This is a genomic window from Amycolatopsis sp. NPDC051373 (genome assembly GCF_040689465.1).
Lineage (GTDB): Bacteria > Actinomycetota > Actinomycetes > Mycobacteriales > Pseudonocardiaceae > Amycolatopsis.
Genome location: NZ_JBFBAE010000044.1, coordinates 1 through 55837, shown reverse-complemented (window position 1 = coordinate 55837; position 55837 = coordinate 1). Strand labels below are relative to the sequence as shown.

General features: G+C 67.8%; 60 protein-coding genes and 4 pseudogenes (1 of these 64 cut by a window edge). 19 read left to right on the top strand and 45 right to left on the bottom strand.

Annotated features, from left to right (window positions below; translation table 11 throughout):
- Window positions 1-327: the end of a hypothetical protein gene (locus AB0383_RS47200; protein ID WP_366191025.1), read on the top strand. The gene continues 654 nt to the left of window position 1, outside the view; the window shows 327 of its 981 coding nt (coding positions 655-981); its start codon lies off the left edge, out of view; the stop codon is at window positions 325-327.
- A gap of 45 nt (window positions 328-372) precedes the next feature.
- Here the strand turns inward: AB0383_RS47200 and AB0383_RS47195 are convergent, their stop codons facing one another.
- The 6 genes from AB0383_RS47195 to AB0383_RS47170 form a co-directional block, all read right to left on the bottom strand.
- Window positions 373-1044, bottom strand: a complete 672-nt coding sequence (locus AB0383_RS47195; RefSeq protein WP_366191023.1) for a response regulator transcription factor — start codon at window positions 1042-1044, stop codon at window positions 373-375.
- The gene (locus AB0383_RS47190; protein WP_364179193.1) at window positions 1041-2276 is read right to left on the bottom strand and encodes a histidine kinase; all 1236 of its coding nucleotides are present in this window, start codon (window positions 2274-2276) and stop codon (window positions 1041-1043) included. The genes AB0383_RS47195 and AB0383_RS47190 overlap by 4 nt, the downstream gene beginning before the upstream one ends.
- A 138-nt stretch (window positions 2277-2414) precedes the next feature.
- Window positions 2415-3368: a PDR/VanB family oxidoreductase gene (locus AB0383_RS47185; RefSeq protein WP_364179191.1), complete on the bottom strand. Its 954-nt coding sequence runs from the start codon at window positions 3366-3368 to the stop codon at window positions 2415-2417.
- A 96-nt stretch (window positions 3369-3464) separates the two neighbouring features.
- On the bottom strand, window positions 3465-4649 hold the full coding sequence (locus AB0383_RS47180) for a Rieske 2Fe-2S domain-containing protein (protein WP_366191034.1): 1185 nt from the start codon (window positions 4647-4649) through the stop codon (window positions 3465-3467).
- 47 nt (window positions 4650-4696) lie between these two features.
- Window positions 4697-4954, bottom strand: a complete 258-nt coding sequence (locus tag AB0383_RS47175) for a hypothetical protein (RefSeq protein ID WP_364179187.1) — start codon at window positions 4952-4954, stop codon at window positions 4697-4699.
- Window positions 4955-5092: 138 nt separating this feature from the next.
- Window positions 5093-6007: a DNA-3-methyladenine glycosylase 2 family protein gene (locus AB0383_RS47170; RefSeq protein ID WP_364179185.1), complete on the bottom strand. Its 915-nt coding sequence runs from the start codon at window positions 6005-6007 to the stop codon at window positions 5093-5095.
- Window positions 6008-6337: 330 nt separating this feature from the next.
- Between AB0383_RS47170 and AB0383_RS47165 the strand changes: the two genes are divergently transcribed.
- The 6 genes from AB0383_RS47165 to AB0383_RS47140 all read left to right on the top strand — a co-directional run bounded on the left by AB0383_RS47165 (window position 6338) and on the right by AB0383_RS47140 (window position 11308).
- The gene (locus AB0383_RS47165; RefSeq protein WP_364179183.1) at window positions 6338-6886 is read left to right on the top strand and encodes a carboxymuconolactone decarboxylase family protein; all 549 of its coding nucleotides are present in this window, start codon (window positions 6338-6340) and stop codon (window positions 6884-6886) included.
- Between the two features lie 80 nt (window positions 6887-6966).
- On the top strand, window positions 6967-7791 hold the full coding sequence (locus AB0383_RS47160) for an isocitrate lyase/phosphoenolpyruvate mutase family protein (RefSeq protein WP_364179181.1): 825 nt from the start codon (window positions 6967-6969) through the stop codon (window positions 7789-7791).
- 59 nt (window positions 7792-7850) lie between these two features.
- A complete protein-coding gene (locus tag AB0383_RS47155) occupies window positions 7851-8498 on the top strand; it encodes a nitroreductase family protein (RefSeq protein ID WP_285974235.1) in 648 nt (215 codons plus the stop codon).
- A 245-nt stretch (window positions 8499-8743) separates the two neighbouring features.
- A complete protein-coding gene (gene pcaD, locus AB0383_RS47150) occupies window positions 8744-9814 on the top strand; it encodes a 3-oxoadipate enol-lactonase (RefSeq protein ID WP_366191019.1) in 1071 nt (356 codons plus the stop codon).
- 488 nt (window positions 9815-10302) lie between these two features.
- Complete coding sequence (locus tag AB0383_RS47145; protein ID WP_364179198.1) at window positions 10303-10833, top strand: hypothetical protein; 531 nt, start codon at window positions 10303-10305, stop codon at window positions 10831-10833.
- A 70-nt stretch (window positions 10834-10903) separates the two neighbouring features.
- Complete coding sequence (locus tag AB0383_RS47140; protein ID WP_364179200.1) at window positions 10904-11308, top strand: nuclear transport factor 2 family protein; 405 nt, start codon at window positions 10904-10906, stop codon at window positions 11306-11308.
- Between the two features lie 34 nt (window positions 11309-11342).
- On the opposite strand, the gene AB0383_RS47135 is transcribed toward AB0383_RS47140, so the two are convergent.
- The 8 genes and pseudogenes from AB0383_RS47135 to AB0383_RS47100 form a co-directional block, all read right to left on the bottom strand.
- The gene (locus AB0383_RS47135) at window positions 11343-13220 is read right to left on the bottom strand and encodes a transketolase (protein WP_364179201.1); all 1878 of its coding nucleotides are present in this window, start codon (window positions 13218-13220) and stop codon (window positions 11343-11345) included.
- 144 nt (window positions 13221-13364) lie between these two features.
- Entirely contained in the window at window positions 13365-13682 is a 318-nt protein-coding gene (locus AB0383_RS47130; protein ID WP_364179203.1) for a cupin domain-containing protein, read from the bottom strand.
- Between the two features lie 191 nt (window positions 13683-13873).
- A complete protein-coding gene (locus AB0383_RS47125) occupies window positions 13874-14647 on the bottom strand; it encodes an SDR family oxidoreductase (RefSeq protein ID WP_364179205.1) in 774 nt (257 codons plus the stop codon).
- A 396-nt stretch (window positions 14648-15043) separates the two neighbouring features.
- Window positions 15044-15670 carry a TetR family transcriptional regulator C-terminal domain-containing protein gene (locus tag AB0383_RS47120; protein ID WP_364179207.1) on the bottom strand — a complete coding sequence of 209 codons (627 nt, stop codon included), beginning with the start codon at window positions 15668-15670 and terminating at the stop codon, window positions 15044-15046.
- A 254-nt stretch (window positions 15671-15924) separates the two neighbouring features.
- Window positions 15925-17130 (bottom strand): hypothetical protein, encoded by a 1206-nt coding sequence (locus AB0383_RS47115; RefSeq protein ID WP_364179209.1) that lies wholly within the window; start codon window positions 17128-17130, stop codon window positions 15925-15927.
- A gap of 441 nt (window positions 17131-17571) precedes the next feature.
- Window positions 17572-18471, bottom strand: a complete 900-nt coding sequence (locus AB0383_RS47110) for a GMC oxidoreductase (RefSeq protein WP_364179211.1) — start codon at window positions 18469-18471, stop codon at window positions 17572-17574.
- A gap of 37 nt (window positions 18472-18508) precedes the next feature.
- Window positions 18509-19087, bottom strand: a pseudogene (locus tag AB0383_RS47105) (GMC family oxidoreductase N-terminal domain-containing protein); the annotation flags it as partial.
- Window positions 19088-19167: 80 nt separating this feature from the next.
- Window positions 19168-20073 (bottom strand): hypothetical protein, encoded by a 906-nt coding sequence (locus AB0383_RS47100; RefSeq protein ID WP_366191014.1) that lies wholly within the window; start codon window positions 20071-20073, stop codon window positions 19168-19170.
- A 67-nt stretch (window positions 20074-20140) separates the two neighbouring features.
- On the opposite strand from AB0383_RS47100, the gene AB0383_RS47095 reads away from it, so the two are divergent.
- Window positions 20141-20887, top strand: a complete 747-nt coding sequence (locus AB0383_RS47095) for an SDR family oxidoreductase (RefSeq protein WP_364179215.1) — start codon at window positions 20141-20143, stop codon at window positions 20885-20887.
- A 64-nt stretch (window positions 20888-20951) separates the two neighbouring features.
- On the opposite strand, the gene AB0383_RS47090 is transcribed toward AB0383_RS47095, so the two are convergent.
- The 6 genes from AB0383_RS47090 to AB0383_RS47065 form a co-directional block, all read right to left on the bottom strand.
- Window positions 20952-22322 (bottom strand): NAD(P)/FAD-dependent oxidoreductase, encoded by a 1371-nt coding sequence (locus AB0383_RS47090; protein ID WP_364179217.1) that lies wholly within the window; start codon window positions 22320-22322, stop codon window positions 20952-20954.
- Window positions 22323-22367: 45 nt separating this feature from the next.
- Window positions 22368-23726, bottom strand: a complete 1359-nt coding sequence (locus tag AB0383_RS47085) for an FAD-dependent oxidoreductase (protein ID WP_364179219.1) — start codon at window positions 23724-23726, stop codon at window positions 22368-22370.
- Window positions 23727-23889: 163 nt separating this feature from the next.
- Window positions 23890-24579 (bottom strand): hypothetical protein, encoded by a 690-nt coding sequence (locus AB0383_RS47080; protein WP_364179221.1) that lies wholly within the window; start codon window positions 24577-24579, stop codon window positions 23890-23892.
- A 267-nt stretch (window positions 24580-24846) separates the two neighbouring features.
- Window positions 24847-25008 carry a hypothetical protein gene (locus AB0383_RS47075; protein WP_364179223.1) on the bottom strand — a complete coding sequence of 54 codons (162 nt, stop codon included), beginning with the start codon at window positions 25006-25008 and terminating at the stop codon, window positions 24847-24849.
- A gap of 61 nt (window positions 25009-25069) precedes the next feature.
- Window positions 25070-25453 (bottom strand): MmcQ/YjbR family DNA-binding protein, encoded by a 384-nt coding sequence (locus AB0383_RS47070; protein WP_366191010.1) that lies wholly within the window; start codon window positions 25451-25453, stop codon window positions 25070-25072.
- A 381-nt stretch (window positions 25454-25834) separates the two neighbouring features.
- Window positions 25835-26452: a TetR family transcriptional regulator C-terminal domain-containing protein gene (locus tag AB0383_RS47065; RefSeq protein WP_364179226.1), complete on the bottom strand. Its 618-nt coding sequence runs from the start codon at window positions 26450-26452 to the stop codon at window positions 25835-25837.
- 225 nt (window positions 26453-26677) lie between these two features.
- On the opposite strand from AB0383_RS47065, the gene AB0383_RS47060 reads away from it, so the two are divergent.
- Window positions 26678-27622, top strand: a complete 945-nt coding sequence (locus tag AB0383_RS47060; protein WP_364179228.1) for an NADP-dependent oxidoreductase — start codon at window positions 26678-26680, stop codon at window positions 27620-27622.
- Between the two features lie 102 nt (window positions 27623-27724).
- On the opposite strand, the gene AB0383_RS47055 is transcribed toward AB0383_RS47060, so the two are convergent.
- From AB0383_RS47055 to AB0383_RS47030, 6 genes are all read right to left on the bottom strand, one after another.
- Window positions 27725-28045: a helix-turn-helix transcriptional regulator gene (locus AB0383_RS47055; protein ID WP_364179229.1), complete on the bottom strand. Its 321-nt coding sequence runs from the start codon at window positions 28043-28045 to the stop codon at window positions 27725-27727.
- 100 nt (window positions 28046-28145) lie between these two features.
- Window positions 28146-28844, bottom strand: coding sequence for an FAD-binding oxidoreductase (locus AB0383_RS47050; protein WP_364179230.1), 699 nt, complete (start codon window positions 28842-28844; stop codon window positions 28146-28148).
- Complete coding sequence (locus AB0383_RS47045) at window positions 28844-29452, bottom strand: sulfite oxidase-like oxidoreductase (protein ID WP_364179231.1); 609 nt, start codon at window positions 29450-29452, stop codon at window positions 28844-28846. Before AB0383_RS47045 ends, AB0383_RS47050 begins: the two co-directional genes overlap by 1 nt.
- A 47-nt stretch (window positions 29453-29499) precedes the next feature.
- Window positions 29500-29934 (bottom strand): DUF5709 domain-containing protein, encoded by a 435-nt coding sequence (locus AB0383_RS47040; RefSeq protein WP_364179232.1) that lies wholly within the window; start codon window positions 29932-29934, stop codon window positions 29500-29502.
- Between the two features lie 133 nt (window positions 29935-30067).
- Window positions 30068-30715 carry a sigma-70 family RNA polymerase sigma factor gene (locus AB0383_RS47035; RefSeq protein ID WP_364179234.1) on the bottom strand — a complete coding sequence of 216 codons (648 nt, stop codon included), beginning with the start codon at window positions 30713-30715 and terminating at the stop codon, window positions 30068-30070.
- Between the two features lie 411 nt (window positions 30716-31126).
- A complete protein-coding gene (locus tag AB0383_RS47030; protein WP_364179236.1) occupies window positions 31127-31540 on the bottom strand; it encodes a hypothetical protein in 414 nt (137 codons plus the stop codon).
- 310 nt (window positions 31541-31850) lie between these two features.
- Between AB0383_RS47030 and AB0383_RS47025 the strand changes: the two genes are divergently transcribed.
- The 5 genes from AB0383_RS47025 to AB0383_RS47005 all read left to right on the top strand — a co-directional run bounded on the left by AB0383_RS47025 (window position 31851) and on the right by AB0383_RS47005 (window position 35809).
- Window positions 31851-33458: a cytochrome bc complex cytochrome b subunit gene (locus AB0383_RS47025; protein ID WP_364179237.1), complete on the top strand. Its 1608-nt coding sequence runs from the start codon at window positions 31851-31853 to the stop codon at window positions 33456-33458.
- Window positions 33455-34558 carry a transaldolase gene (gene tal, locus AB0383_RS47020; protein WP_364179238.1) on the top strand — a complete coding sequence of 368 codons (1104 nt, stop codon included), beginning with the start codon at window positions 33455-33457 and terminating at the stop codon, window positions 34556-34558. The genes AB0383_RS47025 and tal overlap by 4 nt, the downstream gene beginning before the upstream one ends.
- 47 nt (window positions 34559-34605) lie before the next feature.
- A complete protein-coding gene (locus AB0383_RS47015) occupies window positions 34606-34935 on the top strand; it encodes a hypothetical protein (protein ID WP_364179240.1) in 330 nt (109 codons plus the stop codon).
- Between the two features lie 204 nt (window positions 34936-35139).
- Window positions 35140-35448 (top strand): DUF427 domain-containing protein, encoded by a 309-nt coding sequence (locus AB0383_RS47010; RefSeq protein ID WP_364179242.1) that lies wholly within the window; start codon window positions 35140-35142, stop codon window positions 35446-35448.
- Window positions 35441-35809: a WhiB family transcriptional regulator gene (locus AB0383_RS47005; protein ID WP_364179244.1), complete on the top strand. Its 369-nt coding sequence runs from the start codon at window positions 35441-35443 to the stop codon at window positions 35807-35809. The genes AB0383_RS47010 and AB0383_RS47005 overlap by 8 nt, the downstream gene beginning before the upstream one ends.
- Window positions 35810-35973: 164 nt before the next feature.
- Here the strand turns inward: AB0383_RS47005 and AB0383_RS47000 are convergent.
- The 8 genes and pseudogenes from AB0383_RS47000 to AB0383_RS46965 all read right to left on the bottom strand — a co-directional run.
- Window positions 35974-36168: pseudogene (locus tag AB0383_RS47000) on the bottom strand (FAD-binding protein); the annotation flags it as partial.
- Window positions 36169-36171: 3 nt separating this feature from the next.
- The gene (locus tag AB0383_RS46995; protein ID WP_364179246.1) at window positions 36172-36651 is read right to left on the bottom strand and encodes a hypothetical protein; all 480 of its coding nucleotides are present in this window, start codon (window positions 36649-36651) and stop codon (window positions 36172-36174) included.
- A 68-nt stretch (window positions 36652-36719) separates the two neighbouring features.
- Window positions 36720-38150 carry an MFS transporter gene (locus AB0383_RS46990; RefSeq protein WP_366191002.1) on the bottom strand — a complete coding sequence of 477 codons (1431 nt, stop codon included), beginning with the start codon at window positions 38148-38150 and terminating at the stop codon, window positions 36720-36722.
- 111 nt (window positions 38151-38261) lie between these two features.
- Entirely contained in the window at window positions 38262-39128 is an 867-nt protein-coding gene (locus AB0383_RS46985; protein WP_364179250.1) for an aldo/keto reductase, read from the bottom strand.
- A gap of 48 nt (window positions 39129-39176) precedes the next feature.
- A complete protein-coding gene (locus AB0383_RS46980) occupies window positions 39177-39794 on the bottom strand; it encodes a GNAT family N-acetyltransferase (protein ID WP_364179251.1) in 618 nt (205 codons plus the stop codon).
- Between the two features lie 60 nt (window positions 39795-39854).
- Window positions 39855-40229: a GNAT family N-acetyltransferase gene (locus tag AB0383_RS46975; protein WP_364179253.1), complete on the bottom strand. Its 375-nt coding sequence runs from the start codon at window positions 40227-40229 to the stop codon at window positions 39855-39857.
- An 82-nt stretch (window positions 40230-40311) separates the two neighbouring features.
- A complete protein-coding gene (locus tag AB0383_RS46970) occupies window positions 40312-40821 on the bottom strand; it encodes a hypothetical protein (protein ID WP_364179254.1) in 510 nt (169 codons plus the stop codon).
- Window positions 40822-41223: 402 nt separating this feature from the next.
- The gene (locus tag AB0383_RS46965) at window positions 41224-41727 is read right to left on the bottom strand and encodes a thioredoxin domain-containing protein (RefSeq protein ID WP_364179256.1); all 504 of its coding nucleotides are present in this window, start codon (window positions 41725-41727) and stop codon (window positions 41224-41226) included.
- A 131-nt stretch (window positions 41728-41858) separates the two neighbouring features.
- Here AB0383_RS46965 and nhaA point away from each other — a divergent pair, with 131 nt between their 5' ends.
- The 3 genes from nhaA to AB0383_RS46950 all read left to right on the top strand — a co-directional run bounded on the left by nhaA (window position 41859) and on the right by AB0383_RS46950 (window position 44691).
- Window positions 41859-43271 (top strand): Na+/H+ antiporter NhaA, encoded by a 1413-nt coding sequence (nhaA, locus tag AB0383_RS46960; protein ID WP_364179258.1) that lies wholly within the window; start codon window positions 41859-41861, stop codon window positions 43269-43271.
- 116 nt (window positions 43272-43387) lie between these two features.
- Window positions 43388-43978, top strand: a complete 591-nt coding sequence (locus AB0383_RS46955) for a uracil-DNA glycosylase family protein (RefSeq protein WP_364179260.1) — start codon at window positions 43388-43390, stop codon at window positions 43976-43978.
- A gap of 86 nt (window positions 43979-44064) precedes the next feature.
- A complete protein-coding gene (locus tag AB0383_RS46950) occupies window positions 44065-44691 on the top strand; it encodes a TetR/AcrR family transcriptional regulator (protein WP_366190998.1) in 627 nt (208 codons plus the stop codon).
- A 46-nt stretch (window positions 44692-44737) separates the two neighbouring features.
- On the opposite strand, the gene ctaD is transcribed toward AB0383_RS46950, so the two are convergent.
- The 8 genes and pseudogenes from ctaD to AB0383_RS46910 form a co-directional block, all read right to left on the bottom strand.
- Window positions 44738-46510 carry a cytochrome c oxidase subunit I gene (gene ctaD, locus AB0383_RS46945; RefSeq protein WP_366190996.1) on the bottom strand — a complete coding sequence of 591 codons (1773 nt, stop codon included), beginning with the start codon at window positions 46508-46510 and terminating at the stop codon, window positions 44738-44740.
- Between the two features lie 278 nt (window positions 46511-46788).
- Window positions 46789-47115, bottom strand: a complete 327-nt coding sequence (gene trxA, locus AB0383_RS46940) for a thioredoxin (RefSeq protein WP_220240252.1) — start codon at window positions 47113-47115, stop codon at window positions 46789-46791.
- 93 nt (window positions 47116-47208) lie between these two features.
- Window positions 47209-47844, bottom strand: a complete 636-nt coding sequence (locus tag AB0383_RS46935; RefSeq protein ID WP_364179262.1) for a CGNR zinc finger domain-containing protein — start codon at window positions 47842-47844, stop codon at window positions 47209-47211.
- 216 nt (window positions 47845-48060) lie between these two features.
- Entirely contained in the window at window positions 48061-48318 is a 258-nt protein-coding gene (locus tag AB0383_RS46930) for a hypothetical protein (RefSeq protein ID WP_364179264.1), read from the bottom strand.
- A 110-nt stretch (window positions 48319-48428) separates the two neighbouring features.
- A pseudogene (locus tag AB0383_RS46925) lies at window positions 48429-49333 on the bottom strand (transposase); the annotation flags it as partial.
- Window positions 49334-49335: 2 nt separating this feature from the next.
- Window positions 49336-50634, bottom strand: a complete 1299-nt coding sequence (locus tag AB0383_RS46920; RefSeq protein ID WP_366190993.1) for an MFS transporter — start codon at window positions 50632-50634, stop codon at window positions 49336-49338.
- 250 nt (window positions 50635-50884) lie between these two features.
- Window positions 50885-51526, bottom strand: coding sequence for a 3-oxoacid CoA-transferase subunit B (locus AB0383_RS46915; protein ID WP_364179268.1), 642 nt, complete (start codon window positions 51524-51526; stop codon window positions 50885-50887).
- Window positions 51523-51756 carry a hypothetical protein gene (locus AB0383_RS46910; protein WP_364179270.1) on the bottom strand — a complete coding sequence of 78 codons (234 nt, stop codon included), beginning with the start codon at window positions 51754-51756 and terminating at the stop codon, window positions 51523-51525. The genes AB0383_RS46915 and AB0383_RS46910 overlap by 4 nt, the downstream gene beginning before the upstream one ends.
- A gap of 16 nt (window positions 51757-51772) precedes the next feature.
- Between AB0383_RS46910 and AB0383_RS46905 the strand changes: the two are divergent.
- Window positions 51773-52015, top strand: a pseudogene (locus AB0383_RS46905) (glycosyltransferase family 1 protein); the annotation flags it as partial.
- Between the two features lie 50 nt (window positions 52016-52065).
- On the opposite strand, the gene AB0383_RS46900 reads toward AB0383_RS46905, so the two are convergent.
- The 3 genes from AB0383_RS46900 to AB0383_RS46890 are packed head-to-tail and all read right to left on the bottom strand — an operon-like array spanning window position 52066 to window position 54661.
- Window positions 52066-52956 carry a glycosyltransferase gene (locus AB0383_RS46900; RefSeq protein WP_364190734.1) on the bottom strand — a complete coding sequence of 297 codons (891 nt, stop codon included), beginning with the start codon at window positions 52954-52956 and terminating at the stop codon, window positions 52066-52068.
- Window positions 52935-53789, bottom strand: coding sequence for a glycosyltransferase (locus AB0383_RS46895; RefSeq protein ID WP_364190737.1), 855 nt, complete (start codon window positions 53787-53789; stop codon window positions 52935-52937). Before AB0383_RS46895 ends, AB0383_RS46900 begins: the two co-directional genes overlap by 22 nt.
- Window positions 53786-54661 (bottom strand): polysaccharide pyruvyl transferase family protein, encoded by an 876-nt coding sequence (locus tag AB0383_RS46890; RefSeq protein ID WP_364190740.1) that lies wholly within the window; start codon window positions 54659-54661, stop codon window positions 53786-53788. The genes AB0383_RS46895 and AB0383_RS46890 overlap by 4 nt, the downstream gene beginning before the upstream one ends.
- A 71-nt stretch (window positions 54662-54732) precedes the next feature.
- On the opposite strand from AB0383_RS46890, the gene AB0383_RS46885 reads away from it, so the two are divergent.
- A complete protein-coding gene (locus AB0383_RS46885; protein ID WP_364190743.1) occupies window positions 54733-55701 on the top strand; it encodes an NAD-dependent epimerase/dehydratase family protein in 969 nt (322 codons plus the stop codon).
- Window positions 55702-55837 lie beyond the last annotated feature (136 nt).

Below are 55837 nucleotides of genomic sequence, written 5' to 3'. Positions count from 1 at the left end.
GCGATCGCAACCGGTGCGCTGGTGCTGTTCTTCGCCGCGACGATCGTCGCCGGCGCCAGCCAAGGCATCGCCATCAGTTCCGCCACCCGCGGCCTGCTGGAGGGCAGCGACGTGGCCGACCGGGCGCCGATCTTCACGGTCGTCTACATCCTGTCCTACTGCGGCGCGACGATCCCAGCCCTCATCGCCGGCCGGCTCTCCGCGTTCTTGTCGCTACCGCAGATCGCACTCGGGTACGGCGGCCTGGCGCTCATCGCCACGGTGTTCACCGTCCTCGCCGCCCGCGATCCCCACGCCGGCACGGCCGGTGCACAGCCGGCACGGTGACCGACAATCAGTTTCGCCGGAGCGGCCGGCCCAGCGCCGGTCAGGTCAGGGCGACTCCGAGGTGAGACCCGCGCGGACGGCGAGCAGTGCGGCCTGTGTCCGTGAGCCGACGCCCAACTTGGCGAACAGGTTGCTGACGTGGGTGCGAGCCGTGCGTTCGCTGATCTGCAGCTTGTTCGCGATCTGGATGTTGGACAGCCCCGTCGCGATGTGGATCAGCACCTCACGCTCGCGCGGTGTCAGCCCGTCAAGACCTGTGCCGCTTCGTTCGGCCGGGCCGGTCAGGCAGCGGGTGATCGCGGAGTCCAGATAAAGCTCACCGCGAGCCGCGGCTCGCACCGCCGCGACGATCTCGTCGGAACCCGCGTCTTTGAGGAGGTAACCGGACAAGCCGGCGTCGATGGCCCGCCGGACGTTCCCCGTCTCACTGAAGCTGGTCATGATCAGGATCTTCACGGTGGGATACCGCGCGGTGATCAGACTGCCGACCTGTATCCCGTCGATACCCGGAAGGACCAGATCCATCAGGATCACATCCGGTAACCGGCCCTCCTGGGCCAGTTCCGCGAGGCGCCCCAGCGCGTCTGCCCCGTCAACGGCCTCGCCCACCACCGAAAGCTCGGGAACCGCGTCGGCATACGAACGCAGCCCGGCCCTGACCACCGCGTGGTCGTCCACGAGCATCAGTCGGATCTGCTCGGCTGCCGGCTCGTTCACTGCTTCTCGCTCGCCACGTCGGACGGTTCCTGCCAGTCGATCCGGACGGCGCTGTCGGCACGGAGCGACCTGCTTCCCGGCTCGGCCGGACAGAACTCGAGGCGCACGAGAGTGCCGCTGCCGGGCCGGGTCACGATGGTGAGCGTCCCCCCGAGGCGCTCGGCGCGTTCGCTCATCGAAATCAAACCCACGTGGCCGGGAAGCGAGCTTCGCTCTTGGAACCCCACTCCGTCGTCGGACGTCTCGATGACCAGGAGGGTTCGGGACTCCTCGTGTCGTTGCGCGAATCGGATGACCGCGTGCTTCGCCCGGGCGTGCTTGACGACGTTGTGGAACGCTTCACGAACGAGGAACCACACTTCTTCCCGATGCTCGGGAAGCAGGTCCATGTCGCCGACCTCGTCGACGACCTTCACCGTCAGATCGGTGTCGCGACTCGCCTCGGCGACCCACTCGCGGATCGACATCACCACGGACCTTTCCGGAGGCTGCGGTGCCCGCAGTTCCGCGATCATCGAACGGAACGACTTCACCACCGACTGCGACAGATCCACCACCCGAGCGGCGTCGGCGCGAATCTTGGCGACCGCAACGGCCCCGGACGTCTCGCTGGTCAGTTCGATCGCCCTGGCGTGCATCGACAACGAGAACATCTCCTGCACGATGGAGTCATGCAGGTCGGCGGCCAACTTGCGACGCTCCTCCATGACCGCGCGGGCGCGGCTGTCGACGATCATCCCGGCGTGGTCGATCGTCACCGCGGCCTGGTCCGCGACGGCCGACAGGAAGTAGATCTCGTCGGGATCCGGTTCTTGGCCGGGCGGGTAGAAGGCGCTCAGGTAACCGAGCACACCGTCGGGCAAGATCAACGGCGCGGCCACGAAGCTCTCCCAGGAAATCGCCTGATGTATCGAAAGGATCGGCGCCCAGGCGGGATTGGTGTGAAAGGTCTCCCGGCGCTGGGATACGACAACGGGCCGGCGTTGGGCAATCGCGTTGAGGGAGACCAGTTCGGCGCCGAGCGCCTGGCACTGGACGAGCCGGTCGCGCAATTCGTCCGCGGTTCCGGGCAGACCTGACAACGCTCCGATGGGCAGCGTGCGCCAGCCTGCCTCGCTGAGTTGAATGTGGACGGCCGCGAGTCCGGCCGACCGCCGGACCTCACCTGCGAGGGCGGTGAGAGTGTCGGACAGGGAACCCGATCCGGCCAAGGTCGCCGCGACCCGCGACATCGCCTGAAGGCCGCGATCAGTGGCCATTGCTGCTCCCGGTGGACCGAGGTGGTGAGGCTGATCGTGCCGCCGAGGACAGCACGCCCGATGGTGGCCTGGCGGGAATGTCGCATCCGGTGCCGGCCGGGCTCCGCGACATCATAAATCGAGTACGAGCTTCGAGCACGCGGCCCGGGACACGCAGATCATCATGGTCTTGCCTTCTTCCCGTTCCTCTTCCGTGAGCAGGGAGTCGCGATGGTCCGGCGTTCCGGAAAGCACTTTCGTCTCACAGGTCCCGCACGTACCCTGCTCGCACGAATAGGGAGGCCGGACCCCGGCGCGTTCCACTGCTCTGAGAATGGTTTCGCCAGGCGCTACCGTCAGCGAGCCGCCGGTACGAGCCAGCTCGACCTCGAACGACGAGTGGTCCGGCGAATCGGGTACTGCCTTCGGGACGAAGCGCTCCAGCCGCAACGAGCCGGTTTGCCACTCCGCACACCGTTCCTCGACCGCGAGCAGCAAGGACTCCGGTCCGCAGCAGTAGACGAGGACGTCGTCGGCCGGAGTCCCGAGCCACTCGTCCAGGTCGAGCCGGCCGTTCTCGTCTTCCGGGCAGAGGACGACGCGGCTCCCGTATCTCGACGCGAGCTCCGCACTGTAGGCCATCGACCCGCGGGTGCGCCCTCCGTACAACAGCTGCCACTGGGCGCCGGCCTCCTCGGCCGCGGCGACCATGGGCAGGATCGGGGTGATGCCGATCCCGCCGGCGATGAACAGGTAGCGCGGCGAGGGCAGCAGCGGGAAGTTGTTCCTCGGCCCCCGAGCGCGCACGGTGGCGCCTTCGGCCAGCCGATCGTGGACGTGGGCCGACCCTCCGCGGCCATCGCGTTCGCGCAGCACCGCGACGCGCCACTCGGCGCGCGCCGGGCGACCGCAGAGTGAGTACTGCCGCACGAGGCCGTCGTCGAGGAGAAGATCCACGTGGCTGCCGGCATCCCACGCGGGAAGGCCCTCTCCCGACCGGCTCGCAAGGACCAGCTCGACGACCTCCTGGGCGATCACGGTTCGTCGCACCACCACGAGGTCGAGGTCGACCTCTCTCCGTGTCATGTCCGTCTGGGTCACCGTTCGACTCCACTTCGTCGTCGCTTCGTGCGGGCCGGGAGGCCGGTCGGCGGCCGGCCTCCGGCGTGATGGGCGGTTCGATCAATCAGTGACGTTCGTCGGGACCAGCGTCTGCCACGCAACCCCCTGGGGGACGACTCCCGACCCGGCGGTGAACTTGGCCCAGTCGACGGAGCCGTCGAGCCCCACGGGATCGCCGCCCGCCTCGACACTGCGCGCCGCGTCGATCAGCAGGCGTCGCATGCGCACCACGGCGACGTCCGCCGCGACGAGGTGCTCTTTCGACCGGTCGACGATGGGCTCCATCGAATCGGTCACGAGCGCGTCCTGGGGAATGAGGCCGGCCACTCCCGAGAACGAGGTGCCCGCTGCCATCGCCTCGCGATCCTGCTTAGGATTCAGGGTGTAGTTCGGCGCTTGGACATCCTCGAGGCTTCGCCACTTGAGCCATTCCGCCTTGTCGATCGGCTTGGCCGGGTCGCCCGTCACCACATACGTGCAGGTGTGCGTGTCGTCGATCGGGACGTACATGAAACCCAGGTTCATCGGGGGGATCAGCGCCTGGAACGGCATGATGAACGGCGTCACGCGAACGTAGGACTGGCCTTCGTGCTCACCCTTGAGCTTCCGGATCGCCGCATAGTGGAAGCCGAACTTCGTGTCCTCGACCTCGAGTACCGGAGCGTCGTCGGTCGTCGGGAAGCGGTCCCGGCCAATACCCTCCGGGTCGTATTCACCCGTCCGGGCGAGGGCGATCTCGGTCTGATGGAGCAGGCCGACATGGGACGAGTCGATCTCTCCTTCAACCCCCTGGATGAAGTTGCCCTTGTGCACCATCTTCGTCGTCGCCAGGTGTCCCGGCGGCACGTTCATCCAGACGTAGCTCGGCGGCGGGGGCTGCTTGTCCGCCGGGCCCAGGTACACCCACACAATCTGACCGGCCTCGTGCACGGGGTGTGCCGGTGCCCGCAGCCGGCTACGGAACCGTGAGTCCGGGAGATTGGGCGTCTCCTGGATCGACCCGTCCGCCCCGAACTTCCACCCGTGGTACAGGCAACGGATACCGCAGTCCTCCACGCGGCCGATCGCCAGCGAAGCGCCGCGGTGCATGCATTTCTCGTCCAGCACGCCGACGGTTCCGGCGGAATCACGGAACACCACGAAATCCTCGCCGACCAAGCGGAACTTCCGGGGAGGTCCGTCCGGCTCGGCCACGTCACTCGAGAGGCAGATCGGGAGCCAGTACCGGCGCAGCAGCGCACCCATCGGCGTGCCCGGCCCGACCCGGCAGAGATACGCGTTCTCCTCAGCACTCAGCATTGAGACTCCTGTTCCGGCGTTCCCGCCCACGTGATGGCCGTCTTGTCGCCCTCGAGTGAGCGATCGACGACAACATCGAGATCGAGCAGTACCAATGGATTTCCGCGGGACACTTCGAAGCGCTTCACCAGCGCAACGGATTCGTACCCGGAGGGACTGACGCGCAACTCCGACGGCTTCGTCCACCCGTCCCGGTATCCCTTGAGGATCGCGACACAGGCACCATCCAGTAAATGGACGATCGATGTCATTGAGTTCCTTCCGTCAACCACTGGATCGAACTTAGGGCGGGCGGGGAAACCCCGGCAATCGGTCGTTTTTCCCGGGCGTCACTCAGTCATTCAACGCAGTTCCTACGTCATTTGACGTAGGCTGTTCATCGCCGATCGTCAGCGGAACGGCCGGGCGCGTGGTGCGCGGTGGCTGCGCCGCGGCGCAGCGCGCGGAGTGAGCTCGAGGAGGCGAACCACCCGGTAGCGGTGCGGCCGCCACGGCAGGTAGAACGCCTCGATCTCGTGCTGCGCCAGTGGCCGGCCGAGCAGGGCCGTGCCGGTCATCCGGCCGAGGTGGAAGTCGCCGAGCGGCAGCGCGTCGGCGTCGCCGAGCGCGCGGTGCCCGACCTGTGCTGAGGTCCACGCCCCGATGCCCCGCATCGCTGCCATCAGTTGATACGCGCGAGCGGGGTCGCCGGCCGCGCGATCGAGCTTGGCCGCGTGCCGTGCGGCGAAGATGACGGTCTTCGAGCGGTGCAGGTCGACGCCGGCACGCCGCCATTCCCAGATCGGAAGGTTCGCCCACACCTCGGGCGAAGGCATGACCCGCATCGGGCCGGGCGCCGGACCCGGTGCCGGGCCGCCGTGCGCGCCGACGAGGCGGGTCCAGGCGGCTTGCGCGTCCAAGCCGACCACCCGCTGCTCGAGGATTGCCGGCACGAGGGCTTCGAACAGCCGTCCCGTGTGCGGAACGCGGAGGCCGGGCAACCTGCTCCAGGCCCGCTCCAGAACGGGGTGTGCCGGTCGGAAGTCCTCGGGACGGTCGTGTTCGCCGAGCTCGGTACGGACGTTGTCGACGAACTCCGCGGCACCGGGCCCCCACGCGTCGACGTCCAGATCGTCCAGGCGCTGTTGCCGGATCCGGTAGGTGACCGGCCCGGACGGGGCCAGGGCTGTCCGCCACAGGGTCCCGTCGGCTTCCTCACGGTGGGTCGGATCGTGGCGGCCGCGCCTCAGGCTCTTGAGCGTCAGCTTCGCGTCCACGGGGAAGGCGGGCTGCCAGCGCAGAGAACAGTCCGGCGGCAGGTCCATCGTCGCCTCCCTCGGGTGCGCAGGAGCAAGGTCCTTCAGATGGCGTGCGGTGTCCTCACCAGTGGACGTAAAAGTCCATTGCCTGTCAACCAGCGAGCGTTGGTGTCGGTAAACCTGACTCAACGGGGAGCGTTCACGCGCGAGTTTCTGGTCTGTATAGTCCAGTTAAGAGTTCTTCGCGCAGCACATGTCACCAGGTCCGACGCAACCGGCGCCACCGGCCAAGCCGCAGGCAGCGCGGGCTCACCGTCGCGGCGGAACTCGGGAGCAGTAAGAGCCGACTTGAGCGCGACGCTGACCACTCACACACCTACCGGAGGTTGATTCGCTGTGTCACGACTGAACGCGCCCGCTCCAGAAGACGTCCCCGCCGGCTCGCGGCGGATACTCGAGGGGGTTGGTGCGCAGCTCGGCTTCGTCCCGGACATGTTCAAGGTCATCGCGTCGAACCCGACTGTCCTCGAAGTCGTCACGACCCTGCAAGGCACCTTGAGCCGGGTCCTGGACGCGAGGACCCGGCACAGCATCGCGCTGACCGTGTCGGAAGCCAACGGCTGCGATTACTGCCTGGCAATGCACACCTACGTGTCGTCCGAGTTCGGCGGTATGTCGAGTGACGACATCGCTCTGGGCCGCGCCGGGAGTTCGGTCGACCCCAAGCGCGCCGCGGCCGCCAACTTCGCTCGGCGGGTGGTCGACAGCCGCGGACAGGTCAGTGACGAGGACCTCGCGGGTGTGCGAGACGCCGGGTACACCGACGCACAGATCTTGGCGATTGTCACCGTCGCGGTGCAAGCGCTGCTCACGAACTTCATCAACAACGTCAACCAGACCGACATCGACATCCCCGCGGTCGACGCCGCCGGCACACCCGGCTGATCACCGCAGCCGCGGTCAAGGCGGCGCACACAGCCCGGTAACCCTCTCACGGCCCCATGATCATCCACGAAAGGTGCGATATGCCGGGCTCCGAGCTCTATGAGAAATTCATGGCGCTGCACACCCGCGACGGTGGCCTCGTCATGCCCAACGCCTGGGACGGCCTCTCGGCACTGATGCTGGCCGATGCCGGTTTCGAGGCGATCGCGACGTCGTCGGCAGCGCTCGCGGCCATGCTCGGCCGGCCCGATGGCCGCCACGAAGTCACCCGCAGCGAGCACCTCGAGCATGCGGGGCTCCTCGCCCGGCTCACCGGACTGCCCGTGAATGGCGACTTCGAGGACGGTTACGGCGACACGCCCGAAGACGTCGCGGCGACCGTCGAGGCCGCCGTCGAGTTCGGCCTGGCCGGTATCGGCGTCGAGGACACCTCGGGTGATCCCGACCAGCCGATCCGCGACTTCGACGAGGCGGTCCTTCGCGTGCGCGGCGCCGTCGACGCGGCCAGGGGACGCATCGTCGTGACCGGGCGCACCGACAACTTCATCCAGGGGCGACCCGATCTCGACGACACGATCCGGCGCCTCACGGCATTCGCCGAGGTCGGCGCGGATGTGGTCTACGCACCGTTCCCGCCCGACCTCGACGCACTCGAGGCGATCGTCACCGCGGTCGCGCCCACGCCGGTCAACGTCCTCGTGTCCCCTTCGGACAAGGTGCTGACGGTCGCCCAGCTGCAGAAGGCCGGCGTCAAGCGCATCAGTTTGGGGCCGTTCCTCTACGCCAACGCGATGGCGGCACTCGAACAGGCCACCAAGGCCCTCGTCGCCGGGGACCTCGCGGCCGCCACCACGGGTCTGGGCTTCGACCGGATCGGCGAACTGATCGCCCGCGGCAAGAACTAGCCAGGACTCCCCGAACCACCGCTGTTCACCTATCGGTTGCCACAAGAAAGCAGATGAACATGGATCTCGAAAAGCTCATGAGTCAGCACCTCACCCGGGCTTTCGACGGCAGCAAGACCATCCCGGACGAAACCCTTCACCAATTGCTGCGGTTCCTGCGGTCCGCGCCGACCTCGACGAACATCCAGCCGAACCACTTCTACGTCCTCGCCTCGGCCGAAGCCAAGAAGCAGCTCGCGGACAACTTGGGCGAACGATTCCAGGACAACGGCTCGAAGATCCTGAACGCGTCGCACACCATTATTCTCACGACGCGGGCGGATGTGCCCGACAGCCACCTCGATGACGTGTTCGCCAAGGAGACCGCCGACGGCCGGTTTCCCGACCCGGAAAAGAACGCGATGTGGCAGTACATGACGCGGGACTTCCTGAACCTGCGCAACTACGCCTACAAGGATCTGAACCACTGGATGGAAAAGCAGACCTACATGGTGCTCGGGATGACCATGATGGCGGCCGTCGAGCTCGGCGTCGACGCCACACCGCTCGAAGGGTTCGACCCGACCAGCGTCGACAAGGCGTTCAAGATCCGCGAAACCGGTCACACCACCACCGTGCTGCTGGCTCTCGGCTACCCCGACCGGGCCAAGGCGTACAAGGGCCCGATTTCGCGCTTCGAGGCAGACCGGCTGTTCACCTTCATCTGAGCCTCCCCGTCATCGCGGCTACCGCAGTGCACAGAACTCGGCGAGGAATCGCCGACGGGGCGTCGACGAGATCCGGAACCGCGCCAACGCGGGTCTCGGTCTCGTCGACGCCGGGCCTGGCACCAGTGGCCGGTGTCTGGACGACCGCCGGTCGGCACAGGGGCGGGTCCAGCAACGGTCCTCGATGACCTGGACGCGTCCGACCCGTCACCGATCGTGATGACAACCAGCACGAAAGACATCCCATGACCGTCCTGCATCATCGCGCCGACGGTGCGGGCGGCGCGCACCCTTTGATACTCGGACCGTCACTCGGTACCACGCTGTCCTCGTGGGAGCCGCAGACATCGGCCCTGGCTCGTGGCCGTCAGGTGATCCGGTACGACCTACCGGGGCACGGCGGCTCTCCGGCTGAGCTACTGCCCGTCGAGGCCACCGTCGGCGACATCGCCGGCCTGGTTCTCGCGCTCGCGGACCACCTCGGCATCGCCCGCTTCGCCTATGCGGGGACCTCGTTGGGCGGAGCCATCGGCACGTGGCTCGCCGTCCACCATCCCGACCGCGTCGCCTCGCTCATGCTCGTCTCCACGTCGGCTCACTTCGGCGAGCCTGACCGCTGGCACGAACGCGCGCGCCTCGTCCGAACCGAGGGCATCGCTCCCGTCGCGGATACCGCCGCCGACCGGTGGTTCACCCCGGCCTTCGTGGCCGATCCCGCCGCCCAGGCGCTGGTCGCCGGCCTGCGGGCCACCGACGCCACGGCCTACGCCGCGAGCTGCGAAGCACTGGCTTCGTTCGACCTCCGTGCCGAGCTGTCCCGGATCACCGCACCCACGCTGGTGATCGCCGGTCGTGAGGACCGGGTGACACCGGTCGACCACGCCCGCCTCCTGGCAGATCGAATTCCGGGAGCGAGCCTCACCGAGGTCGCGCACGCGGCGCACCTCGTCACGGTCGAACGTCCCGCTTCCGTGCTGGCCGCGCTGCGCTGCCATCTCGACGGCTTCGGCGAGACAGGTGACACGACAAGCCCCGGTGACGACGGCTCCCGCTATGCCGCCGGCCTCGCCGTACGCAGGACCGTCCTGGGCGACGCCCACGTGGATCGGGCGATCGCCACGACCACCGAGTTCACCTCCGTGTTCCAGGACTTCATCACCCGCTACGCCTGGGGCGAGATCTGGTGGTGCACGTTCAACAACAGCACACAGCCCAGCAGGAGCAGACCGAGGCTGGCGATGGAGGTGGGCCGTCGCCCCAGGTGGTTGGACACCCGTCCCAGCGCCAGCAGTGTGCTGAGGGTGGCGACGGAGTAGGCGACGACGGTGATCGAGATGTCGGCGTTGGTGAACCCGTCCTCGGCCCGGTAGATGTTGAACAGCGGGATCGTCGAGCCCACCGCGGCGAACGACGCCACGAGCGCGACCACGGCGGACAAGAACGCCAGGGTGCGTGTTGTCCCCCGCCGCGCGACGCCGGTCTTCGCTGACACGTCGGACATCGAGCCATGCCTTTCTCTTCGTCTGATGTTCTGCAACCACGCCGCGGCTTCACCAGGCGTCTCACTGTGTCGCGATCCAGGAGGGGATCGCCCCGATCGGGGCCGGACCGGTCTTCGACCCCAACGTCCACCAGTCGTCCATCACCGCTTGGACTATACAGTCCTCTTGACTGAGGTGGATCGGTCCACGATGCACCTGTGCCGAGATTCAAGATCAATTACCGCCGATCCGGGGGGTTTCGGTTCCGGCCGCGCCCTGCCTAGCATCGAGATCGTTCGCAGAGCGTCCACAAAGGAGACTTGATGGTTTCACGAACCGAGGAACAGTCCAGGTCCCGGACCCTGCGGGGCGCCCTGTCCCCGAACTCCATCGCCCGGAGGGAACGGGTGTGGTCGGCCGCGACCGTGCTCGCACGCCTCGCATTGGCCGCCGGATTCCTCTCGGCCGTCGCCGATCGGTTCGGCGGATGGGGCCCGCCGCACACCGGGCAGGTCGGGTGGGGCGATTTCGCCGCGTACACCGCCTACACGCACAGCCTTTCACCGTACGTGCCCGACGGGCTCAGCGGCGCGGCCGCGTGGGGCGCGACCGCCGCGGAATCGGTACTGGGCCTGACGTTGCTGGCCGGCGTCCTCGTGCGCTGGTCCGCCTGGGCGGCAACGGCGCTGCTGGCGGTGTTCGGCGTGTCGATGGGGTTGTTCCTGGGTTGGGAAGCTCCGCTGAGCGCCTCGGTCTTCGCCGCCGCGGCCGCGACCCTGCTGCTGGCCCTCTCCCCCGTCGACACGTTCGCCGTCAGCTTCGACCGGCTTTTCCAGCGGAAGCGAACCGATTAGGGGACTATACAGTCCAGTCAGCCTGGGTAGGTTCGGATCGCGGCCGATTCACACAGTGAGGGTGGCACCCATGCCTGAGACCAAGACCAACATCTCCGTCGTAGACGACTTCTTCCGTGCAGTCGAACGTGGCGACATCGACACCGCGCGTGCCCTCTACGCGCAGGATGCCGTGATCTGGCACAACGACGGTGCCGGCGAACAGGACCGCGAAGCCAATCTCGCCGTCCTCCGGCTGTTCAGCACGGCCATCCGCGGCCTGCGCTTCGACGTGTCCCGCCGGGTCGACGTCGGAGACGGGGTCTTCCAACAGCACGTCCTGCGCGGGCAGCTGCCCAACGGCGAGGAGTCCGCTCTCGACATCGCGATGTACCTCGCCGTCAGCGGCGGCAAGATCACCCGAATCGAAGAGTACTTCGACGTCGCCGGCGTGACCCACATCATCGCTGCTGCCGGCGAATCCGGAGAGGCGTGAAACCGAGCTCCTTGGCAGCCACCCCGACCTGCGTTCAGGCCAGCAGCTCCCGTACCGCGCCGGCGATGTGCGACGCGGAGATCCCCACCGCGTCCAGCAGCTCGTGCGCAGCGCCCGAGCCGGGCAGTTCCCGCACTGCCAGGTGTTTCATCCGCAGCGGTGTCAGCCCGCTCGCCAAGAGCGCGTCGGCGACGGCGGACCCGAGCCCGCCCTCCGGGTGGTGGTCCTCGGAGACCACGATCCGTCCGCCGGTCACGTCGGCCGCGGCGATCAGCGTCTCGGTGTCCACCGGCTTGACCGAGTAGAGGTCGATCACCCGCGCGACGATGTTCTCCCGCGCCAGCTCGTCGGCCGCGGCCAGGCATTCGTGCAGCGTCACTCCGGCTCCGATCAGCGTCACCACGTCGTCGTCGGTGGAACGCAGCACTTTGGCGCCACCGATCGGAAACTCGTCTACCTCCGAGTACAGCGTCGGGTACCCGCCGCGCGTCGTGCGCAGGTAGGAGACGCCGGGCCGGTCGGCCATCTCCTTGGTCAGTGCCACGGTGCTCGGCCCGTCGCTGGGGTACAGGACCGTCGAGCCTTGAACCGCGCGCATCATCGCGAGGTCCTCGAGCCCCATCTGCGAGGGGCCATCGGCGCCGATCTCGACGCCGGCGTGCGAGCCGACCAGCCGGATGTTCGCCGCGGAGATCGCCGCCATGCGGATGAAGTCGTACGCCCTGGTGAAGAACGCGGCGAACGTCGACGCGAACGGCACGTAGTGGCGCACGCTCAGCCCGACAGCCGCTGCGATGAGCTGCTGCTCGGCGATGTACATCTCGAAGTAGCGCTCAGGGTAGGCGTGAGCGAACTCGTCGGTGTGCGTCGAGTTGCTGACCTCGCAGTCCATGGCGACGACGCGGGGATCGATGCCGCCCAGCCACTTCAGTGCGTCGCCGTAAGCCTTCCGGGTGGCCACCTTCTCGCCCAGTGCGTAAGCAGGTCTCGGCGTGGCAGCGCTCGCCGGCCGCAATTCGGGTCCACGGTCGAAGGCCGGCACCGGCCCGCGGACGAGCAGATTCCGCTCACCGCCCAGCTCGACGAGCGCGCGCTCGGCCATCTCGGCCGGCAGCGCCTTGCCGTGCCACCCCTCCTGGTCCTCGACTTCGGAGAAGCCCTTGCCCTTCACGGTCTTGGCAAGGATCACTGTCGGCCGGTCACCGCCCGCCCCCGCGGCATAGAGCGCCTGGTCGATCGCCGGCAAGTCGTGGCCGTCCACGGAGATCACCGTCGCGCCGAACGACTCGGCACGGCGGGCGTAGGCGTCGAGGTCCCAGCCGAGTTCCGTGGGCCCGCGCTGGCCCAGCCGGTTGACGTCGACCATCGCCACGAGGTTGCCGAGCCCGTAATGACTCGCCTTGTCCAGCGCTTCCCAGATCGACCCTTCCGCCATCTCGCTGTCGCCGCACAACACCCATACGCGATAAGGCAGCTTGTCCAGGTACTTGCCGGCCAGTGCCACGCCGACGGCGTCGGGCAGGCCCTGCCCGAGCGAGCCGGTGGCGACGTCGACCCACGGCAGGATCGGCGTGGGGTGGCCTTGCAGACGCGAGCCGAAGCGCCGGTAACCGGTCATCAGCTCGTCGTCGGAGATGGCCCCGACAGCCTTGTACACCGAGTACAGCAGCGGGGAAGCGTGCCCCTTCGAGAAGATCAGGTGGTCGTTGGTGTCCGCTTCGGGACGATCCCAGTCGTAGCGCAGATGCCGGCCCACGAGCACCGCGAGCAGATCCGCCGCGGACATGCTGGAAGTGGGATGGCCGGAGCCCGCGCTGGTGCTGCTGCGGATCGAGTCGACCCGCAGCTGCGCGGACAGCTCGGCGACCACGTTCAGGCTGAGGTCAGTGGCGGGTTGCCGGATATCGGTCACAATTCTCTCCCTTCTCCGGGCGGCGACGTCACCGACTGTACTGCCGGTCGCCGTCCCGTGCGGACACACGAAGTCCTCCGTTAGCCGCACGGAGTGGGCAGATCTTCCTGCCGCTGGTGGCTCGCGTCGGGCCGGCACCGACGGCTACTGAGGGGGATCGTTGGCCTGGAGCGGGTCCCCGGTGGTGGAAACGTAGACGACCAGCAGCTTGGCGGACTCGGTCGTGCTCGGGTTCGCCGCGACGACGTGGTGGGCGCCGGGTTTTTCGAACCAGCTCTGACCCTGGTGGTACGTGGTCACCGCCTGGTCGTCGACCTGGCTTCGCACATCGCCCTGCAGCACGTAGGCGTACACGAAAGCCTGACCGTGGCGATGAGACGGCGCGGCCGAGCCCGGCGAGAAGTCCACGATCTGCGACGTGAACGTCTTGCCCTCAGCGTTCGGAAGGGCCTGTTGCAGCAACACACTCACCTGGGGCGGCGAAACTGCCGTGCTTGTCACCGCGGTGGTGCCCGTCACCGCGGCCGGCGTGCTCTGGGCAGCAGAGCTGCAGGCTGTCGCGCCGGCCAGCGCGGCGACAAGCAAGAAACGACCTACGATCCGCGAGGGAACCATGAAAAACCTCCTGGCGCCGAATTTTCTGCTTCCGCGGTTCAGTTGCGCCCGGCCATGACACCGCCGTCGACGTCGACGATCGCGCCGGTCATCCAGCTCGCTTTTTCCGAGAGCAGAAATGACGCCATGTTCGCGACATCTTCCACGGTTCCGACCCGGCCCAGCGGATGCATGCTGGCGAAACTGCTCACGGGGTCCTCGAGGTGCGCCTCAGGAACCAGCCGGTAGTACGGCGGGGTCCGCACCGCCGCCGGTGACACCGCGTTGACCCGGATGTCGTGGGGTGCCAACTCGATCGCAAGCGCCTTCGTCAGGGAGTGCAGGCCGCCCTTCTGCACGGAGAAACCGGTGTGCGGCGTCGCCGCGATCCCCTGGTGCGCCCACATCGCGCCGATGTTGACGATCGACCCTGCGTTGCCCGCGGAGAGCATGCCGGCGACGACGGTCTGGGTGATGAAGAACATCGCACGGTTCAGTTCGTTGAATGAGTCGTAGAAGTCTTCGTCGTACTCGGTGAAGGGTTTGGGGACGAAGATTCCGGCCCCGTTGACCAGCAAGCTGGCGTCGGCGTGTTCACCCTCGATACGCTTTCGCACTTCGGGAATCCGGGCACGGTCGGTCAGCTCCGCGGCGATGCCCCATGCCTTACCGTGCTGCGCCAGCGCTTCCACCGCCGCCTGCAGCTTCTCCGGATTCCGACCGGTGATCACGGCGCTGCCGCCGCCGGCGATCACCTGCTCGGCCGTGGCGAAACCTATTCCACTACTACCGCCGACAACAACAAGCTTGCGACCTTCGAAGTCTTCGCTCACGAAATTTCTCCTTCATTGTCAAGACGCACCATCGCGCTTACAGAGAGTCCGAAGCAGACGGTTCACCTGAACCGGAACGAGACCGGCCGACGACTGGGCGGCAGACCCGCACCCGTCGAAATCGACGCCGACCGTCCACTCGAGACGGAGACGGTTTGAGCGCGGGCTCAACGCGGGCGGTCATCTCACGAGCCAGGCGGCAAGCACAGCTTCGCAGCCGCGGGCCGGCAGAGGCTGTTGATCACGCTTTGGACTATACAGTCCTCTCTGCCGCGTGTCATCGAGGTCGTTTTTTTCTCACCGGTTCGGATGGCCGGCAGGTCAACACGCATGTCGTGCGGCCGACGTCGACTACCCAGAGATCGTTCGCTCCCCCGGTATCCCGTTACCGGCGGCTCACACTTCGAGAGTGCGGATGTAGTCGATGGCCATGTCGAGCGCGATGCGCATGGACTTGATGTCCCCCTCGGTCTGCGCGAGCAAGTACCCGCCTTCGAGGGCGCCCATCAAGCCGATCGCGAGCCGTTCGGGATCGGCGTCGCGGCGCAGTTTGCCCGCGTCGCGCATCCGCCGCAGACCATCCGCGATCAGGCCGCGCCAGGTTTCGAAGTGGCCGGCCAGAGCGGATCGAGCCCGCTCGTTCTGATCGGAAAGCTCACACGCCAGCGAGCCGAGCTGGCATCCATATGCCCTGTTGCGCAGGGCATTCCGCTGGATGATCGCATCGCGCCACCGCTCGAGCCCACTGACCGAGTCGAGCCGGCGCAGCTGTTCCCCCTGCGCGGTCAGCAGGTCTTCGGCCTGATGTTCGATCACATCCTGGACCAGCGCGTCCTTGTCGGCATAGTGACGGTAGAGCTGCGACTTGCTGGTACTGCTCGCCGCGCGAACATCGTCGAGGGTGGTGGCGGCCACCCCCTTGACCGTCATCACGTCCACGGCAGCGCGGACGATCCGGGCCCGGGTTGCTTCACCGCGCGCCGTCAGCCGGACAGGCTTCATTGTGCTCTCCGGTTCCACCACCGCGACAGATTATCGCACCTGCCTGTGCCCGCGTGCCCCGCGATGCAATTCGGCCATCCGCGCCGAAGTCAATGCGCTTCCTCACGCCGTAACCGTTAACCGCCGGAAAACGGACGTGGCGGAGAAAGCCCGCATCCGTGACCGACTTACGACCATCAGAGCCCGGTCGGGAAGCGCCGCCTGACTGACTCGTCGAGTGAAGACATCGCCGCATTGTCATTTCCACGAGATCGGTCCGCCCCGCCACATCGGAGTCAATCACCGTTGTCGACGTCGTCGGAAAGTGCCTTGCGGAGGTGGTTGACGGCCTGTCGGGTCATCCCGGCACGACGGCCCAGTTCTGCGTCGTTGTCACTGTGGTACCGCGCATCGCCCCAGCTGATGATCTGTGCGAGAAGTGCGGCACGGGCCGCTTTGGCACGCTGCAGCCGTTCGACGGCCTCGCGGGCTTGGGTCAGTTCGTCGTCGATGAGGCGGGACCGCAGTTCGTCCCGGTAGGCGTGCGCGACAGCTTCGGCCCCGACCAGTTTGATCCCGTCCCGCAGGGCGGCGGTGCGCTCGCGCTCGGCGAACACCGAGACGGCTTCGTCGTCGTGGTCCGCGGTCATCCGGCCGATCAGGGTGTGCGCAGGCTCGGCGAACCACCTGGCCGCATCCAGAATCGGCCGGTTGTCGGCCTCGTGGGCGCGGTAGGCGTAGAGCCACGCCCGCGCTCCGTACACCTTCAGCCCGATGCCACTGCCTTCCTCGCACGGCCTTCCCAACTCCTCTCGAAGCTGCGAGTCGAGGTGGTACCGAGACCTACTCAGCACGTCGGCCGCGTCGTCGAGCTCGGTGTCTTGCATCTCGGCCCACTCACCTCGGACCAACCCCGGCACTGCCGCGACGGCATCAGCGCAATTGATCATGCCCTCCAGCGACGTCTCGACACCCCGCGGTCCCTGGTGGTATCGGCTGCACGCGGCATCGATCAACCGCACGGCCGCCACGGATTCAGCGGACCATTCGAGATCGTCGGTGCCGGGCACTCGGAACAGGTTGTCGACCAACTGCTGCGCCGGCGGCACGAGCGAAGCCACGAACGCGTCGCCTTGTTCGCGAGTCAGGTACACCCACGCGGGCGTCGACGGACGCCCCGCGGCGGGGAAATCCACGCGCGTCCAGGTGTCGATGAAGAACATCAGCAACTCCGGAATCGGCCGAGTGGCCGCGTTCATCGAGTTGATCGGACTCTCGCCGGGGTACTGCGACTTCCAGACCGACCGATCCCCATCTCCGAGAACAGGCACGTACATCCGCCAGTCAGCGCAGAAGAACGACATCTCGCCGGTGCGGACATTGAGCAGGACCCGCTGGTAATGCCCCACCCATGAATCAGCCTGGGTGGGCAGCGGAGGCAAATCCACATCTTCGGGAACCGGGATGTGCACAATTTCGACCGCACCGGCGTTGCGGGGCACGGCGAGTGCAGGGGCGACGGGCACAGTCGGCTTCCTCCTCCCTAAGCGGGTTGGGCAATGAGCTTGTCGTGGATCCGAAATGGTGCCGATCTGCTTGTCATCGCTCAGGCAGGACGTCAATCGGCTTGACATCCACTGCGTGGTGGAGACAATTCTTTTCGCGAACAGCGCTCACGGAAGAGCTTCGAGATCCCGGTCTCCGGCCGACGGCTCGGCGTCGCTCATTCCCTTACCCCTCCTGTGTGCGGCTCAGCGGTCGCAGCGGGTGCGTGCGGCGACCCGCGTCATCGGGCAAGTGGTTGGTGTCGGTCCGTCTCGAAGTCTTACCGGCAGCGTCGCGACCTCGTTCGTTCCCCGACGGTCGACCTCGCGCCCAGCGAAGCATTGCCGCTCGGTGGGCGTCGCTGCGCTCCCTGTGCACGACCGACCGCCGCGAGAGCGTCAGGACACCGAGCCGGCCACCTCGCGGCCGCGGACGAGGTCGGCGGCTTTTTCGCCGATCATGATCGTGGCCGCGTTGGTGTTGACGCAGACGATGCGCGGCATGACCGATGCGTCGGCGACCCGCAGGCCGCGCACACCGCGCAGACGCAGATCGGGGTCGACGACCGCGTCGGGGCCGGTGCCCATCGCGCAGGTGCCGACCGGGTGGAAGTACGTGCCGGTGGCACGGGTCACGAACTCGCGCAGGCTCTGCTGGTCGCGGGCCTCCGGGCCAGGGTGCAGTTCCTTCCCGCGCCACGCGTCGAACGGGTGCGCGGCGGCGATCTCGCGAGCCACGGCGACGGCGTCGACGAGGCGCAGCACGTCGCGCTCGGCCCCCAGGTAGTTCGGGTCGATCAGTGGCGGTGCGCTCGGATCAGGCCCCGCGATGCGGACGGCGCCGCGGGCCTGCGGGACGGTCGCCAGTCCGAAGGTGAAGCTGTTCGGCGGGGCGGGCAGGGCCGGCGGGCCGAAGGGGACGTGCATGAACATCAGCTGCATGTCGGGCCCGGTGAGGCTCGGGTCGCTGCGCGACACCATCGAGGTCTCGGCGTGGTTGGTCTTGCCGGGCGGAATCGGCCGTGCGGCCTCGTAGACGACGTTGCACAGCGGGTGGTCGTGGAGGTTGCGGCCGACGCCGGGCAGGTCGTGCACGACGTCGACACCGGCGCGTTCGAGGTCTGCGACGGTCCCGACACCGGAGAGCAGCAACAGTCGCGGTGAGTCGACCGTGCCGGCGCTGAGGATGACCTCGCGGTCGGCGTACACGATGTGGCCGGCGCCGTCCTGCCGGTATTCCACACCGGTGCACTGGCCGGCCGCGAACAGCAGCCGGTGTGCGCGGGCGCCGGTAGCCACCGGTGAGGTTGGGCCGACCGTCCCGGATCGGCCGCAGGTAGGCCGCGGCGGTGCTCTGTCGCACCCCGTCCGCGATCGAGAGGTCGTGCCAGCCGGCACCTTCACCGTCGGCACCGTTGAAGTCGCCGGTCGGCGGGTGTCCGGCGGCCACCGCGGCGTCGACGAACACCTGCGAGAGCGGGTTGGGTGCGGCCGAGGGTGCCGGGCGCAGCGGGCCGTCCGTGCCGCGAAGGCGGGCATCGCGGCCCGGCACGGATTCCATGCACCGGAAATACGGCAGGACCGAGTCGTAGTCCCAGCCCGTGCAGCCCATCCTGGCCCACTGGTCGAAGTCGTCGCGGTGCCCTCGCAGGTGCACCATCGCGTTGATGCTGTGCGACCCGCCGAGGGTGTGACCGCGCGGCCAGTCGTGTGCGGCCCCGCCGGTGCCGGCCTGCCCGACGGTGCGGTAGCCGTAGTCGACTTCGGTACCCCAGAGACTGGGCCACGCCGGTGGGTCGGAGATTGCGGCCTTGGTATCGGGGCCACCGGACTCGAGCAGGAGCACGCGACTGTCAGCGTCCTCCGACAGACGCGCCGCCACCACACACCCGGCCGTGCCCCCGCCGACGATCACGTAGTCGTAGAGCACTCATGAGCCGGCCTCGGCCGAGCGGCCGGCGGTCTGTTTCGCCTGTGCTTCAACGAAGATACTGTTCACGCCGGATCCTTCAGGTCGCCGTGCTGCTCCCACAGATAGCCCCACAGGTACGACGTCGCATACGACCGGTACGGCCGCCATGGCTCACTGCGCCGCTCCGCGGCCTTCGGCGTGATCCGCCTGTCCAGTCGATCGAATGTCGTGATCGCCGAGCGCACAGCGAGGTCGCCGGCCGGGAAGATGTCCGGTCGACGCAGGTACCGCAGCATGAACATCTGCGCTGTCGAAGGACCGATACCCGCCACGGCCACGAGCTTGGTTCGAATCTCGGCATCCGACATCGCCGCGAGCCCGCCCGGGTCCAGCAGGCCGTCATCGGCGTGTTCCGCAAGCCCACGGATCGCCGTGGCTTTCTGGTGGGACAGGCCGGCGCCGCGCAAAGTCCGTTCGTCGGCCGTGACGACCCGCTCGGCGGTGATGGCGCCGCCCAGCTGCGCGACAAGCCGGGTGTAGATCGCCGAAGCGGTCGCCCTGCTGAGCTGCCGCGAGGCGACCGTGAACGACAACCATTCGAGCGGACCGTGGACCTCGACCGGAAGGTGGGTCTCGTAGGCGTCGATCGGTCCTGTCGACCGCACCCACCGGGCGAGCGAGTCGCCGCGCGAGCCCAAGTGCTCGTACGCGGCGCGCTGTTCCTTGGTTGCGCGCTTCCCGGTGCGAGTCATGGTCACGACGCCAGGGTCCCAAATGTGGCCTACATAGTCCAGGACCAGGTCACGTCGATCCAGAAGGGCACCCTCGGGCCGCGCGCTGATCTCGCTCATTCCCCGGTGCGATTGAACCGAGTTGGCGACGGTAGCAGCCCAGGAACCCGCCGCGGGTCGGCCGCACGAGTGGACTATATAGTTCTCTTCGATGCATGATGGATCCGCGGGAAGCCGTCCTCCGGCACCGCGCGACACCGGCCGCACTCGGCGCCACGTCATCGAGCTGTCCGGTCAAGACACCAACTACTGTGGAGTGATCACCATGTCGGCACGTGCAGCCCTGATCACCGGCGGCACCAGCGGGATCGGGAAGGCGACCGCGCAGGTTTTGCACAGCCGTGGCTATCGCGTCGCGGTCACCGGACAACGTCCGGAAAGCGTCGCGCGGGCGCGCGAGGAGCTCCCCGAAGACGTCCTGGTCTTGCAGGCCGACGCGCGCTCGCTCGCTGACACCGACAAGGTGGTGTCCGAAGTCGGCGAACGATTCGGGAGTCTGACCACGCTGTTCCTGAACGCCGGCGTCAGCCGGCCCGTGACTCTGGACGTCTGCGACGAAGAAGCCTTCGACGAGGTGTTCGCCGTCAACACCAAAGGGCAGTTCTTCACCCTGGTCAAGGCGCTGCCGCTGCTGACCGACGGCGCTTCTGTCATCGTCACCGTGGGAATCGGAGCGACGCGAAGCCTGACCGGCAACAGCATCGCGGCCGGGTCGCACGGCGCGATGCTGGCCATGATCCCGACGCTGGCCCTGGAGCTCGCCCCGCGCCGCATCCGGGTCAACGCCGTGAGCCCGGGATTCACCGACACCCCCATGACGCGGACCGCGCTCGGCACGGGATCTGACGACGTCCCCGCGACGATGGCGACGATGGCCGAGAGGAACCCGTTCGGTCGCCTGGGCACGCCTGAGGACATCGCCGGGACCGTCGCGTTCCTGGCTTCGGACGAGGCCGCCTACGTCACCGGGCAGGAGATCGTGGTGTCCGGCGGCGCCGGGCTGGCCATCTGACCGAGCGCACGAGAAGACGAACCTTCGACGGCCGGCAGGATTCCGCATCCTGCCGGCCGTCTCATCACCGCAGCTGACTGACGAGTTTGTCGGCGGCGAGGGTGAGAGCTTCCGTGTAGCTGGGGAACTGGACGATGCCGTCGGCGAGATCGTCGATGGTGAGGTGGTGCCGGATGGCGAGGGCGGCGGTGTTGATCCACTCACCGGCGAGCGGAGCGACGGCCCAGGCACCGACGAGGGTGCGCTGCCGGCGATCCGCGATCAGCGTGAAGGTGCCGTAGGGGTCCGTCTCGTAGGTGTAGGGGCGCGCGATCTCGTCGGCCAACTGCAGGGTGCAGGCCACGACGTCGATCCCCTGGCCGCGGGCCAACGCGGGGGTGAGGCCCACGGCGGCGATCTCGGGCTGGGTGAACACCACGCGGGGGACGGCGGTGTAGTCGGCGACGCGCGGGCGGCCCAAGATATTGTCGGCCACCACGCGGCCCTGGTAGGTGGCCACGTGGGTGAACAGCGCGACTCCTGTGACGTCTCCGACGGCCCACAGCCCGTCGCCGGCCCGGCAGTTTTCGTCTACTTCGACGTGCCCCCGGGACCCGGGCCGCACGCCGACGGCCTCCAGGTTCAGGGAGGCGGTGTGGGGAGTGCGGCCGGTGGCGTTGACGAGCACATCCGTGTCCACAGTGGTGCCGTCCTCCAACTCGACGACGATCTCTTCGCCACGCCGGCCGCAAACGCGCCGGACGGTGTGCGCTCGGACGCCGGTCCGGACGTCGATTCCATCCGCAGTCAACAGCTCGGCGATCAAGTCGCCCAGTGCCGGATCTTCGCGGTCCAGCAAGCGCGAGCCGCGCTGCACGATGGTGACCTGGCTGCCCATCCGAGTCAGGAAATGGCCGAGTTCGATGCCGGTCGCGCCGCCGCCGAGGAAGGTCACCCGTTCCGGGATCCGGGTGAGGGTGGTCGTCTGGCGGTTGGTCCACACCGGCACCTCGGCCAGGCCGGCGATCGACAGGTGACTCGGAGCCGCGCCGGTGGCGATGACGACGTGGTCGGCGGTCAGCGTGCGACCCTGGACCTCGACCTTGCCGGGCCCGGCCAGGCGCGCGGTCGCCTTGATCACGGTGGCGCCGAGCTTGCGCAAACCGTCGACCTGGCCGGTGTCGTCGAGGTGGCGGACCATGAAGTCGCGGTAGTCACGCAACGTCGTCCACTCCAGACCCGGCCGCGTGAGCCCGGCGGTGCGCTCGGCTTCGGCGCGAGCTTCGGTGGAACGAAGCAGGGTCTTGGACGGGATGCAGGCCCTGTAGGCACACTCCCCGCCGATCAGCTCCTTCTCGATGACCGCGATCCGCTTTCCGCCGGCCAGGAGGCGGTAAGCGGCGGCTTCACCGCCGGTGCCCATGCCGATCACGATCGCGTCGAAGTGCTCGCTCATCAAGACCACCATCCGATGGGTCTGTCCTGCTTTCGGGTCGTGCGCTCAACGCGGCGAGGTTCGGTCCTGAGAAGTCCGGTTCGGCAGCGCCGCGGGTTCACCGCCGTCGAGGAAAGCGTCGCGAGGGTGCTGCACCGACGCCAGCGAGAGGATGTCCCGGCCGAACAACCCGGCGGTCAGCCAGATCACGAGCACGCGGACCTTGCGTTCCCAGCTGGGCACGGCCAGCACGTGATAACCACGGTGCATCAGCCAGGCGAGCGGCCCCTTGATCACGAGTCGCCGGTACTGGAAGATCCCGTGACCGATGCCGAGCTCCGCGATGGAGCCGAGGCTGTGGTGACGGTAGTTCTTCGGCTTTCCGCCGCGCAGGGTCGCGACGATGTTGCGGGCGAGCAGCTTGCCCTGGCGCACGGCGTGCTGGGCGTTGGGCACCGTGCGGGTGCCCGGGATCGGCGAGGTGAGGTCTTCGATCGCGGCGTCGTCGCCGGCGGCCCACGCGTCGGGCACCGGTTCGGCGTCGGTACCGACCCGCAGGTCCGGCCGGGCGACGACGAATCCACGTTCGTCCACCGGGAGGTCGGTGTGCTTGTCCACGACCGGGTTCGCCGCGTTGCCGGCCGTCCACACAATGAGCTCCGAATCGAACTCCTCGCCGGTGGAGAGCACCACGTGCCCACCGGTCATCGACTTGATCTGCGTGTCCAGGTGCACCTGCGCACCACGTCGTTGCAGGAAACGCACGACCCAGCGTCCTGGCGAGTCGGTGACCTCGGGCAAGATCCGGCCTGACGCCTCGACGAGGTGGAACCGAAGCTCGTCGCGATGCAGTTCGGGATAGCGCTTCAGCAGCGCGGCCGCCAGCGACAGCAGCTCGGCGAAGCCCTCGACGCCGGAGAACCCACCCCCGACGAAAGTGGCGGTGAGCAGCTTCTGCCGACACGGCCCGGGCGGCAGCACGGCCGCTCGGTCGAACGACGTCAGCAGCCGGTCGCGGATCGCGACCGCTTCCTCCACGTGCTTGAGGCCGATGGCCTGTTCGGCGATGCCCGGCACCGGGAACTTGCGGGTGACCGCGCCGGCGGTGACCACGACGACGTCGTAACCCTGTTCGAGCGGGTCCCCGCCGGCGCGCCGGATCGTCACCATCCGGCGTTTGTGGTCGATCGCGTCGACCATCCCGGTGATGATCCGAGTGCGGTGGAGGTGGCGGCGCAGCGACACCGCGGCGTGCCGCGCTTCGATCGACCCGGCCACCACCTCGGGCAAGAACGGCTGATAGGTCATGTACGGCCGTGGGTCGACCACCGTCACTTCGGCCTCGTCCCGGCGCAGCTTCTTTTCGAGTTTCCATGCGGCATAGAAGCCCGCGTATCCGCCGCCGACGATCAAGATCTTGCGCATGAGGCCTCTGTTTCTCAGGTCCGCGGCCGAAGATGCCCTGGTCGAACTCGCTGCCCGGCACGGAATCGAGCCATCGCACCCAGGCCGGGCATTCGTGCGCACACCGCTGCGTCCGGGCTCAGTTGTGTTTGCTCGATCCTCTGCGCCGTGCCCGCGACAGTTCTTACCTTGGATCTCGGACCTTCCAGGCCACCTGTGGCGGCACCGCCCGCGACACCTCCCACAGCAGAGCCGCGGCATAAGTGCGGAACGGCGCCCACTGTCGGCCGAATCCTTCGTCGGCGCTGCCACACGCCCAAATCCGCCGGACGACCCGGGCGAGCACCGGGTCGTCGACCGGCAGCACGTCCGGCCGGTGCAGGCGGCGGATCAGGAACAAGTCCGTCACATCACGGGGAATCCCGTACCGCGCAAGGATCTGCCGGACTTGGCGGTCGTTGCGCCCGACGAGGAGGTCCAGGTCGATTTCGCCGGCCAGCTGTGCGTGCGCGAGCCGCACCAGCCCGTCGGCGTCCGCCCGCGGCACACCCAGTGCGGTCAGCCGGCCGGCACCGAGGTCGGCGACCATTGCCGGAGACGGGTGCCCGCGCGACGCACGGCAGATCTGCGTGTACACCGTGGAAGTCGACGGTGCGCACAACTGCCGCGCACCGAAGTAGCGAACCAGCGCCGGGAAATGGCCGCCGAGACCGGCTTCCTGCCGGTGGCTGAACGGCTCCGGCCGGCCGAACCGGCGAACGAGACAGCGCATGACCGGGTCGCGCCCCACCAGGTGGTCATACGCGAGTTCCGACTCCGTGACAGCGGCACCGACCAAGACAGGAATATCCCGCGCGTGCAAACCGACCTTCATCGGACGCCTCCTGCTCACAGTTCAGTCCGTAGCCGGCGGGCGTGGCCTTGTCCCACGCCTCGGCATGCCGAGCTCCGCGTTCCAGTCAGCCGCACGAGCGCCCAGAACGGACCCGTACCGTCCGCGGGCCGCGCGGAACCCGTAAGTCACGCGAGGCGCGGAGGGCTCAGCGCGGTCCACATTGGACATCAGCGCGCCGGCATTGACACCGCGCGCCCGGATTCGCGCACGCCGGATCGCCTCGCTGATCAACCCGTCATCGCCGGGCTAGCTCCGAACGGTGTCCAGAAGCTCCAGCCACGCCCGGATGAACATCTCGAACCCGGCATCCTCGGCAGCGCAGTGCGCGGCGTCGGTCGCGGGCTCCTTCCCCGTGTCGCCGCAGCCGCCGATCGCGGCCGTTTCCCGGCCGGTGAACCTGTCGGTCATAGCTCTCCGTCGCATGCCGAGAGTCGATGCTCGTTGATCCCCAGGAGTTGACGGCAGCAGCTCAGGCGCGGCCGCCGTAGGTCTGGGGATCCACGGGCTGCTCGGACTTCGGAAGCCCGCCGACCACGAGACGGTAGGAATCGATCACGAGCTCCTTCACCAGCTTCGCGCCGATCGTGCCCCCGCCTTCCACCGTGATCCAGTGCTTCTTGTTCATGTGGTAGCCGGGCGTGATGTCCGCGTGCTGCTCACGCAGGGCGGTGGCGTTGTCCGGATCTGCTTTCACGACCACCACGGGGTGCCCCGGCAGATCGGTCATGAGCAGGAAGACCTTGCCACGCACCTTGTAGAGGTCCCAATCGGGGCCGAAACGATGCTCGAGGTCGGCGTCGGGCAGTGCCACACCGCAGTCGCCCGCGATCTTCTGCAGCTTGTCGCCGTCCAAGTGACCAACTCCTCTGTCGATTCGGCTTCGATCGCCACGTACTCAGCTATCGCGACAGCGGAGGTTCTTACTGCGGAGGCCGTCAACCCGGCCGCATCCGTCACCCGCAGTTCGCTGCGCTCCCCCAGCAGTAACAAGAGGCGGAGAGCCTTGTCGACCGACTCGATCGGGTACCGCGGCACGCGCGACCGAACCCCCCGACGTCTCCGGAGTCGACTTCTTCACGGCAGAGTCCCACGGGGCGTTGGGCGCTGAAAAACAGCAAGTTGAACCCTCATCACGTGGACTCTATAGTCCAGGTCGAGAGCGGCTTCCGCCGCCGAGGAGCGACTGGGCCACGGGCAGGACGGTGCTGCCTGAGCTCTCGGACTGCATCGTCTTTCACGTCGCGTGGAAGCGAACCTGGCCGAGGGCCATGTCGAGCGAGGCGCGCAATTGATCGGTGTCCTGGCTGGTGTGCGCCAGCAGATAACCTCCTTGCAGGGCGGCGATGACGCCGACGGCAAGGACTTCCGGCGCCACCTCGGAATCGAGTTCGCCGGCGGCCTGGATGCGCGACAAGGCCGAGGCGAGCAACCCCTGCCACCGGGAAAACGCTGTGGCGAGGGCGAGCCGGCCACGATCGTGGCGGTGAGCGAGGTGGTAGATGAGCGAGCCGAGAGGGCAACCGCCTTGCGCCGCGCACGAATCGAGCAGTCGCGACTGCCACTGTTCGAGGTCCGTGAGGCGTTCGACCGCGTCCAGGCTGGGACGCTGCGCCCGCAAGACGACCTCGAGCTGGGCCTCGACGATCGCCTCCACGATCCCGCCGGAGTCGGGAAACAGCTGGTTGAGCTCAGCCTGAGTCACGCGCGCGGCAGCATGAACACGCGCCGCGGTGAGCGAGCCGACGCCTTCGCGCAGCAGCAGCGTGGTCGCCGCCGCCACGACGCGCGCACGGGGTCCCGGCTCGGAAGCGTCGCGACCCGGGCAGGGCCTGTCATACCAGTCGGCCGTCATGGTGGCAACAGTAGCCGCACGGGATCCGGCCGGGGACTTCCCCCTGAGCAATCAAGGGCCCATATGGTCCACTTCTTATCCGCTGAGGGCAAGGCAGTAGATTCGAACTCAACCTCGGCGGCGCGGCCCGGGCCACCTGCCGAGTCCGGCTGAGTTCCCCATAATGGACTGCGAAGTCCACAAAGTGTGGACGTGATCACCGCACACACAGAGAAGAGGTTCCGGATGAAAGCGATTGTGGTGACGGACGAGGCCGCGGGAAGGGCCGGGATGACGCTGGCGGACCGGCCCGACCCCGACGTGGCGATGCTCGCCGACCTCGCGGGGGCGAACTACGGCGATGTCGTCGTCGAGGTTCACGCCTCGGGCTTCACCTGGGATGAGCTGTCGTGGCCCTCGACCTGGGTCGATCGCCGCGGCCGGGACCGGACGCCGACGATCCCCGGACACGAGGTGGCCGGCGTGGTCACCGCCCTCAGCTACGGCGCCGCAGGATTGTCCGTCGGTCAACGGGTGTTCGGTCTGACCGACTGGACTCGCGACGGCACGCTGGCGGAGTACGCGGTCGTCGAAGCCCGCAACCTCGCGCCGCTGCCGGGCGACGTCGACTTCACGACCGGCGCGGGCCTCGTCATGGCAGGCCTCACCGCGTGGCAAGGGTTGTTCGTGCACGGCCGGCTCGAGGCGGGACAGCGGATCCTCGTCCACGGCGCAGCCGGAGCGGTCGGCTCGATGGCGGCGCAGCTCGCGCGCGAGGCCGGTGCTTACGTCGTGGGCACCGGACGCGAGGCCGACCGCGCGACGGCCCACGATTTCGGGGTGCAGGAGTTCGTCGACCTGGAGAACGACGCGCTGGACGACGTCGGCAGTGTGGATCTGGTGTTCGATGTCTTCGGCGGTGACATCGGGTCGCGGTCCGCGGGTCTGGTTCGGGCCGGAGGGATGCTGGTGACGATCGCCGGCCCGCCGGAGACCCGGCCGACCGACGGCCTGGCGATCGACTTCGTCGTCGAGCCATCCCGTACCCAGCTGGGTGAAATCGTGCAGCGCGTGCGAGACGGCCGGGTGCGGACCAACATCGGCACCGTGGCGAGCCTCGACGACGCCGTGGCCGCCTTCAACCCCACCCAGCGGAAAAAGGGCAAGACGATCATCCGCGTTCGCCCGTAACGAGCGGACGAAACCGGTGCCGGCAACGTCAGCGACGCGACCTCGAAGGTGTGGCCCCCACCAGCGTTCCGCAGGACGGCCCGACGACGGCTCGTGGTGAGACTAGCGGATTCGCCGAGCCTCACCACGAGCCCTGGCGTTGCCCCGCTGCCCGCGAGCGAACCACTGAGTGCGGCCTTCAGCTTCCTTCTCGACGCGATGCCGCTTCCCGAAGATCTTGCCCCTGTGCCACTCGACCGTGCGTCCGCTGAGGAACAGCTGCGCGGCGATTTCGGAATCGGTGCACCCTTCGGCCGCCGGCCGCGCGATGGTGGCTTCCCGGCCGCTCAGCCGTTCCGACGGCGACGCCGCGCGCGCTTCCACGACGGCGCCGGCAGCGACGAGTTCGCGGCGCGCGCGTTCGGCGAACCCGTCGGCGCGCACGCGCCGGAAGGTCTCCGGTGGATATCGGTGCACAGCCGCGCCTCGTCAGTGATCGCCACGACACGACCCCTGGCACCGCGACGTGTCGGCAACGGCCGGTTCAGCTGGTCGGACCCCACCTGCTGACGCGGATTCGCCGCACGTCGACTCCGACCTCGAGAAGCAGGTTGGTGGCTCCGTCGCAAAAGCCCGCCGAGCCGCACACATAGACCTCGCGGTCGGACTCGATGAGAGGGCGAACGTCCTCGGCCGTGAGGCGCCCTACGGGACGGGAACTGCCCGCGGGCGCTTCGCGGGTGTAGACGACCGTGGTCTCCGGACCGGGGATCTCGTCCGCGTAGTACAGATCGGCGGGCGATCGGACGGACACCACAAGCCGCATCAGGTCGGGGCCGTTCGCGCGTCGCGCAAGCCGCAACATGGACATGAGCGGGACGACACCCGAGCCCCCGGCGAGGCCCAGGATCGGCGTGACACCGTCCCACGAGAAGAACCTGCCGACCGGACCGCGGACCTCCAGGACATCCCCGACTTCGACGACGTTGTGCAGAAACCCCGATACCTCACCGTCGGGCAGCATCTCGACCGTGATCTCGATGTCGTCCCCACCGGGGGAGCTCGCCACGGAGTAATCGCGCTGGGCGTGGTAGCCGTCCGGCGCGGTCAGCCGGACGACGTAGAACTGGCCGGGCCGGTGTGTCCGCGGTTCGGTCAGCCGCAGCCGGAAGGTCTTCGCGTGGGAAGCCTCTGGACCGATGGCGGCCACGACCGCGGTCTGCCAGGAGGAAGCGGAGGCCATCAGTCCCCCTGGTACCGCTGCTCGAGCCACGGGTCACCGTGGTCGTGGTAGCCGTTTCGTTCCCAGAAGCCCTGCTCGTCCTCGGCCATGAACTTCAGTCCGGACACCCATTTGGCGCTCTTCCAGAAGTACAGGTGCGGCACGAGGAGCCGGGCCGGGCCACCGTGGATGTCGTCCAGCGGTGCGCCGTTGACGTCCCACACCACCCAGGCCCGGCCGTCGACGACGTCCTCGATCGGCAGATTGGTGGTGTACCCAGTGTGCGAGCGCGCCATCACGTACGCCGCGTCGTCGCGCACCCCGGTGATGTCGAGCAGGGTGTCGATGGAGACCCCGTCGAAGGTCATCCCGAACTTGGACCACGTCGTGACGCAGTGGATGGCGCCTTCGTAGCGATCCGGTTCGAGTGCGTGGATCTCGTCCCAGGTCCAGCTGGTCGGTGTGTCGACGAGGCCGTCGATCGTGAAGGTCCAGTTCGCGGTGTCGATCGACGGAGTCGCTTCCGCGTGCAGCACCGGCCACTCGTCACCCGCGTCGTATTGACCGGGTGGCAGCCGCGGGTCTCGGTTGGAGCGTTGCCGCCCGACGAAACCTCTCGTCGTTACCATGTCTGTCCACCTTTCTCATGCGTTCAGCGCCGGAGGAGCTCCGGCACTCATTCCGGGACGATGTGAATGGCCGCTTCTTCGGCGGACGCGGCGGCGCCGTCCACACCCACGTCGGAGGCGAAGAGGTAGGGATACACCTCGTCGGCGTCCGGGTCTTCGACCAGCCGGCCCGCGCGCGCCTCTCCGACCTGGTCGTCGTAGAGCTCCCCGTCCGTGTCGGACGCGTCCCCGAGCCCGTCACCCTCATCCGCGACGGGAAAGACGTCCGGCACTTCACGCCGGAGCCGGTTACCGAGCTCCTCGTGGCCCGCGGCCTCCCGTGCCGTGAGCCCCCAGTCGAAGACCGCGGAGGGCCGTTCCGGCGGCGTGTACCCCTCGTCCAGGACGTCCGACACACCACGATCCACGAGGCTGTCCTCGGGATCCAGAACACCGTCGTCCAGGTCGACACCACCGTCGTACTCGTCGGTGTCGTCGCTCATGGAGTTCTCCCATCCAATCGGCCGCGCGGTCACGCGATTCTCATTGATGTGGACTATATAGTCCATATTGGCGAATTGGCCGTCTTGCCCGTGTGGAATACCCGACATCGAGTGGCCACGTCAAGCACGGTGGTCAGGAGATGAAGTCGTTGGCCACGAGGTAGGCGCGGATGTTGCGCCGGGCGTCGAACATCGCCTTGTAGATGGCGTTGCGGTTGGTTTCCAGTTTTGCGGCGAGGGCATCCATCGGGATGTTGTCGATGGCCAGGGCGACGAAGACGCGGCGCTGGCGTTCGGTCAGTGCGTCCTCGATGGCATGGGCGAGGGCGGCTCGGAGTTCGATGGCCTGCACCTGATGGGGCGGTTCGTCACCGACGGCGGCGCGAGCGCGCTCGGCCTCGTCGTGGTCGAGGGACACCCGGTGGTCCCGCCAGAAGTGCCGGCCGACTTTCGTCGAGACCTCAAGGATGACGAATTTGAAGGCCCAGGTCTTGAACTGCGCGTCGCCGCGGAACTCACCGATCTTGCGGGTGATCCGCATGAGGGCGTCGGCCGCGGCCTGGTGGGCCAGGTCTTCGAGTTCGGGGCCGGTGAGCCGGAGGACCGGCGACCTGCGCGCGGTCTCCCTCCTGGCGATCTTGATGAGCATCGCGTGCAGCCGGCGACAGGCGTCTTCGAATTCCGGGCTGCCAGGACTCAACTCCCGGACCCAGACGGCGGACGCGGGGTCGAAGCTCCGCCCATCGACCAGGACTCGCTCGTCGATCTCCGAGGTGGTCACGTGAACCGGGGTTTCAGTCCGGTGTCAGCGGGGTATGTCGTCTGCACACGGGATACGGCCGGCGTCATGCCGCCCCACCCCCTCTCTCATGACCGTTATCAGCATCTGAAATCCCCTGCCACGCCGTCACCGTTGCTTGTCCGACAGCACCGAAACCGACTCGCACACCACGCACGGAGAGTCAGCAGACCGAGCCATGGCCTCGGTGCCCGAACGGCTTGGCGCGATGCCGTCAAGCCGGGCCGACGCCATGAGCGTTCGGCCAACTCGTGTTTCGAGGCGCGGCAAGGGCCGCTCCACCTACCCGCGAGCTGTCGGGACTGCCGCTACCTTCATAGCAAAACAGGACCATTAAGTCCAGAAGGTCTCCACCCCCGTGCCGAATGTCCATAAAGAACTGCGCGTTGGGCCTCACGCCGTTCGAAGCGACGACTGGCTGTCGGTGTCCCACCGGCGCGGGACACCGCGGACACGGCGCCGTCGAGCCTCGCGCTTCGTGAGGATGCCGGCGGCGGCGAGCGCGCGGACCACCGACGAACGGCCGGCGTTGAGCCGGAACCGGTACCGGGTTTCCGGGGTACGAGCCGTGTCGAGATGTCCCCGAAGGAGTCGCGTCGCCGCGGTGCCGAGCCCGGTGCAGTCGGTCAGGTCGACGGTGACGATGCCACGGCACAACGCGGTCGCGACGTCGAGCTCCGCGCAGAGCACCTCGACGGCCGATCGCTCGATCAGGCCGCCGGTGACGAAGAGGGTTATCGAGCCGTCGGACACCACGGTCCTCAGAAGCTCCTTCGGATGACGAACCGCGATCGCGCTCCCCGTCATCAGTGAAGGCTTCTCCACTACCGTTCCCTCCGGAACGCTGTGCTGGCTTGCGAACACGAGGTCCCCTCCCCTGTGGGTGATCACCTGTTGGCGGCAACCCCTGATCTCCCCCTTACCGCGGCCCCGGGATCACGTCCGGTGGAATGCCCCGCAGAGGCGCCCGGTCCCCCAGGCGGTTGTGGTCTCATGGCGGCCGGGCCCCGTGGGATTCAGCCGCGAAACAGGTCCGGATCCCCGCGCGTAGTGGCAGCCACTCTTTTGGGTCCACCCGCGGGGGTAAGACGCGGCCGATCGCTGCCTCGAACACTGCATGAGCTCACTGACCACGCCGACCATGGGCACGGGCGTGCTTGCGAAGCGTCTCGGGCAGGCCGCGGACAACGCAGATCAGCGGTACAAGCTCGCCAAGGGCCTGCGGCACCAGATGAACAAGGTCTTCCCGACCCATTGGTCCTACCTGATCGGCGAGGTCTCGCTGTACAGCTTCATCGTCGTGATCGCGACGGGCGTGTACCTGACGCTGTTCTTCGATCCCTCGATGCAGGAAGTCACCTACCACGGCAGCTTCACGAACCTGCAGGGCGTCGAGATGTCGCAGGCCTTCAAGACGACCCTGGACCTCTCGTTCGACGTGCGCGGCGGGCTGTTCGTGCGCCAGCTGCACCACTGGGGCGCACTGGTCTTCATCGCCGCGACACTCCTGCACATGCTGCGGATCTTCTTTACCGGTGCGTTCCGCAAGCCGCGTGAGGCCAACTGGGTCATCGGCGTGATCCTGCTGCTGGTCAGCATGTTCGAGGGGTTCTTCGGTTACTCGCTGCCGGACGACCTGCTTTCGGGTACGGGCGTCCGCGCGACCCTCTCGGGCATCGTGCTGTCGGTGCCGGTCATCGGCACCTGGATCCACTGGGCGCTGTTCGGCGGCGAATTCCCGGGCGACCAGATCATCCCGCGCCTGTACACCCTGCACATTCTCGTGCTACCCGGAATCCTGTTCGCCTTGATCGGCGTACACCTGGTGCTGGTGTGGTTCCAGAAGCACACGCAGTTCCCCGGCGTGCGAGCGAAGGAAGACAACGTCGTCGGCATCAGGATCGTGCCCGAGTTCGCGCTCCACGGTGGGTCGCTCGCCGTGACCGTCACGGGTGTGCTCGCGTTGATGGCGGGTCTTTTCCAGATCAATCCGGTGTGGAACTTCGGGCCGTACAACCCGTCGATGGTGTCGGCCGGTTCGCAGCCGGACTGGTACATGGCCTGGGCCGACGGGATGCTGCGCATCTGGCCCGCGTGGGAGGTGTACCTCGGGAACTACACGATCCCAGCGGTGTTCTTCTCCGGCGCGATGGGCATGGGGCTGCTGATCACCATGCTGACCCTCTACCCCTGGATCGAGAGCAAGCTGACGAAGGACAAGGTGCAGCACCACAACCTGCTTCAGCGGCCGCGCGACGCACCGGTGCGCACCGCGCTGGGCATGATGGCACTCGGGTTCTTCCTGGTCATCGAGCTGTCGGGCTTCAACGACATCATCGCCGACCAGTTCGACATCTCGCTGAACGCCACCACGTGGGCCGGCCGCATCGGCGTGCTGATCGTGCCGCCGATCGCCTACTACATCACCTACCGGATCTGCCTGGGTCTGCAGCGGGCCGACCGCGAGGTGCTGGAGCACGGCGTGGAGACCGGCATCATCAAGCGCCTGCCGACCGGCGGGTTCATCGAGGTCCACCAGCCCCTGGCCGGGATGGACAGCCACGGCCATGCGGTGCCGCTCGAGTACCAGGGCGCGCCGGTGCCGAAGAAGATGAACAAGCTCGGCGCCGCGGGGCGCGCCGTCCCGGGCTCGCTCTGGACGCCGGACCCGCCCGAAGAGACCGCCGCCCTGGATCGAGCCACCGAACAGGGGGAAACGAGGTGACCGAAGACGAGGACAACGGCCGGCTTCGCGCCCTCACCGAGGCCGGCGTGTCGATCTGGCTGGACGAGCTCTCCCGCGACATCCTGGAGAACGGCGAATTCGAGCGCCTGGTGCGAAGCAGTTCAGTGGTGGGCGTCACCACGAACCCGACGATCTTCGCCCACGCCATCGCCCGGAGCAGTCGCTACGCCCCACAGCTGAAACGCCTGGCCGGCAACGGAATCGACGTAACGGAGGCCGTCCGGGCGGTGACGATCTGGGACGTTCAGCAAGCGGCGGACGTACTCCGTCCGATCTGGGAGAAGACCGACGGCGTTGACGGCAGGGCGTCACTCGAGGTGAGTCCCGAGCTCGCCGGCGACACCGACGCGACCGTCGCGGACGCGATCCAGCTGTGGGAGCTCGTCGACCGGCCCAACCTCATGGTGAAGATCCCCGCCACACGGGCGGGCGTGCGAGCTGTTTCCGGTGCGCTGGCGGCGGGCGTCAACGTGAATGTCACTCTGGTCTTCTCACCGCGGCGGTGTGCCGAGGTCGGTGAGGCGTTCGTCGACGGGCTCGAGCGAGCTCGTGACAACGGCCACGACCTCTCGACTATCCACTCGGTCTCTTCGCTGTTCGTGTCCAGGGTGGATACCGAAGTAGACAGACGGCTCGACGTCATGGGCGTCCCCGAAATGCGCGGCCGGGCCGCCCTGGCCAACGCGCGGCTCGCTCATGAAGCCGTGGCTGCGGTGTGGGAATCCCCGCGGTGGCAAAGCCTTGCCGCCGACGGAGCCCGCCCCCAGCGGTTGCTGTGGGCTTCGACCGGTGTCAAGGATCCGTCCTTTCCCGACACCAAGTACGTGACCGGCCTCGTCACGCACGGCACCGTGTCCACGATGCCGCCCTCGACCCTCTCGGCGTTCGCCGATCACGGCGAGCTTGCCGGGGACCGAGTCGTGGGGCTCGGCAAGGAAGCGACGGCCGACCTCGATGCCGTCGCCGCCGCCGGCATCGATCTCGATGACGTGTACGACACGCTCGAGCGAGAGGGCGTCGCCAAGTTCGCGGCCAGCTGGCGAGCCCTCCACGCGTCGGCAAGTGCGTTCCTCGGCTGAGGGCCCGCCGTCCTCGCTCACACCACGGTTGTCTCGAAGGGAATCTCATGCCTCGATCGCTGGAGTCGCTCAGCCCGGCCGATGGTGAGCAGGTGGCCGACAAGAACCTGGTGGCCGCACTGACTGCCGGACGGATCGTTTACGACGACGGCGCCGAACAGGTCTTCGACCACGATGGCGCGACCACGTACACCGACCGCGGCCACCCGACACGCGGAGAGTGGTACATCGACGCCGACGGCCGTTTCGCCTCGTTCTGGCCGCCCACCTACCGTGCCTCGTACGACCTTCGCTGGGTTGTCGAGGCCGGCTCGATCGTCGGCCTGAGCTTCACGCATCGCGGAGACGGTTCACAGTTCACCGGGCGATACGCCTGACCGGCCGACCCTCATGGTCTCAACCGCCGAGCACCAGCGCGCGGAAAGCAACCCAAGTTTGCCGTCTGCGCGCCGGTGTCCGTTGTGCTGCCCGTTGCCCCGCACACCACAACCTGCGGGTGTCGCCCACACGGGATTGCCACGGGTGCATTCCGGGTGGCGCATGTAGTTCGCTTCAGTCCTCGACAAAGAGAGGTGTGCGCAATGGTGAAAGCCGTCATCGGGGGAACCGTGATCGCCGAGGCCGAACGGAACGACCTGATCTCCCTCGAAGGAAACCTCTACTTCCCCCCTGCGGCGATCCGGCAGGGAAGCCTTCAACCGAGCGCGACTCACTACACGTGTCCGTGGAAGGGCGCGGCCCGCTACTACGACGTCATCACCGACGGATCGCAGACCCACGACGCGGCTTGGTGCTACCCCCACCCACACCCGTCCGCGATCGAGCGCGTCGGTACGGATTTCTCCGGCTACCTGGCGTTCGACCCGCGAGAGGCGGACATCCTTGACTGATCCGCTCCTCGCCGCGATCCGTCTTCGAAACACCTTGCTGCATCTGGACAACCTGACCGATTGGCAGGCCACCGCGACCTGCCGAGGGGAAGATCCCGACGTGTTCTTCCCCTCGCCCGCCGCTACGGCGCAAATCCGGCACGCCAAGGCCATCTGCGCAGCGTGCCCGGTCCGGATGGAATGCCTGTACCTCGCCCTCCGCAACGGGCTCGACCACGGCATCTTCGGCGGGTTCACCGAACAAGAACGCAAGAGTCTCCTCCGGCGCACTGCCGCCGACACAGCGAACATGTCCCTGGCGGCCCGAGCCACTTCCCCGTGCGTCGCCGGCCGTCGGAGGCGACCGCCCCGCCATCCCTGAACTCGAGTCACGGACCCGGTCAGCCGGCAGGGATGTTGCGGTTCAGCCGGCTCGGGTCCGCCGACTCCGAAGCCGAACACCGCGAACGGCACGCCCCTCGCGGAGACGGCGTCGGCAACGGCAGGCATGGGGGCCGGCAGGCGCTCGGCCTCCGGCGCGAGGCCGAGCCGGGCCGCCTCGTCGATGACCTCTTGCCAGACCACGCCGGCACCGACGCAGGCCCTGCGACCCCGCACGTCAAGGGAGATGCCCCTCATTCGTCGCGTGGTGACGAGGACGCCGCCGCGAGCGGAGGAGACCATCTGGTGGCCCGAGTTCTTCACCGCGACCGGCAAGCCACGGGACGCGGCAAACCGCACGGACTACTCTCGTATTCGGCCGATCGACAGAATCGACGTGCGGCGGCGGAACGCGAGTACGGCCAGCAGGACGGTGGCCGCGGCGGCAACCAAGTGCAGCGTCACGGAGGCTTCGAAGACTCGTGCCAAGACGGGTACGCCCGAACGCAGCGCGACCCGGATATTGCCTGGCCCACCGAGCACGAAATGCCACAGGACACCCAGGATGAGCGCGCCGGCGGCCGAGACCATCACGAGGCCCGCCCCGTCTCGCGCGGCAACCCGGAGGTGGCGCGCGATACCGATCGAGGTGCCGATGATGCCGAACAAGACCAGGAACAACGGCTCCACGAGAGGCACGCCTCTGGCGAGCAACCCCAGCAGTACGAAGTCCACCAGCACGAGCGCCGCCTGCACGGTGGCCGCGGCCACCATGGCCCGGTCGACTCTCGCGACCAGCCGTGGCAGGCGAAGCACCGCTTTGCCGTTGACTGCGTCAGTCACAGGTTCCTCCTCCAGGAGTCCGGACGGTGAGGGATCGATACGGTCGAAACAACCTTTGCCGCCCGCGGCTATCGGGACAGCGGGTGCGGCGAACGGGCGACCAGAGGGTGCCGGTCGCAGGGGGTGTGGTTGCGGAAAACCGCGGCGGCAATCGCGCCTGCGGCAAACAGCGCCGTCGCGCAGATCACGCAAGCCAGGCGATAGCCGGGCTGGAACGCCTCGGATTGCACGTACGAAGCGCCGGTGAGTCCGACGAGCGGCGGAAGTGCCGCGATCCACAGCAAGGCGCCACCGCGCGCGACAGCGTTGTTGACCGCGGACGCGACGCCGACGTGGCCACCTGGTAGCGACGACAGCGCGACAGACGTCAGAGGTGCCACCATCGCGGCGGTACCGAGCCCGAACACGCACTCGAGCGGGATCACCCAACTCCAGTAACCCGTGTCGGGCTTGATCTGCAAGGCCATCAGCGCCGCGACGCCGCACAACACGGGACCGACGGCCAGTTGCCAACCGGGCCCGACCCGCGCGGCGAGTCTGCCGCTGGAGGGAGACAGCGCGAGGCTGATGATCGTGATCGGCAGAAGAGTGCTGCCGGCTTCGGCCGGGCTGTATCCGGCGACAGTCTCCAGGGCGATCGTGAAGATCAGGGAGAACACGCCGAACGCGCCGTAGACGATGAACGTGATCACGTTGATCGAGACGAACGACCTGGACTTCCTCAGCAGCGCCGACAGCATCGGTGAGGTCGTTCGCCGTTCGTAGCGCACGAACCCGATTCCCGCCGCGACAGCCACGAGCGCGCTCGCCAGTGCCCCCGGCCCGCCCGGGTTCGCCGGTATCGCGGTCAACGCGTAGGTCGCCGCGGCGAGGGTCACGAGGGCCAGCGCCGAGCCACCCCAGTCCATGCCGGACGACTCGTCGTCGCGCGTCTCCGGAATGTGGCGCACGGTCACCACCAGCACGATGACCGCCACGGGCACGTTGATCAGGAAGATCCACCGCCACGAACCCAGCGACAGCAGCCAGCCGCCGACGAACGGCGCGAGAACTCCCGCGATCCCGGCGAACCCGGACCAGGTTCCGATCGCTCGCGGCCGATCACCAGGTGCGATCGTCGACTGCAGGATGGCCATGCTCGCCGGTGCCATCAACGCTCCACCGATGCCTTGCAGGATTCGCACACCGATGAGCGTGCCCACGTCGGGGACGGCCGCGCACAGGACCGAGGCGAACGTGAACCCGGCCACGCCGACGAGGAAGATCCGCTTGCGGCCGTACCGGTCTCCGAGCCCACCCGCCAGCAGGATGAGCGAGGCGAGGCTGAGGGTGTATCCGGTCACGGTCCACTGAAGGGACGCGAAGCTCGCACCCAAGTCCCGGCCGATGTCGGGAAGAGCGACGGTCACCACGCTCGAGTCGATACCCGCGATGCTCGCGCCGAGGACCGTCGCGACCAGGATCCGTCGACCCTGCGCAGACCGAACCGGAAAACCCACCGGTGGCGGTAGAGCGACGTCCGAACCGCCCACGGTGAGTACCCTCCCTGTACTGACAGCCAGAATTTTCCGAACCCGTTCACCCGGCGCCTTTTCCGGAAGAGATCCCGCTTACGGCTTGGCCGCCAGTCGGTCGAGATCACCGACTTCGTGTGCCGTCAGGGCGATGTCGACCGCAGACACGTTCTCGTTCAGGTGCTGGATGCTCAGCGTGCCGGGAGTGGGGAGGATCGCGGGTGAGCGGTTCAACAGCCAGGCCAGAGCGAGCTGCGCCGGCGAGACATCACGCCGTCGCGCCATCTCCGCCAACGGACCGTCCTCACTGGCCAGCGTGCCGGTCGCCAGCGGAAGCCACGGGACGAACCCGATGTTCGCCGCTTCCGCGTAGTTCAGCAACGGTTCGGCCGCGCGATCGATGAGGTTGTACTCAGCTTGGACGGTGGCGATCTCCGCGAACTTCCTCGCTTCTTCCAGCTCGGCAAGCGTCACCTCCGCCAGCCCGATCTGTCCGATCTTTCCTTCACGCTGCATTTCCGTGAGAAGCCCGAGTTGATCGGCAATGGGAGCTTGCGGACTGAAGCCGTGCAGCTGGAACAACGGAACGCGATCGAGCTTCAGGTACCACAGTCGAGTCTCGATCTGCTTGCGAAGGAACGAGGGCCGCGGCACCGGTTCCCACTGCCCGCTCGGCGACCGAAGAAGTCCGCCTTTGATCATCAGCAGCAAGTCTTCGGGGAACGGGCTGAGTGCCCGCACAATGAGTTCTTCGTAGTCGAAGGGTCCCGACGATTCGGCGATGTCGATGAGATTCACCCCGAGATCGACCGCTTCTCGGAGCACCCGTGCTGCTTCAGTGGCGTCCTTCGGATGACTCCAGACACCGGACTCACTTATCTGAGCGGTCCCGAGACCGAGCCGGGTGATCGCGTGTCCTCCGATCGTGAAGGTGCCGCATCGATCAGGAAGGGTTCCAGGCATGATCTCGTCTCTTTCGCTGTCTTGTGGATTTGCGCCGGCATGAATCGGTCAGATGTCAGTGAGTTCACCCGGCTGCTCTCCTTCCGGCGATGCCACCCCCGCCGGCACGTCGAGGTCGTAACGGCGCAACCGGAACACGTCGAGCCTCGTGTCGTAGTACTTCTCGGTTTGGCCGACCCACTCCATCCCCATCCGCCGCGCGGCGGCCGCGGCGCGTTGGTTCGCCGGGCGCGACACAGCGAAGATCTCGTCCGTGCCGGCATCGAAGGCATAGTGAGCGATCGCGTCACCGACTTCACCGGCATAACCGTTCCCCCACCAGCCACGAGCGATCTGGACACCGATCTCGAAATCGATGTCGTCGGGCGGCAAGGGCAGCAACGAGACCGCCCCCACGACGCGTCCGCTCGCGAGATCGGTGACCTTCCAGCGACCGACCGGGGGCTCGGTTTCCAGGCCGTCGGCGACCCAACCGGCAACCAGCTCCTGCATGGCAGAGATGTCCGCAACTCGATCCATGGCCGGCGCCAGCCACCGGGCAACCTCTCCGTCGCCGAAGATGCCCAGAGCCGCTTCGACGTCGGGCATCGTCCACGGAGCAAGCTCCAGCCGCGTGGTCCGGATCAGTTCACCGTCGATGTCGATCGAATGCGACCCCGGAATCAACTCTGCACTCCTCTTCCTCAGCGATTTCCCCGATTCCGGGGCAGTTCGAGCTTCCGTTGATCAGCGTTCGCGCGGCGCGCGATCCGGCACGGTCGCCCGGCCGGGGAAGCGGTCGTCGACAAGCTCTTTGTATTCGGGGTGGTCGGCAATGTAGTCGGCCACGAAGGTGCAATAATTCGTGAGCTTCAGACCTCGGGCTCGCAGATCGTCCAAAGCGTGTTTCACCAGCCCCGTCGCGATACCTTGACCACGATGGCCAGGATCGACGATCGTGTGGCTGAACGTCACGCGCCGGTCACCGTGCGGGGCGTGGTAGACGATCATGCCGACAACCTGCCCGTCGACCACGGCCTCGTACGATCCGCCGTCGACGTTGCGCTGTACATCCATCTCGGAACTCACTTCATTTCTCTTGATGTTTTTCTCGAGCAGCACGGTCTGCGCCCTCAGCGCATGAAGACCGTTTCGGCAGCGTCAGACCGGGACGCCGCCGGTTGAGGTGCGACGCGCGGGGGTGTCACGACACGTGACGAGGGAGCGTGGACGGCGTCAAGGCGTGACTGAACGGCACGGTCAGGCGCCAGGTGGAGTCTGCGAGTGGCGAACGCGGAACGTCGAACGTCGTGCTCCACACACTCTCGGCAGTGCCCCCGTCGGAGAAGGTCAACGTCAGCTTGTACGACTGCGCGTCGGCTCCACTGTGGTGCGTGCCGCTACCGCGGCCCGCGAGGTGAAGGACGTCCGGCATCGAACTCAGCAGGATGGCGTTGATGCGGAGCTCGCGACCCTGTCCCGCCGGGTATTCCGCCGCACGGCCGGCAGCGCCCTCCCCAGGCCCGTGGGTCGTGGCGAGCATGACTTCGAGCTCGCCCAGCACGTGTGCACTGATCGAGAGCTCCAACCGCAACAGGCCGTCGGACTCGTGGTCGCGGGATGGGCTGCCGTCACCTGTGATGGTGGCGGAGGACAGCCTCAGCGGAAGGCCGGCAACCGGCGACCCCGACATGAAGCCCAGCTGCTCACTCACCGTAGCTGTACCTTTCGCATTCTTACGACGAAGTCCGCGCGTTCGGCAGCGTTGCGCACCCGACGCAGCTCCGTACTCCGGTGCGCTCATCATGCACCAAAGAGAACTATATAGTCCAGTCAGGGAGGGGGAGCAAGCTTCAGGCTCGCAGCCTTTGTCCAGGCCGGCGCGCGTCGGAACCCGTCCGGCGCGTGTCACCCGGAGGTCGAGATGCCGTAGGGAACTGCACAAATCGAAACCGGTTTCTCGCTGTTCACCCGACCGACATCTCAACGACGACAGTGATCGTGTTGTCGATCACGGGGGGCGATCAAGCCCAGCACGGAACCGGACAGTCCACTTCTGGCGAGGTGAACTTCACCGGACGCTCACGGCGCGAACCGCCGCGGCCGAGGCACCGGGTCAGGAGCTCGGCCGCACAGCCGATCGGAGCGCCTGGTAGCTGACTCGGCCTCGGTACGCACGTCCGTCGATGAACAACGTCGGCGTGCCTCGGACAGCCAACTCGGCACCGGAGGTGTAGTCGGCCACGACGGCGGGACGGAACCGCTGCGCGACCTCACCGGTGACGTCGCCGGCGCCGATGCGAGCCGCGTATGCCCGCAGGTGGACATCCGTCAGCTCGCTCTGGTGGGTCAGCAGCAAGTCGTGCATCTCCCAGAACAGCTCACCCGACGCTTCGGCGGCGAGAGCCGCAGTGAGTGCGTACGGGTGGAGCGTGAAGATCGGAAAATGACGGAACACCAGGCGGATCGTGCCGGCCGAGCTGTCGATCAACCTGCGCAGCTCGGGTGCCGCCGCAGCACAGTACGGGCACTCGAAGTCCCCGTATTCCACCACCGTCACCGAAGCCGATGGATCGCCGTACACGTGCCGGTCCAGATTGAACTCACTACGCGTCGCCACCCGCGATCCCTCCGTCACAGAACGGTCCACTCCGGACAGTGGCACCGCGAACCGTGGATGTCTCCAGGCCAACGCCCGATCTGATGGACGGTACACAACCGGATCGACCGCACGTCAGGCATACTCGGGCCGTGAAGGCCGACTCGAGCCGATTCAACGACGGGCTCCTCCCCCACCTGCCGTCGACGACCCGTCACGTGAGCATGCCACTGCCGTACGTGACCGCCGGCTTCCGAAGGTTCCTGTTCACCGAAGCCGGCAGCGCTGTCCTGCTCCTCGCCGCCACGGTGGCCGCGCTGGTGTGGGCGAACGTGGCGGGCGCGAACTACGACGCGTTCTGGGGACTTCACGCAGGCGTGGAAGCCGGCGGCGCGCACTTCTCATTGGACCTTCGTGACTGGGTGAACGACGTCGCCATGGTCGTGTTCTTCACCGTGGTGGGGCTGGAGATCAGCCGCGAGGTGTCCGTCGGCGAGCTGCACGACGTGCGCTCGATCGTCGTCCCCGCCTGCGGTGCGCTCGGCGGCCTGGCGCTGCCCGCGGTCCTCTACTTCGTGTTCAACAGTTCCGGCGCGGCCGCAGCCGGCTGGGGCATTCCGATGTCGAGTGACACCGCCTTCCTGATCGGCGTGCTGGCCTTGTTCGGTCCCCGCTGCCCTGATCAATTGCGGCTCTTCTTGCTCACCCTCGCGATCGGCGACGACATCGGCGCGATCACGGTGATGGCAGTGTTCTACACACACCACGTGTCCGTGGCGGCGCTCGTTGTCGCGGCGGTGCTGATCCTGGCGCTGCTCGGCCTGCGAGCGCTGGGAGTGTGGCGGTTGGCGCCTTACCTCGTCGTCGGCGCCGGGCTGTGGGCGGCCGTGGACGCGTCCGGGGTTCACCCGACCCTTGCCGGTGTGCTCATCGGCTTGATCGTGCCGGCCGGCGAGGTCGACAGTCACGCCCGCGAGCGACTCCGCCTCTATGGGCGCGCTGTGATCGAGCGCGCGGACACCGTGCGCGTGCGACTCGCCACCACCGCGATGAAGGCGACACTGTCGGCGAACGAGCGACTGCAGGCAATTCTGCACCCGATGAGCGCCTTCGTGATCATCCCCGCCTTCGGCCTGGCGAACGCCGGCGTGCGGCTCGACGGCAGCGCGCTGCGGGCCGCGTCGTCCTCCACGGTGACCCTCGGTGTCGCGGTCGGCCTGATCGCGGGCAACACCTTGGGCATCTCGCTCGCCGCCGGAATCGCGCTGCGGACCGGAATCGGCACTCTGCCCGGCCGCGTCCGCTACAGCCACCTCATCGGCGGAGCCATGCTGGCCGGCATCGGTTTCACCATCGCGTTGTTCATCACCGATCTCGCGTTCGCCGACCCCGGCCTCCAGCAGCAGGCCAAGGTGGGGGTTCTCGCAGGATCACTCTGTTCGGCCGTCCTCGGGTCCATTGTGTTGCGATTCCTCGGCGAACGGCTCCCCCTGTGCTCCTTCGACGAGCGGTTCTCACTCCCGGAGCTACCCGAAGGCCCGTGGCGGGACCCGAGCTTGGCCTGAAACGAAGGCACACTCCGGTGCCGTTGACCCCCAGCTTGTTGGACTGCATAGTCCATCTAGACTGTGTTCCCGAAAGCCGGCGGCCCGGCCTTCCCGGCAACGAACCTGGAGTGCGGTTGATCGACGACTTGTGTGCGGTCGTGGACGAGTTGACGTCCGACCCGTCGAACGCGTGGGCACGCGACCTCGGCTACCGTCCCGTGTGGGCCGGGTCGCCGGCCTCGCGGATCGCGATCATCGGCCAGGCGCCGGGCCGACGCGCCCAGGAGAGCGGTATCCCGTGGGACGACGCCAGCGGCGTCCGGCTGCGTTCGTGGCTCGGCGTCCGCGACGAGGAGTTCTACGACCCCTCGCTGTTCGCCATCGTGCCGATGGATTTCTACTTCCCGGGCAAGGGCAAGACGGGTGACTTGCCGCCGCGCAAAGAATTCGCGCCACGGTGGCATCCGCAGATCTTGTCGAGGATGCCGGACGTCACTCTCCGGGTGCTCATCGGCGCGCACGCCCAGCGGTACTACCTCAAGGGCCGATCCAAGATTAACCTCACCCAGACCGTGCAGTCCTACTGCGACTACCTCCCCGCCGAGTTCCCGCTGGTGCACCCGTCCCCATTGAACTACCGGTGGCATGTGAAAAACGCCTGGTTCACCGCCGAGGTCGTCCCCGAGCTGGCGCGCCGGGTGTCGATCGCGCTCGGACGCGGATAACGGTGACGCGGTGGCCGGCCTGGGCTCGCCCGGCCGAGTCGCATCGCGTGAGACCTCCGCGCACGCAGGTACGATAATCTGTCGCGGTGGTGGAACCGGAGAGCACAGGCAAGCCCGTCCGGCTGACGGCGCGCGGTGAAGCGACCCGGGCCCGGATCCTGCACGCTGCGGTGGACCTGATGACAGTCAAAGGGGTGGCCGCCACCACGCTCGACGATGTCCGCGCGGCGAGCGGCACCAGCAAGTCACAGCTCTACCACCACTACGCCGACAAGGACGCGCTCGTCCAGGACGTGATCGAATACCAGGCGGAAGACCTGCTGGCCTCGCAGGGGGAACAGCTGCGCCGGCTGAACTCGATCCGCGGGCTCGAGCGCTGGCGTGACGCGATCCTCCAGCGGAACGCTCTTCGCAACGGGGCTTACGGATGCCAGCTCGGCTCTCTCGCGAGCGAGCTTTCGGACCAGAACGAGCGGGCACGCTCCGCGCTGGCCGGCCACTTCGAAACCTGGCTCGGCCTGATCGCGGACGGTCTGCGGCGGATGCGCGACACAGGCAAACTGCGCCGCGACGCCGATCCCGAACGGCTCGCCATCGGCTTGATGGGCGCCCTCGAAGGCGGGTACCTGCTCGCGCAGACGGGGCACGACATCAAGCCGATGCGCATCGCGCTCGACATGGCCATCGACTACATCCGCACCTTCCAGGCGTGAGTCGCGGGTAGCGGAAGACCACAGTGGACCGCTTCACCGGGCGCGGCTATTGCTCGCCCGAGTTGTCCTTGTCGTGGCTGCCCCGCATTGTCGCGTCGACGAGTTTCTGCGACGGCGCGGCCTGGTGGCGCGACTTGCCGAAGAAGCCGATCTCACCTTCGGTGTGCATGCGCTCGATCATGTGCGGGTAGTGCAGCTCGAAGGCCGGGCGCTCGGACCGGATCCGGGGCAGTTCGGTGAAGTTGTGCCGCGGCGGCGGGCAGGACGTGGCCCATTCGAGGGAGTTGCCGTAGCCCCATGGGTCGTCGACGGTGACGATCTCGCCGTAGCGGTAGCTCTTGAACACGTTCCAGATGAACGGCAGCGTGGACGCACCGAGGATGTACGCGCCGATCGTGGAGATCGTGTTCAGCGTGGTGAACCCGTCGGAGCTCAGGTAGTCGGCGTAGCGGCGGGGCATGCCTTCGGCGCCGAGCCAGTGCTGGACCAGGAACGTGCCGTGGAAGCCGATGAACGTGGTCCAGAAGTGCCACTTGCCCAGCTTCTCGTCCATCATCCGGCCCGTGATCTTCGGGAACCAGAAGTAGATGCCGGCGAAGGTCGCGAAGGCGATCGTGCCGTAGAGCACGTAGTGGAAGTGCGCCACCACGAAGTAGCTGTCCGACACGTGGAAGTCGATGGCCGGCGCGGCCAGCAGGATGCCGGTCAGGCCGCCGAGGAGAAACGTGACGATGAAGCCCATCGAGAAGATCATCGGCGTCTCGAAGGACAGCTGGCCCTTCCACATCGTGCCGATCCAGTTGAAGAACTTCACCCCGGTCGGGACCGCGATCAGGAAGGTCATGAAGCTGAAGAACGGCAGCAGCACGGCGCCGGTGGCATAGAGGTGGTGCGCCCACACGGAGACACTGAGCGCCGCGATGGCCAGGGTCGCGAAGATCAGCCCCTTGTAACCGTAGAGAGGCTTGCGGCTGAAGACCGGGAAGATCTCCGACACGATCCCGAAGAACGGCAGCGCGATGATGTACACCTCGGGGTGACCGAAGAACCAGAACAGGTGTTGCCAGAGGATCACCCCCCCGTTGGCCGGGTCGAAGACGTGCGCGCCCAACCGACGATCTGCCTCCAGGCCGAAGAGCGCGGCCGTGAGGATCGGGAAGGCGATGAGGATCAGGATGCTGGTGACGAGGATATTCCAGGTGAAGATGGGCATCCGGTACATCGTCATGCCCGGCGCGCGCAGGCAGACCACGGTGGTGATCATGTTGACCGCACCGAGGATCGTGCCCAGACCGGACACGATCAGGCCGCAGATCCACATGTCCGTGCCGGGGCCTGGAGTGTGGACGGCCTCCGACAGCGGTGTATACGCGGTCCAGCCGAACTCGGCCGCACCTCCCGGCGTCAGGAAGCCGGAGATGACGATCAGGCTGCCGAAGAGGTAGAGCCAGTACGAGAACGCGTTGAGCCGCGGGAACGCGACGTCGGGCGAACCGATCTGCAGCGGCAGCACGAAGTTCGCGAACCCGAACAGCACGGGGGTCGCATACATCAGCAGCATGATCGTGCCGTGCATGGTGAAGAGCTGGTTGTACTGCTCCTGCGAGAGGAACTGGAGCCCGGGCCGGGCCAGCTCCGTGCGAATCAGCATGGCCATCGCACCGCCGGCCATGAAGAAGGCGAACGCCGTGACCAGGTACATCACGCCGATCTGCTTGTGGTCCGTCGTCCGCATCAGCCGAAGAAGCGCCGTGCCCTTCGGGGAAACGCGTGCGGGATACGGCCGCGTCGCGATCGACGTGGGCGCGATCGTCCTCATTGGTTTCCTCCGGCTGAATGCTGCACTGGCTGGTTTTTCGATCCCGGGCCGGGGCCGGGCACCGTTCGACGGCACCCGTCCCGCCGGATCTCCCCGGGAGAACTCACCTTTGACGAAATCCGGGCAGTCCGTGAGCCCCGGCTCCGCTCAGGCGGACCTGCTTCGTCTCCGGGGTCACCACGACCTCGGCGAGACCTTACGTGGACTATATAGTCCTAATCAAGTCTGCGAGGCGATTCTCGCAGCCCAGGTTTCTCAGCGGTTGGGCGCGGCCTCGATCAGAGGACGTCCTTCAGGTCGGACAGCAGAGCCGCCTTCGGCTTCGCGCCGACGATCTGCTTCACCGGCTTGCCACCCTGGAACAGGATCAGGGTCGGGATGGACATCACCTGGTAGTCACGCGCCGTGTTCGGGTTCTCGTCGATGTCGAGCTTCGCGACGGTCAGCTTCTCGCCGTTCTCGGCCGCGATCTCCTCGAGTACCGGGGCGACCATCTTACAAGGCCCGCACCAGGTCGCCCAGAAGTCGACGAGGACCGGCTTCTCGCTGGTCAGGACGTCGTCCACGAACGACTTGTCGGTCACCTTGACGGTGTTGTTGCCCATGGTTTCTCCTTCGGGTGGTCGGTATCGAAAAGTCAGTGGGTGCCGGCGCCGAGAGCGGTTCCGAGACGTTTCGTTGTCGCGGTCCCGTGCCGATCAGCCGATCAAGTTCGACGACTGCTTGTTGTTGAACCGTGCGACGCGCGCCCTGTTTCCACAACCCTGCGAGCACCACCTTCGCCGTCCGTGGCCGGACAGGTAGTAGTTCGCGCAGCCCGGTGCGAGGCAGGCCCGCAGGCGCTTCCGCTCTTCGCCGCCGAAAAGGCGTACGGCGTGGAGCGCCACGAGCGAACTCACCGCGATGCCGCCGGGCAGGTCGCCCTGGAGCGCGATCGTCGGTACGCCCGCACCGGGCCACACCAGGGCTGACGACGCAGCCGCATGGGCCGCGGTGTTGTTGAGCAGGTCCACCGCGGCCTGGTGGCCAGGCAAGTCGGACACCACCCCGGCCGGTCGCTCGTCCGCTGTTGCGTCGGAAGCGAGCCGTCTCAGCGCATCGCGGAGCCGGCGCAGGTCGAATGCCGTCTCCTTCACGCTCAACGGGCTTGCGCAAGGCAGCCAGTGGTCGAGCGACCTCGGACGTTGCTCAAGACGCGGAACGATCTCACGAATCCACTCGAGTGCACCGTCCGCGGTGGTGAGCACGTCGTCGGTACCCTTGCCGCTCCCCCACACGGTGTTCATCAGGTCGATCGGCGGTTCCTGGCCGGCGACCCGATCGCGGCGCGTCACAGCGCCCCGCGCAACGCTGTGGTCGGAGTGTTCGGAGTGTTCGAGAACAGCTGTGAGGTCTCCACGTTCCACCGCGACAGCAGTGGGATTTGCCGGAGACCCGCTGCACTCGCTGCGAGCAGAGCCTTGCCGGCGGAGTGCAGTCGCGTGTTCGATTCCGCCATACACCTCTCCTCTGCGCTGGTCTTCTTGTCGGCGTCAGCCGATGGCCGGCTCTTACCGCCGGCCGACGCCGACACACCGGGCAGCGAGTGTCAGGAACCGCGCCGCGTCCGCGGCGAGCACGGCGGAGGCAAGGACGATCAAACCCGCCGTGAGGAACACCGCCTGCAGGGTTGTCGATGAAACGAGGATCGCGTCGACACCGGATCCCACCGCCAGGGCTATCTGAAGGTTCGTCACATTCACCGCCGACGCGGCCTCCGGGGTTTCCGGGGCCGCGTCGAGTATCCAGACCAGCGTTCCCGGGTTCACAATTCCCCAGAACAAGCCCCACAGCCCGAACAACCGGCCGGCCAGGGCAAGGTGCCCGCGTTCGCCAGCGCGATGAGCAGTGCGGCCACGACCGTCGCCGCCCCGTTGAAGACCTGATAATGATCGGGTCCGGCTTCGTTTTTGGCCTGCTGGAGGCATTCCTCGATCCGCCATCGGGGGCCGGCGATCCAGGCCAGGTCCAGCAGCGTGACGCGGCGGGGTCCGTAGCAGACTTAGTAGGCGATCTCGGTCGAGTCGGTGACTTTGCGGCGGGCGAGCAGCCGGTGCCCGCCCAGGTTGCCAGCCGATCCGGATCGGCACTCGCGCCCAGGCGTACTCGCGGGGCCCGCGCGCACCGGCCCCGACCGACGACCGCCCGCCACGCCCGGGCGGGCAGACCCGCGATCAGCTCGTTGGCTCGGGCTTGGCGACCACCGGTGGTGGCCAAGATGTCGTTGACCTTGGTGGCCAGTACGTGCGCGGCATCGTGGGCTTTAGCTCCGACCGCAGGTACTTGACCTGCCCGGAGGCCTCATCGGCGGTGATCCAGGCGAACGGCACCTTCGCCTCGAAGGCCCGTGCCGGCATCGCCAGGGCTTGGCGCGGCTTGGTCTCGAACTCGGCGCCCTCCGGGATCCCGCGCGCCGGCATCGGTCCTGGTCAGCGATCCACGGCTCGGGCAGATTCAGCTCGCGGTCGATCAGCGCATGCCCGTCGGCACTGCCATAAGCCAGGAACGTCCCGATCTGACAGTTCTCGATCCGCCCGGCAGTCCTCGCACATCGTCGCGGACCCCGTCGACGTCCCAGTCCGCCCAGCGCAGCAGGCGCTGCATCCCGTCCGGCGACACCCCGCCGGCCTGCTCGGCCGGCGTCCAACCGTTCTTCCGCTCCAGGCCTGCCACCAGCCCGGACACATACTCCCGCACACGCGCACGCGGCTCCGACCGCCTGAACCGGCCCGCAATCCACGCATGCACCCGATCCAGCCACAACACCACCAGCTGCCGTTGCAGTACTAGCCTCGTTGTGGGGATTGACCATCGGGCACGGACTCCAGCGGCGCACCGGTGGTCTCGGGTCCGAACACCGCGACGATCGCGCCGGCGCCGACCCAGCACACTGCGACCGCGACGAACACTGCGGTGTAGCCCCAGGCGGTGTAGATGGCGGGGATGAGCATCGGCCCGACCACATTGGCCAGCCGGCCTGCGCCGTAGGACATCCCGCAGCCGAAAGCGCGCGCGTGCATCGGGAACACCTCGGGGGTGTAGGTGTAGATCAACGCCACGAAGGTCTGGCTGAGCAAGGACACCAGCAGGCCGAACACGATGATCCCGGCCGGGCCCGAGCTGAATCCGTAGGCGATTCCGAACGCCGCGATCACGGTCGAGGTGGCCGCCATCGTCCATTTTCGAGAGAACCGGTCGGAGATCGCGCGGGCCAGCAGCGCGCCGGGAACCGCACCGATGGTGGTGATCGCGGAGAACGTCAACGAGGTGGTCAGCGACAAGCCGTGCTCGGCCAGCAGCGCCGGAACCCACGCGGCGAAGGCATAGAACCCCAGCATCGCCAAGATCCAGGTCGCGAGCATCACCGCTGTGCGGCGACGCAGCCGCCGCCCCGCCAGCGCGGCGAGGGCCTCGAGACTCGTGTCGCGACGCTTGGCGGTGTTCTCGGCCAGGGTGAGGTGCGGATCCCCCAGCTTCGTCATGACCTCGCGTGCTTCGGCGGTGCGACCGGTGTAGAGCAGCCAACGCGGCGATTCGGGCAGCCGTGCCAGCGCCGGCACCGCCAGCAGACCCAAACCGCCGACGACGAACACGATGCGCCAGCCGTCGGCACCGAGCGGAACCACGCCACGGGCCAGGAAAGCGATGGCCGGAATGCCGGCCAGGCCGACGGCCAGCGTCGTGGACTGGGCCCGGCCCCGGTGGGCCGCGGGCATCGTCTCGCTGAGGAAGCTGATCGCGCACACCGTCATCGCCGACAGCCCCACCCCGGTGCAGAAGCGCAGTCCGGCCATGACCCACACGCCCGTCCCCGCGGCGGTCAGGAGGGAGAACACCGAGAACAGAGCGGTAGCCCAGGTGAGCGTGCGGCGGCGGCCGATCCGGTCACTGACCCGGCCGGCGAGCACCGCGCCGCAGAACATTCCGAGAAACCCCGCCGAGGTCACCATGGCGACATCGTCCAGGCTGTACCCGGCGAATCTCTTCAACGCGGGAGCCGCGTAAGAGAACGTGTTCAAGTCCGCGAATTCGAAAAACAAGACGGCCGCGACCGTCCAAACGATTCTTTTGTGCACGCGGGTCATTGCGGGACGGGCGGCCACCGGCGATTCCGTTGGCGACTGCGGCAAAGGATCACGCATGAATTTCTCCGACGTCGTTGTCTTCGATGGGGAGGGTGGTTCGAGTCACATTGCCGGAATGGAGCACCGGAAACAAGTCCTGCACGGAAATCCACAAAGGAATACGCCGATGCGATTCCGTATCTCGCCGAGCGGCGGCTTCCCGCGGATGTGTTCTGCTCGTCGGAAAGCGTACGGCTGAGCCGCACCAGGGCTACCGGGGGAGGAATCGCCCGGTAGCGGGACGCAGCAGCGCCGCCAGTTCGTCGTCGATCGACACTCCCGGCGCGAGTTCTCGCACGGCGAAGTGATCACCGCGGACGTCGAGAACGCCGATGTCCGCGATGACCGTCGTGACGCAGCCGCGTGCGGTCAGCGGGAGGCCGCATCGGCGGACGAGTTTCAAGTTGCCGTCGCGGGTGCGGTGGGTCATCACCGCGAGCACCTTCCCGGCTCCACTGGCGAGATCCATCGCACCGCCGATGCCCTTGACGACCGAGCCGCCGTCGGTCCAGTTCGCCAGGTCGCCCGCCACCGAGACTTGCATGGCCCCGAGCACCGCGACGTCGATGTGCCCGCCACGGATCATGGCGAAGGAAGTGGCCGAGTCGAAGAACGAGGCACCGTTCACCGTGGTCACGGTTTCCTTCCCGGCGTTGATCAGATCGGGGTCTTCTCGCCCCGGGGCCGGGTGGCCGCCCAAGCCCAGGATTCCGTTCTCGGAGTGCAGCACGATCGGCCGGTCCCGGACGTGGTCGGCGATCAGCGTCGGGATGCCGATGCCCAGGTTGACGTGCTGGCCGTCGCGCAGCTCGGCAGCGGCGCGGGCGGCGATCTGCTCACGGGACCACGTCATGACGCGCGTTTCCCTTCCTCGGCGACTCGCGGATGCGCGACGCGCAGCCGTTCGATCGGTTTGTGCATCCGCGCGCCGACGGGCAGCACCCTGGAAACGAACACGCCGGGCAGATGAACGTCGTCGGCACCGATCGTGCCCGCGTCCACCACCCGCACCACCTCGACGACGGCGACCCGGGCGACGCCGGCGAAGCGCTTTTCCAGGAAGCACGCCTTGCCCTCGTGCACAGTGAGCGGGCGTTCGGGCGGGCTCACCGACACCGTCGTGGACGGGGTCACCGGCCGGCTCGTGCGCCCGCGCCGCGCGAACGAGCTCGCGTCGCGGCTGCGATTGCTCGTCGAGGACCCGGCGCTGGGCCACGCGTACGGGGTCGCCGGCCTGGACCGGGTACGGGCGCGCTACTCGTGGGACCGCGTCGCGGCGGACACGGCCCGGGCATACCTCAAGATCGTGCCTGAGGTGGCAGCGACCGCCGAAGCGCGCTGAGGGCCACGGTTCCGCCCCCGAGTGCAGGCTCGGGAGCGCAACCGTGCCCCTCAGCCGACGTAACGGCGCGCCTTCGACTCACGCTGCGGACCTTCCAGCAGCCGCAGCCCTTCTTCCACCGCCGCCGGCACCACGCGACGCTCGGCCAGCACCCACGGGAGCCCGCGCAGCACCTCGCCCAGCGCGGCGAACGTCGCACCGTCGAACGGAGCCGAGCGGAGCACGTCGGCACCGCGGCGGGCCACGGCGGACCAGGGCCGGCGCAGGAGCAGCGTCCAGAGCGTGTTGCGGATACCCAGGCGCCGCCGGTGGCGGGGGTCGCGAAGCGGCGAAGGCGCGTGGTGGATCACGACATCTTCGGCCCAGGACATCCACCACCCGCGGGCGGCGAGGTCGAGTGCGAACAGCTCTTCCTCGCCGCCGAGCCACAACCGCGGAGAAAAGCCACCGACCTCGTGGAAGGCGTCGACGCGCACAGCGGTCAGGCCGGCCATGATGCCCAGCAGGGCGGGACCGGGGAGCCAGTCCGGGCCCGGCACGGGTGAGTTGCGCAGCTCGGGCGTGATGGGGTCCTCCGCCAGGCCTGGCTCGACGAGGCAGCGGCCGGTGATCGAGCCCAGGTCCAGGTGCTGATCGAGCAGCTCGGCGGCACGGGTGAGAGCGCCCGCTTGCCAGCACGTGTCGTCATCGCAGAACGCGACGTACGGCGTGGTCACCTCCGCGACCGCGAGGTTGCGCGCCACCGCTCCCAGGTTCTCGCCCAGCCGCAGCAGCCGGACGGCGGGGAACTCGCGCGCGACCATCTCCGCCGAGCCGTCGGCGGAAGCGTTGTCCGCCACGACGATCGGAGCTTCGTCGGGCAGGGACGTCATGTGCACCAGCGTCCGCCGCAGCTGGTCGCGGCGGTTGCGGGTGATGATCACGACCGAGATACGGCGCACTTCGCGGTTCCTTCCAGTGTTCGGGCCTGGTGTTCTATCGCGCCGGGCAGCACGCGCCTGCCGCGCAGCGCTCTCGGCAGCCGGGGCAACGCGCCCAGCACGGCCGACGGCGCGCTCCGGGCCGTGCGCCACACTTCACGCCACGGCCGGCGCAGCACGGCGATCAGCAGCCGGTTGCGTTCTTCGGCTCGGAGGCGCCAGGAAGACGGCGGCCGGGAGGGCGATGGGTGGTGGTGGGCGAGCAGGTCCTCGACGTAACACAGCTGCCAGCCGCGCGCGGCGAGGTCGTAGGACAGCAGCTGTTCCTCGGCCCCGAAGTGCAACAGCGGGCTGAACCCGCCGACGTCGAGGTAGGCCGCGCGGCGCACAACCGCCGAACACGCCAGGAAGCCGAGTACGAGCGGCCCGGGCGCGCCGTCCGGCCAGCCCAGCGGGCTGTGGGCCAGCTCCGGGGTCAGCGGGTCGTCGCGGTGCTCTGGACCGACGAGCGTGCGGGCGGCGAGCAGGCCGGCACGCGGGTGCTTGTCGAAGATCCGCTCGGCCTCGTGTAGGGCGTCCGGCGCCCACCAGGATTCGTCGTCGCTGAAGGCCACATAGGGCGTGCCGGCCATGCGGACGCCGAGGTTCCGCGCGGCGGCCCCCCGGTTGTGCGGCAGCCGGATCACCTGCACCTGCGGGTACGACTCCGCGACGCTTGCCGTGTCGTCACGGGAAGCGTTGTCCAGAACCACGACAGATGGTACAGGATCCAGTGCGGACAGTTCGGTCAGCGTCCGGTCCAGCTCGCACGCCCGGTCGCGGGTCGCGATGACCACTGTCGTGCGCGCCCTCACCGCGAGCCCACCAGCTCGCCGACCAGAACCGCCAACGCGGACTCGGGCGCCGGCGCGTCCGTCTTTGCCCGGGCGCGACTGTCCTCCGAGAGGCACCACGCCAGCCGGTCGTCGAGCAGGGCCCGATCGCCCGCCTCCGCAGCTGTGAGCACCGGCCAGCCGAGTGCCCGTCCTTGCGCCGTCACGTTGGCGCCGCCTGCCAAGGGGGCCACCGCGACCACCGGCACACCGGCCTTGAGCCCCAGGGCAAGTCCGTGCAGTCGGGTGGTGACCACCGCGTCCATTCTGGACAGTGCCGTGACGAACTGGTCCGGCGTCGCGCACCGCTCCCAGTCCTCGTGCGCCAGCCGCGAATCCAGCGGCACGCGGGCGCAGTCGAGGCCGGCCAGCCAGCCGGCGAGAGCCTCGTGCACCTCGTCGTGCCGGCCGGCGGTGCCGTACTCCGGTTGCCGCGGCGCGAGCACGACCCCGAGCACCGGCACCGCCGACGTGGACGCGCTCAACGACAAATCCGGCGCGGCCGTGGTGGCGTCGTCGCGCGGGAGGACGCGGTGAAAGCCGGTCACGGCGGTGTCAGCCGGATCTGGCACGGACACGCCCACTGCGATCCGCCGGCAATCCGCGTACCGTTCGTGCAGGTCACGCAGCTGCGGGCCGTGCACCGGGCCGCAGGCGAACACCACGTGCGTGTAGTCCTCGGGCGGTGCCGCACCGAGGTGCAACGTGCCCGGCCGGAACGCCGGGCTCCACGCGACGTCGTGGTCGATCCCGGCGGCCGCCAGCGCGGCGTCGGCCGCGCGCAACCCCAGGACGTAACCCGCGGTCGCTTCTCCGTGCAGGAAACTGGCCCAACCCGTGAGCAGAACTCGCATGATCTTCGGGTACCCGCCCGTGCCCGCCTCACACCGTTTCGCCCAGGGTGGCGCTGGGTAGCCGCAACCGCATGACCACCAGGCGACTCACGACCGACCGGGGAAACATCGCGGTGGTGACCGGAGGGGCCGGGTTCGTCGGCGCCCACCTGTGCGCGCTGCTGCTGTCCGAACGCTTCGAAGTGACCGCTGTGGACAATCTTGCGACCTCCTCGGCCGCCGCGCTCGAGGAGTTCCGCGACCACGAACGGTTCCGGTTCGTGCGCCACGACGTCACCGAACCGATCACGTTCGAGGACCGAGTTGACGTGGTGTTCCACCTGGCGTCCGCAGCCTCGCCGCGCGACTACCTCGCTCTGCCGATCGAGACCCTGCGCGCCGGTTCCCACGGCACGGAGCACGCGCTCGACCTTGCCCGCCGGGCCGGCGCCCGCTTCGTGCTCGCGTCCACCAGCGAGGTCTACGGCGACCCGCTCGAACACCCGCAGCGCGAGCGCTACTGGGGCAACGTGAACCCGATCGGCCCGCGCAGCGTCTACGACGAAGCCAAGCGCTACGCCGAGGCACTCACGTCGGCCTACCGCCGCGAACTCGGCGTCGACACGGGCATCGCGCGGATCTTCAACACCTACGGCCCCGGCATGCGCGTGAACGACGGGCGCATGATTCCCGCGTTCTTCACCCAGGCGCTGGCCGGAGAGCCACTCACCGTCACCGGCACGGGCGAGCAGACGCGGTCCATCTGCTACGTCGAAGACACCGTGCGCGGGCTTCTCGCGCTCGCGCGGTCGGACCACCCGGGGCCGATCAACCTCGGCAACCCCGACGAGCTGACCGTCCGTCAGGTCGCCGAGCGCGTCAAGGTCATCACCGGCTCCGATTCGCCCATCGAACGCATCGACGCGGTGGTCGACGATCCGCGGCGACGATGCCCCGACATCTCGCTCGCGCGCGACGTCCTGTGCTGGGAACCGAAGATCGACGCAGACGACGGGCTGCGCCGCACGGCGGCCTGGTTCGGCCGGGCGCCGCTACTGTGAGTAGCGACGCCCAGGGCTTTTGGCGGAATTCGTTTATCGGCGACTTCGCCGGGTAGCGCTATAGACGAACGCGGGTCCGCCGGCGGGCCCCCGGACGCCAGAGGCAGGTCGATGCGCATACTCGGGATCAACGCCG

What these genes read in the sequence shown, in the direction of transcription:
- AB0383_RS47190 (WP_364179193.1), bottom strand. Translation starts at nt 2,276, where the DNA reads ATGTCGCGGGTCGCGGCGACCTTGGCCGGATCGGGTTCCCTGTCCGAC.
- AB0383_RS47185 (WP_364179191.1), bottom strand. Translation starts at nt 3,368, where the DNA reads ATGACACGGAGAGAGGTCGACCTCGACCTCGTGGTGGTGCGACGAACC.
- AB0383_RS47180 (WP_366191034.1), bottom strand. Translation starts at nt 4,649, where the DNA reads ATGGGTGCGCTGCTGCGCCGGTACTGGCTCCCGATCTGCCTCTCGAGT.
- AB0383_RS47175 (WP_364179187.1), bottom strand. Translation starts at nt 4,954, where the DNA reads ATGACATCGATCGTCCATTTACTGGATGGTGCCTGTGTCGCGATCCTC.
- AB0383_RS47170 (WP_364179185.1), bottom strand. Translation starts at nt 6,007, where the DNA reads ATGGACCTGCCGCCGGACTGTTCTCTGCGCTGGCAGCCCGCCTTCCCC.
- AB0383_RS47160 (WP_364179181.1), top strand. Translation starts at nt 6,967, where the DNA reads ATGCCGGGCTCCGAGCTCTATGAGAAATTCATGGCGCTGCACACCCGC.
- AB0383_RS47155 (WP_285974235.1), top strand. Translation starts at nt 7,851, where the DNA reads ATGGATCTCGAAAAGCTCATGAGTCAGCACCTCACCCGGGCTTTCGAC.
- pcaD (WP_366191019.1), top strand. Translation starts at nt 8,744, where the DNA reads ATGACCGTCCTGCATCATCGCGCCGACGGTGCGGGCGGCGCGCACCCT.
- AB0383_RS47145 (WP_364179198.1), top strand. Translation starts at nt 10,303, where the DNA reads ATGGTTTCACGAACCGAGGAACAGTCCAGGTCCCGGACCCTGCGGGGC.
- AB0383_RS47140 (WP_364179200.1), top strand. Translation starts at nt 10,904, where the DNA reads ATGCCTGAGACCAAGACCAACATCTCCGTCGTAGACGACTTCTTCCGT.
- AB0383_RS47095 (WP_364179215.1), top strand. Translation starts at nt 20,141, where the DNA reads ATGTCGGCACGTGCAGCCCTGATCACCGGCGGCACCAGCGGGATCGGG.
- AB0383_RS47090 (WP_364179217.1), bottom strand. Translation starts at nt 22,322, where the DNA reads ATGAGCGAGCACTTCGACGCGATCGTGATCGGCATGGGCACCGGCGGT.
- AB0383_RS47085 (WP_364179219.1), bottom strand. Translation starts at nt 23,726, where the DNA reads ATGCGCAAGATCTTGATCGTCGGCGGCGGATACGCGGGCTTCTATGCC.
- AB0383_RS47080 (WP_364179221.1), bottom strand. Translation starts at nt 24,579, where the DNA reads ATGAAGGTCGGTTTGCACGCGCGGGATATTCCTGTCTTGGTCGGTGCC.
- AB0383_RS47075 (WP_364179223.1), bottom strand. Translation starts at nt 25,008, where the DNA reads ATGACCGACAGGTTCACCGGCCGGGAAACGGCCGCGATCGGCGGCTGC.
- AB0383_RS47065 (WP_364179226.1), bottom strand. Translation starts at nt 26,452, where the DNA reads ATGACGGCCGACTGGTATGACAGGCCCTGCCCGGGTCGCGACGCTTCC.
- AB0383_RS47060 (WP_364179228.1), top strand. Translation starts at nt 26,678, where the DNA reads ATGAAAGCGATTGTGGTGACGGACGAGGCCGCGGGAAGGGCCGGGATG.
- AB0383_RS47050 (WP_364179230.1), bottom strand. Translation starts at nt 28,844, where the DNA reads ATGGCCTCCGCTTCCTCCTGGCAGACCGCGGTCGTGGCCGCCATCGGT.
- AB0383_RS47045 (WP_364179231.1), bottom strand. Translation starts at nt 29,452, where the DNA reads ATGGTAACGACGAGAGGTTTCGTCGGGCGGCAACGCTCCAACCGAGAC.
- AB0383_RS47040 (WP_364179232.1), bottom strand. Translation starts at nt 29,934, where the DNA reads ATGAGCGACGACACCGACGAGTACGACGGTGGTGTCGACCTGGACGAC.
- AB0383_RS47030 (WP_364179236.1), bottom strand. Translation starts at nt 31,540, where the DNA reads ATGACGGGGAGCGCGATCGCGGTTCGTCATCCGAAGGAGCTTCTGAGG.
- AB0383_RS47025 (WP_364179237.1), top strand. Translation starts at nt 31,851, where the DNA reads ATGAGCTCACTGACCACGCCGACCATGGGCACGGGCGTGCTTGCGAAG.
- AB0383_RS47015 (WP_364179240.1), top strand. Translation starts at nt 34,606, where the DNA reads ATGCCTCGATCGCTGGAGTCGCTCAGCCCGGCCGATGGTGAGCAGGTG.
- AB0383_RS47010 (WP_364179242.1), top strand. Translation starts at nt 35,140, where the DNA reads ATGGTGAAAGCCGTCATCGGGGGAACCGTGATCGCCGAGGCCGAACGG.
- AB0383_RS46985 (WP_364179250.1), bottom strand. Translation starts at nt 39,128, where the DNA reads ATGCCTGGAACCCTTCCTGATCGATGCGGCACCTTCACGATCGGAGGA.
- ctaD (WP_366190996.1), bottom strand. Translation starts at nt 46,510, where the DNA reads ATGAGGACGATCGCGCCCACGTCGATCGCGACGCGGCCGTATCCCGCA.
- trxA (WP_220240252.1), bottom strand. Translation starts at nt 47,115, where the DNA reads ATGGGCAACAACACCGTCAAGGTGACCGACAAGTCGTTCGTGGACGAC.
- AB0383_RS46920 (WP_366190993.1), bottom strand. Translation starts at nt 50,634, where the DNA reads ATGACCCGCGTGCACAAAAGAATCGTTTGGACGGTCGCGGCCGTCTTG.
- AB0383_RS46915 (WP_364179268.1), bottom strand. Translation starts at nt 51,526, where the DNA reads ATGACGTGGTCCCGTGAGCAGATCGCCGCCCGCGCCGCTGCCGAGCTG.
- AB0383_RS46890 (WP_364190740.1), bottom strand. Translation starts at nt 54,661, where the DNA reads ATGCGAGTTCTGCTCACGGGTTGGGCCAGTTTCCTGCACGGAGAAGCG.
- AB0383_RS46885 (WP_364190743.1), top strand. Translation starts at nt 54,733, where the DNA reads ATGACCACCAGGCGACTCACGACCGACCGGGGAAACATCGCGGTGGTG.